Below are 56,240 nucleotides of genomic sequence, written 5' to 3' on the forward strand. Positions count from 1 at the left end.
AAACACCTGCATTCTTCTAAAGGCGTTTTGCGTTCGGGTAGAATATATTGAACGCACAAAAAATTTAATCAGTGTCATTAATGTAAAACCCAAAGCGATTGCCAATATTGGGGAAAGTAATAGGGATTGAATAATTTTTAATAACCCCTGCCCATTTACCGCCGTCAATCCGGCGGCACCCGTTGCCGCCCCGGCCAGTGAACCGATTAAGGTATGGGATGAACTGCTGGGGATACCGAAAAACCAGGTGAAGAGGTTCCAGATAATACTGGACAGCAGTGCCGCCAGTATAACCGGCAAACCGTTGGGCAGCCGGGAAGGATTGGCAATTCCTTCCCCAATGGTTTGGGCTACACCGGTAAAGGCAAGGGCACCGATTAGGTTAGATACCGAGGCCAGAATAATCGCCTGCTTGGGTTTTAGAGCGCCGGTAGCAATAGGAGAGGCTACAGCATTGGCGGTATCGTGGAACCCGTTTATAAAGTCAAAGATTAACGCCAAACCGACGATTAAGATAAGTAATAAAATATTTTCCGGCATGTTGCACCCCACTGTTAGTTTACGCGGCGAACAAAATTTTATGAGGTTAAATTATTTTGCGGCTAAACATAAAAAAAGCCGGCCTGTTCAATGGTAATTTGAGCGGCAGTAGCTTCTGTTAAACGGCTGATAAGTCCCGGTACTAAAGGGGGAATAACCAGTGCCTGCAGCTTAACTTGCTGTCCATAGTCCAGTTTAATGTCTTTAGCGTCGCAATTTTCTACTTCCCGTTTTACTAAGCCCAACCATTGGTAATCCATAGTGATGATTATTTTTTGATGCCGTACCCTTTCTACAATACCCGCTTTTTCTAACCCCAGGTTGGCTGCCTGGGAGTAGGCTCTGACCAGTCCACCGGCACCTAATAAAATACCGCCATAATATCTGGTGACTACTACCGCAGTTTTAACCAGTCCTTTGCGGTTAATTACTTCTAGTACCGGTTTCCCTGCGGTGCCGCTTGGTTCACCGTCGTCACTAAAGCGCTGCTTTTGTTCGTTAATTACATAGGCAAAGACGTTGTGAGTGGCGTCTTTATGTTTTTCACTAATTAATTTAATAAATTTTTCGGCGGCTTCTTCATCTTCAACGGGTGCAACAGTAGCAATAAAGCGGGATTTCTTAATTGTAATTTCTGCTTCTGCCGGTTGCTGCAAGGTGTAATAACTGTCAGTAACCATGTAATTCATCCTCCGACACAAAACCGGTTAGCATAAAAGCTACCGGTTTGTTAATGTTTTTACTCTAATTTTTCTGTTTCATGGGCGGTATTACGGCAATGGCTTCAATTTCTACTAAAACATCTTTAGGTAAACGCGCTACCTCTACGCATGCTCTGGCCGGGGGCTCTTCGGTAAAGTATTGCGCGTAAACCTCGTTAATTTTGGCAAAGTCGTTCATATCTTTAATAAATACAGTGGTTTTAACTACGTTATTTAAATCGCCGCCGGCGGCCTGCAAAATAGCGCGCACGTTTTTCAACGCCTGATGGGTTTGGTCTTGAACGTTTTCCGGTATCGTGCCGCTGACGGGATCAACCGGTATTTGCCCGGATACAAAAACCAGCGGACCAAAGTTAATTGCCTGGGAATACGGCCCAATTGCGGCCGGTGCTTTATCGGTAGATATTACTTTGCGCTGATGCATGTTGGACTAACCTCCTTAAATTTCTTCATAAATAGTATATACATGTAATCTAACTTTATAAAGTCAAAAAATTGGTGGTATAATGTTGCTTAAGAGAGGAGAGGACATATGCAGGATTATTTAGTGAGAGCTGTCGGCGGTAACGGACAGTTTCGTGTTTTTGCCTGTACAGCGACAAATCTGGTTGAAGAGGGCCGCCGCCGTCATAATACTTGGCCGGTTGCCACTGCCGCTTTAGGACGTACCATGATCGGTACACTGCTGCTGGGTGCCAATTTGAAAGGTGATGATTTAATAACTGTTCGGGTACTGGGCGACGGTGAATTGGGAGCGATAGTGGCTACTGCTGATGCCAAGGGGAATGTGCGCGGGTATGTGCAAAACCCTCAGGTACACCTACCCAGTGTAAAGCCCGGTAAGCTGGCTGTGGGCGCAGCTGTCGGTGCGGGTACATTATCAGTAAGCAAAGATTTAGGGTTAAAAGAACCTTTTACCGGCACGGTAGAGTTAGTATCCGGTGAAATTGCCGAAGACTTAGCTTATTACCTAACTAATTCCGAACAAACACCCTCAGCGGTATCTTTAGGTGTGCTGGTGGATACCGACAACACGGTAAAAGCGGCCGGCGGGCTAATTTTACAGCTGCTGCCCGGGGCGGAGGAAAAGGTCCTGCAGATGCTGGAACAAAATATCACCAAAATGCCGCCGATAAGCAGTTTGGTAGAGCAGGGAGCCACTCCTGAAGAAATTGTTAATTTGGCCTGCCAAGGTACTGATTATAAAATATTGGCGCGCCAACCGATACAGTTTGCCTGTAACTGTAACCGGGAAAGAATTGCTGAACTAATTTTAAGTTTAGGCCGGGAGGAAATCGAATCCATGATTGCCGACCAAACCGGGGCAGAAGTGCAGTGCCATTTTTGCGCCGAGAAATATTACTTTAATGAGGAAGATTTAAAGAAGTTGCTGTAATTAAAAGAAACGTTGCATATACGATAAAGGTAAAACGCCGCAATAACAGCTTATTTCATGCAAATTAGCGCGTTAAGTCAGGCCAATTTAAAAAATGGCAACTTTAAATTCTAATTTACTCAAAAAAACGGTTGACATTTTTTATGTTATGATGTACACTATTTCATGTCGCTGGAAGTTGCGACTCAAACAAAATATAAGCGGTGCTGTGGTGTAGGGGTTAACATGCCGGCCTGTCAAGCCGGAGATCGCGAGTTCAAATCTCGTCAGCACCGCCACTTTGCGGAAGTGGCTCAGTGGTAGAGCATCGCCTTGCCAAGGCGAGGGTCGCGGGTTCGAATCCCGTCTTCCGCTCCAGTGGGACCAGGTAATAAACCTGGTCTTTTTATATATCCAAATAAATTTAAGATGGTGCTGCTGAATGAAACTTACTTACCAAGTGAAAGAAAATGAAGCCGGCCGCACGGTAAACAGTATACTGCGCCACAAAATCGGTCTTTCTTCGAAGATGATCCGCAAGTTAAAAAAACACAACGGTATTGCCCTTAATGGTTCTTTTGCTTATGTCAAAGAAAAAGTAAAGGCAGATGATGTGCTGACCCTAACTTGGCAGGAGGATAAACCGAACACCATTGAACCGCAGAACATTCCTCTGCAGATAATTTTTGAAGATGAGCACCTGCTGGTGGTCAATAAACCGGCCGGCATGCTGGTGCATCCGTTAAAGCACGAACCTTTGGGCACGCTGGCTAATGCGGTTAGTTATTATTTTCGGCAAAATAATTTATCCATTCCTTTTCGACCGGTATATCGGCTGGATCGCGATACATCCGGACCGGTGGTGGTGGCCAAGCATGCCGTAGCAGACAGTAAACTATCCCGGCAGCTGCACAGCACTGCCTTTTGCCGGCAGTATCTGGCGGTGGTGCACGGTATAATAAATCAACTGCAGGCAGTAATTGCTCTGCCGATTGGTCGCAGTCCGGACGGTACCTTAAAATACATAGTGGATGCCAAGGGCAAACGAGCAGTGACTTTTTATAAAGTAGAAAGGCATCTAAAAAACAGCACACTGGTTAAATTAGTACTGCAAACCGGACGCACTCACCAAATTAGGGTGCATATGCAGCACATCGGCTTTCCGCTGGTGGGCGACAAACTTTACGGCGGTTTGCCTCAGGGCATTAACAGGCAGGCACTGCACTGCCACCGCATAGAGTTAATTCACCCCGTTACTGAAGAAAAGCTGTGCTGGGAAGTGCCGCCGCCGGATGATATACGCAAATTAATCTATGATATAATATAAGCCATGAAAACAAATACAGTTGACTATCAAAAAATTTACAACTTAACAGCATACGTAACACCGCTAAAAGAAGACTGCGGACACCTGTGCGGCAGTATTTGCTGCCGGCCGGATCGGGAAAATACTTTAGGCATGTACCTTTTTCCCGGTGAAGAAAAGATGTTTACCGGCCGAGAGGATTGGCTGCAGTGGGAACAGCGGGATCCCCGGGAAGATGATTTTCCGCCGTCATGGGTCGACCCGGTTTACTTTGTGAGCTGTACAAAACCCTGCCCTCGGGAAAAGCGCCCGCTAAGCTGCCGCCTTTTTCCCCTGGCACCCCATTTGTTAAGTGACGGGCGGTTGATATTAATTTATGAAACTTTAGAACTGCCTTATTCCTGCCCTTTAATTAGCAAAAACATTACTTTAGAGCAGGATTTTATTGATGTTGTTGCCCAGTGCTGGCAGGAGCTGTTAAAAGATCGCCGCATTCGCGATTTGGTAATAATGGATTCCGCAGTAAGAGAGCGGCAAGGGCAACTGCCCAGAATATGGTGGTGGGAGTGGTAGGGGACGGCAGGATTAGCGCCGAGGACTGTTTGAGCGTTAGGGAGTTCCGGAGACGGCGGAGCTCGTTCATTTATATGTGCCGGCGTGTTTGCACTATCTAACTGTTATATAAACTAATGATGATAGTATAAGAAAACTGGAGCTTCTGTCAAGCCCGTAGGGCGCAGACAGAAGCTCCAGTTTTCTATACGTAGGTAAATGCCTTGGCGGTCTACAAACTACGCTACATTTACGAGAGGGGGCAGGGGTGGAATCCTGTCCATTTGATTAAACCCCGGCTCTAATTTTCCCTTCCAAATAATCGATAAACTGTCTGGCTACTCGGCCGGAGCGCCCACTGTGGCTTAATTCCCACTGCAAAGCTAACCGGTGTAGCTGCTCACGGCTAATGTCTATTTTCCGCTGTGCGGCTAATCCTTCTACAATCTCTAGGTATTGCTTTTGATTTGGGGCGACAAAGGTAACGGTTAAGCCAAAACGGTCGGCCAGTGAAAGTTTTTCCTGGGCGGTATCGCCGGCGTGAATGTCGTCTTGTTGGCGGTCCCTGAAGCTTTCACGGATTAAGTGCCGGCGGTTAGAGGTAGCATAAATAAGTAGGTTTTGCGGTTTTGCTTCCAACCCGCCTTCCAACACTGCCTTCAATGTTTTATACTCCACTTCAAATTCCTCAAAAGAAAGATCATCAACAAATAAAATAAAATGCTGCGGGCGTTTTTTCAGCTGTTGCACCACTGTGGGAAAATCCACCAAATATTGCTTAGGCATTTCAATTACCCTTAAGCCTTTACTGCCGTATGTATGCACTAAAGCTTTGACGGTAGAAGATTTTCCGGTTCCACGATCGCCGTATAATAAAACATTATTTGCCGGGTAACCCGCCAAAAAGGCCTCTGTATTATCCAGCACCTGTTGCCTTTCAGTGTGATAACCAATCAAATCTGACAATTGAATGGGATCGGGGTTTTCCACGCCTACTAAACATTTCTTTTCGCCGTCCCAGCGCAGGGCATGATAACGCCCAAAAATACCGACACCGTTTACATAGTAGTGGTTAATCATATCGTCAAGGCACTGCTGCCAATCATCTGCAGCAGCCAAAGTTTGCGCTAATTTACTGCCGTGCCTGGGCAAGGGTGTGACCATATCATTGCAGCGGTTTAATATTACTTTTAATGAATCGTTTAAAGAAAACAGCATTTTCAGGCATTTTAAATCATGGGCGGCGGCTTGATACAGGGAAGGATTCAGCCCGGTTCCTTTTTTTGATGCCTCACGGGTAAAGGGGTTGTCATCAGCGATAATTAAATTTACCAGGTGATTTTGCCAGCCGTTGGTTAGGTAGGGCAGATCCTTTTCGGCGGCTTCGGCCAGTTTGAAATAAAACCGGCCAAAGGCCGCTTCTTTATTTTCAGAGCCGCCGCTTAACTTTAACAATGCTTGCACCGTTTCATCTTTAATAATGTTGCGGTAAACAGTAAGCTTTTCTATTAGTTGTGCGGGATTCACTGTTTCGACCTCCTGTTATTTGCCTGCTATATAAGGGAACGACGCCCTCGTCGTTTTGCTAAAGAAACTTGGCGTTTGCGAAAACGGGCAGGGGTAGGACCCTGCCCCTACAGTCAAAAGGTAAGATTATCGGCAAATTGTAGGGCACTGTCTTGACCGTGCCGCCAGTTCAGATAAGCCTGATTATAATTGTTATTTTATATCAACCGTCATCCTTTATCTACAAAAAATGTTAAACGGCAATAATTTGTTAACAAATATTGCTTTTATTGAATAGCATATCATGATGCAATAATTTCCCAACCAGAAGGGGGGTCGAAATTTGAAAATCAGGCAAGTAAGCTGTCCGGGAGGAACCATTTACCGGGTGCGTGCAGGAGACTCTTTATATATCATCGCCCAACGCTTTGGCGTATCATTAAATGATTTAATTGCTGCCAACCCGCAAATTAGCGACCCCAACCTGGTATATCCCGGGCAGGAAATTTGCATTCCGGCAGCAGAGCCGCAACCGCCGCTACAGGGTGAGTGCGCGCTGATTTTGGCAGCTACTGATATTGCTCCCGGTACCAGAGGCGTAGCTTTACTGAATTTTGACACTAACAATGTACTGATTGCTGCCGCCGGACTGCCGTCAACTATTTATGAGTTTTTTGTCGGTTGGTTGATTACCGAAAACATATCCGCGCGCATTGAGTTAAATCCGACCAACGGTGTTTGGGCGGGACAGGCGGCAAACATCAATGTAGGTCAATTTGCGGAAGTAATTATCACCGCTGAAGAACAGCCCGTCCCGCAAGGCCCATTAGGGCCGATTGTTGCTCGGGCATCTTTAAGCCAATGCCGGTGAAACTAATCAATCGGCTAAATTGTGTTATCAGTGACAATTCATGGCAGTAACACATAGTATATTAAAAACCAAAGGGGAGGTTGAATCATGAAGATAACCTTCAGACCGGGTCAACATGGCGGAAATAAATTTAAAAAGCCAATTGATCCACCGAAGCAGCCTTTTATAGATGAGAAAGAGGCGAAACCGGCTAATGAGGAAACACCGATTCAGGCGGCTGAATCTGAGCAACCGATAGTAGCGGAAAAACAGTATGAAAATGAACAGCTAGAAGTAGCCGCGGAAGAAAATTCCGCTCAGTCGGAAGCCGCTTTGGAAGAGAGTTCCGAACAAATAGAAGCTGCTTCAGAAGAAAGTTCTGCTCAATTGGAAGCTGTCAGTGAGGAAGTAAAAGGCAAATGGTACGACGATAACTATTACGGAAGTCCGGAATATCCAGACTATCCGGATTGTCCCGAGTATCCTGATTATCCGCAGTATCCGGACTATCCCGACGATCCCGCTTGTCCTGAACCGGACTGCCCTGGTTTACCGGATGATGACTATGATGATGACGGCAATCGGTGCGCCCCATATCCAGATCCGGGGTTTTATTACCCGCTGCAATGTTTAGGCTATCCTTACATTCCTTGGCAAAAATACCTGTGCACCTTTACACCGCGGAAGGCGTTGGAAAAGGGCACGCTATTCCCCGAATTGTACAGCCCTTATTATCCGGAAGAAACACCGCCGAGAGTACCGCGTCCTTATCTAAACTTTGGAGAACGTCGGATGCCGCAAGGGCGGCGGCGTTAACAAAGGAGGAGTAATATATGAATAACGGTGTTGTATTAGACAGAAGATGTATGCGGTTAATGCGTGAGTTAATGCAGTGGCATTTTATCCATATGGAACTGGTATTGTTTTTAGATACCCATCCCGATGATGAAAAAGCGCTGCGGGATTTACAAAGAGCCAACGAAAGAATGATGCAGCTCAGAGATGAGTTTAACCGCAGTTGTTTTGCATTAACCACTGATGCAGTTACCAGAGATGACTACTGGCAGTGGATTGAATCTCCATGGCCTTGGGAAATAGAATATTAGGAGGGACTTACCCATGTGGACATATGTTAAAATGCTTCAATACCCCGTACGGGTAAGTAAACCCGATGTGAGGATGGCGAAGTTTTTGCTTACACAATACGGTGGCCCGGACGGAGAGCTTTCCGCAGCCCTGCGCTATTTAAACCAGCGTTTTACTATGCCGACCAGAAAAGCACAGGGATTGTTATTAGATATCGGCACTGAAGAGCTTGCCCACCTGGAAATGATTGGCACCATGGTTTTTAAACTTTTGAAGGACGTACCTCCGGATGTACTAAGAAGAGAGGGCCTGGGTGAACACTATGCGGTGCATAACAGTGCCTTGTTTTACGTAGATCCCAACGGCGTACCTTGGACTGCGTCTTATATTCAGGCGCAAGGTGACCCGGTAGCGGATTTACATGAGGATTTGGCTGCCGAGCAAAAAGCGCGGCAGGCATATGAACAGTTAATTAGATTAACCGACGATCCATTGCTAAAAGACAGCCTGCGTTTCTTAAGGGAGCGGGAAGTAGTTCATTATCAGCGCTTTGGCGAGGCACTGAACAGCGTACAAGGATTTATGGAAAGCAAAAAAATATTTTAACTTATCATCGCACAACAAAAGTCCCAGGGTTAAATTGCCTGGGACTTTTTGATATTTTCTTCCGCTACCGAAAGCATCAGTTTTATGCGGTTAAGCTGATTGACTTCACTGGCACCCGGGTCGTAGTCAATGGCGGCAATGTTGGCAGCCGGATAACTGCGGCGCAGTTCTTTAATCATGCCCTTGCCGGTAATATGGTTCGGCAGGCAGGCAAAGGGCTGTAAGCAAAGAATGTTATTTACCCCGCTGTGAATCAGCTCTAGCATTTCCGCCGTTAAAAACCAGCCTTCTCCGGTCTGGTTACCCAGTGACAGGTGTTTGGCGGCGTATTTAGCCTTTTGCTCAATAGAAACGGGAGGCTCAAAGCGCTTACTTTCTTGTAGTGCTTTTTTCATATCATGGCGGTAAGATTCTATTTTGTTGATCGAAAACCGTCCGCCAAGTGCTTTGCGAAAACTTCCCGACAACAGCCGGTATTTAATTTCGCTGTTGTAAGCGCAGTATAAAAAGAAGTCAATTAAATCAGGCACTACCGCTTCCGCACCTTCCGCTTCCAACAGTTCTACAACATTGTTGTTTGCAGTGGGGTGATATTTAACTAAAATTTCACCCACTACGCCCACTCTTGGTTTAATTAAATCCTCATAGATTTCTAAGTGGTCAAAATCTCTGACGATGTCATAAATATTTTGAATAAATTCGTCACGGTTATCATTCTTTAACGACTGCTGGCACTTATCTACCCAGTATTGATACAGGCTGTTTGCCGAACCGGGCACTTTTTCATAGGGCCGCACCCGATACAACACTCGCATCAGCAAATCGCCGTAAACCAGCCCCATCAGTAAGTTATTTAAAATGGGCATGGTAACCTTAAATCCGGGGTTTTTCTCTAAACCGGTTGATAGTGAAATTACCGGTATATGTTCAAGTCCGGCATCTTTTAAGGCCTTTCTAATCATGGCAATATAGTTGGTGGCGCGACAGCCGCCGCCCGTTTGGCTGATGATCAGCGAAGTTTTGTTCAAATCGTATTTTCCGGATTGCAAGGCTTTCATTAACTGACCGACGACAATTATTGTGGGGTAGCAGGCATCATTGTGTACGTATTTTAAGCCTTCGTCAATGGCAGCCTTATCAACTGACGGCAGCACCTCGATATTATAACCGGCTTTTTCAAACCCGGTTCTTAAAAATTGAAAATGAATGGGCGACATCTGTGGCGACAATATAGTATGAGTTTCCTTCATTTCTTTGGTAAACAGTACACGCCCTGGGTAGCGGTACAGTTTCTTGGGCGTAAAGTTTCTTTTATCCCGCTCTTTAATGGCGGCAATCAGCGAACGAATGCGAATGCGGGCTGCCCCCAAGTTACTGATTTCATCAATCTTCAGCACGGTATAAATTTTACCGTAAGATTCCAATATCTCTTGCACTTGGTCGGTAGTTACCGCGTCTAAACCACAGCCGAAAGAATTAAGCTGAACTAATTCCAGATTTTTTTGCCGGGCCACGAAAGTAGCGGCCGCATACATGCGGGAGTGATATACCCATTGGTCAACTACCCGAATCGGCCTTTCTATCTTTGCCAGGTGTCTGATCGCATCCTCCGACAAAACGGCAAAACCGTAGGATCTGATCATTTCCGGTATGCCGTGATTCACTTCCGGATCAATATGATAGGGTCGTCCGGCCAGCACGATACCTTTGATATTATGTTTATTTATATAAGCCAGGGTTTCTTCCCCTTTTCTCCGCACATCCCCTTTGTATCGATTAAGTTCCCCATAAGCTTTCTTAACCGCCCTGACAATTTCACGTTTAGACAATCCTTCCGGTGCCAGCTCTTCAACTAATCTTTTAACTAATCGCTTGGGCCGGTCAATAGGAAGGAAGGGATGGTAAAAAGTAATGTCTTTATCTCTTAAAATTTCTATATTTGCATTAATCGTTTCCGGGTAAGAAGTAACAATTGGGCAGTTGTACTTGTTGTTAGCTTCCGGATCCTCAGGAATATTAAAAGGTATACACGGATAAAATATCTTTTTAACTCCCCTATTAAGTAAATCCATGATGTGTCCGTGCACCAGTTTTGCCGGATAACAGACGGATTCTGAGGGAATGGTATGCATGCCCAACTCAAATAAACGTTTGGATGACCGCCGGGAAATAATTACCCGATACCCTAACTCGGTGAAAAATGTAAACCAAAAGGGGTAATCCTCATAAATATTCAACACTCTTGGTATGCCGATTGTCCCTCTGGTGGCTTCTTTTTCTGACAGCGGTTTGTAGTTAAATACCCGCTTGTATTTGTATTCATAAAGGTTTGGTATGTTGCTTTTAACTTTTTGTTTTCCCGCACCTCGTTCACATCTGTTTCCGGAGTAAAATTCTTCCCCGTTAGAAAAGCGCTTAACGGTAATTAAGCAGTTGTTGCCGCATAATCCGCAGCGCTTCATCGATGTTTCCGTTGTAAATTCATTAAGCTCACTGCTAGGCAATAGGGTGGTTTGATATCCCGGCTGATAATTTTCTTTGGCAATTAATGCCGCGCCAAAGGCACCCATAATGCCGGCAATATCCGGGCGCACTACTTCACGGCCGATGATTTTTTCCATCGCCCGCAGTACGGCGTCGTTATAGAAAGTTCCCCCTTGCACCACTATGTTTTTACCTAAATCTTCCGGGCTTCTTAAGCGAATTACTTTAAACAAAGCGTTTTTAATCACCGAAAGAGAAATCCCCGCTGAAATATCGGCAATATCGGCACCTTCTTTTTGGGCTTGTTTTACCCGGGAGTTCATAAATACAGTACAGCGGGTGCCGAGATCAACAGGGTTTTTAGCCTTAATTCCCAGCCGGGCAAATTCCTTTACACCCATATTCAGCGAATGGGCAAAGGTTTCAATAAATGATCCGCAGCCTGAAGAACAAGCTTCGTTTAACATGATGGAATCAATAGCACCGTCACGAATGACTAAGCTTTTCATGTCCTGTCCGCCGATATCCAGCACAAAATTTACATTCGGCAGAAAAAAGCTGGCAGCCTTGTAGTGGGCAACGGTCTCAATTTCCCCAATGTCTACTTTTAGCGCCGCTTTGATTAAGCGTTCTCCATAACCGGTTACAGCTGAGCAGACAATTTTGGTTTTATCGTTCATCTTGGCATACAGTTTCTTTAGGGCTTCAATGGTTGATTCCAATGGGTTGCCCATATTACTGCCGTAGTGAGAAAACAGTAATTCGCCCTTTTCGCTGATCAGAGCTACCTTTGTGGTAGTAGATCCGGCATCAATACCAAGGAAAGCGTTGCCTTGGTAGCTTGCTAAATCTAATCTTTTTACTTTATGCCGGGCATGCCTGGCTTTAAATTCTTCATACTCGGCTTCATTGGCGAACAGCGGTTCTGTTTTTTCGCTTTCGTCATCATTCATCTTCCAGATATTAGGGCTTCTTTCATATAAACATTCAAAGGGAACCGGTTCTTCCTCACGGGATGACAAAGCCGCTCCGATAGCGACAAAGTATTGGGAATCGCTAGGAGCAATTACATCTTCACTTTTTAAATTCAAGGTTTCAATAAAGCGTTTTCTCAGTTCGGACATAAAATGCAGCGGTCCGCCCAAAAAAGCTACTTTACCGCTAATTGGTCTTCCTTGAGCCAATCCGCTGATTGTTTGGTTTACTACCGCCTGAAGTACGGATGCGGCAATATCTTCTTTTGCCACCCCTTCATTTAGCAATGGCTGAACATCTGTTTTAGCAAACACACCGCATCTGGAAGCTATTGGATAAATATGCCGATAGTTTTTAGCCAGTTCGTTTAATCCGGCAGCATCGGTTTGCAACAATGCCGCCATTTGGTCAATAAAGGCTCCGGTACCGCCGGCACAAGTTCCGTTCATTCTTTGTTCAACAGAATCACCCCAATAGGTGATTTTAGCGTCTTCGCCGCCTAATTCAATGGCGGTATCAGTTTTGGGAATGATATTTTTAATGGCATGGGCACAGGCAATTACTTCTTGAATAAAGGATACGTTTAAATTTCGTGAAATATTAAAGCCGCCGGAACCGGTGATCATAATAGTTAACAATCTTCTCTTTAAAACAGGCTTGGCATCTTCAAGCAAAGCTATCAAGCTGTTTTTAATGTCAGAGAAGTGTCTTAAATACTTTTTATATACGATATTGTTTTGGTTATCCAATACAACCATTTTTATGGTAGTAGAACCAACATCAAGCCCTACATTTAAAACGCTGTTCATCTTTACTCCTCACTGTTCTCCTTATAATTGTTCCGCTGTACATCAAGCTATTAGATATACTACCATGATTAGCAAAATTAAGAAAGCAACAAAACATAAGTTTGTGGGTATCATTGTATTTTTATTAATTCTACGACAAACTTAACACATTTTAAATAGCTTGCCAATCTATTGCATAATTCGAGGTTATAATTTATTGTCGAAAAAGTTATTTTTAAGTTATTGTGTTCGTTAATAAATTTTGGTAACATAGGAACAAGTATTATTTTTTTACATTTTTTCTTTTTTGCTCCCTAAATAATTGTATTAGTGCGTATAGTTACATATCCAACAATTAATCAACTAGTAAAAATAACAGAATACGCCGAATTACCGTTAGGTAAGCGGGGGAACCAATTATGTGGGGTTTATTGCTTTTTAAGCAAAGGGCTACACTTTCGGTCCTAACCCGGCAGCTAACCTCGTAGGCGTGGAAAGTGAGGCAAAATGAAAAGGACTAAGAAACTTTTGTTATCTGCTGTATTAACTGCAGCAATGACGGCGGCACCTGCAGTTGCTTTCGCAGATACCTATCACACTGTGCAAAAAGGCGACACGTTGTGGAGGATATCTGTAACCTATGGCACAACGGTTGCCGAGATTCAACGTCTTAACTCTCTTAGTTCACCTTTAATTCATCCCGGTCAAGTACTGCTGGTTAAGCAGGAGGGCAGCGCAGCTGCCGAGCAACGCCCCCGTACTGCTGATGTTTCCCGTGGAACGGATCGGGCAGCAGCACTGACCGCCTACGCCAAGTCATTTGTGGGTACTCCCTACCGCTATACGGGAAGCTCACCGCAAGGGTTTGATTGCTCCGGCTTTGTCAAGTATGTGTATGAATATGCGGGTATATCTTTGCCCCGCACAGCCGCCGAACAGTATAACTACGGTACCAAAATTTCCGTTCAAGAGGCTATGCCGGGGGATATCGTGGCATTTAAAGACGGGGGATATATATCGCACACCGGTATTTATTTAGGCAACAATCAGTTCATTAGCTCAACATCGAGCAGAGGTGTGCAAATTACATCTATTTACGGCCCTTATTGGGGAGAGCATTTGTACGGCTTTTGCCGCGTTTTACCTTAAATATGATTAAAAAAGGCTGAAGCACTGCGAACGAACGTAGTGCTTCAGCCTTTTTATTAACTTCTTGAAACGGATAATGCAGACTGGTTTACATAATCCAGAAAATCTTTTAATTCGGAAATTACTTCCGCCAGTGGAATTGCCTTGGCTTCCAGTTCAAAAATGGAGCGCCCGAAATTGGTACCCATTTCATAGCGACTGCTACTGAATTTGGTGGGAATCTTTTTACCCTTGAACCATTTGCGGGCTACAGTGTATGGGGTATGAAAACAAAAGTGATATTCGTCGTAATCTATAACAAATTCGTATAAACTGTAGTGACGGTCATCTTTAACACAACAATTACAGCCGCCGGTATGCCGGGCGTATTCGCTGTAACTGATGCGCTGTTGTTGTGCTTTTCTTTTGCACTTCGGGCAGAGTTTGATATGCTGTTCTCCCGGAATAAAAAATATTTTTAAACAGTCTGTGGCGGAATATCTTTGGTAAAAGGCATATAGTACCTGTTCTTTTAAATCATAAAGATATTCGTTTCCGGTTTTAGCATAATGGTTAAGGTGATATAAAAAATATGCTGCCCGCAGTAACCGATAAATGCTTTCCGGTGCTAAGTTTATAGAAGATAAAAAAACTTCTTTTTGGGATTTAACGTTTTGAGCTGCATGACGCCGTTTTACCCGGAGAACGGCTGCGTTTTTGGCTCCCAGACGGGCATTTTCTTCAGAATGCCACCGTCTTAAAATGCGCGGCATTTGTTCAATCAGTTTTTCCACCTGAGCAGCTTGAAAAAAATTTGCCACCCCATGTTTAAGCCGTGTTGTATCAATAACTTCCAGGTAGCCTTCATTAATTAACTGATGTACTTTTGCGGGGGTAATACCAAGGATTTTACACACCTCGGCAGTACTTAGCAGATGCTTACATGCTTTCATGTTATACCGCCCCCTTGACACCTTTGTTTTTAAACTTTAGTTTTGGTACCTGTCCGGCTGTTAGATTATTTAATTGTCTTTATTTTATGTTTGATACCCTGTAGTGCTTGTTCAAATCTTTCATTTATATTGCCAATCATCTGTTGGTATTCTTTTTGAAACTCGGGTTGATTTTCCGGATTTATATTTACCTCATAACCATACTGGGCTTCCAGTTGTTGAATGACCTGTTGATACTTTTGTCTTACTCTGGCAGAAACATTTGCTTTAACTTGTTCCAGAGTTTGTAAATAATAGTTAAAAAAATGCTCCAGTTCACCGGCAATTTCAATTAACTTATCTTGTTCTTCTTTAATTTGAAAGAAGCCTTCAAATGCCTTCATGCTTAACTTTTTGGCATTTTCGTCAGCGGGGAGGGTAATATTGTTTAACAGCGTTTCTTCAATACCCTCCAGTACGTAGGGATATTTTTCTGCGGGTACTTCCTTTAATGCGGAGGCAAGATCTGCTCCGTTGTTTAAATATTTACCGGCCAGATGATTACCTTGGGGTTTGTATTCCAGTTGATCCAGTTTTTCCGGAGATACCTGGGGCAGTGCTGCCGCTCTTTCTAATGCCTTTTCCAACGCAGTTTTTATTTTAACACCACTCATCTTTGATAATTACCCCCTTTATTTGCAGTTAACTTTCAGAATTTTATAGAATTAATTTAATGCTAACATTATTATTGTCATCCCGCAAGGTTTGTTATTTAAATCGCTTGCGCACCGCTGCGCCGTTTAAATAGTCAAATTTTTTTCCCTGATATGTATCGAGCTCCGTTAAACGCTCTTCAATCCCTTTTTTAATTAGCCACCAACTGGTGCCCCAGTTGGAAAAAAGACTTTTTTCCTGGGGTCCCTTTCCCACCAGGCGTTGTATGACAATGTCCGGGTCTAAATATTCCAGAAAGCAGACTACACGTTGGATATACTCCTCTAAAGAAATAATTGTAAATTCGCCGCGCTGATACATTTTACCCAATTCAGTTTTTTCTACAACGTATAGCGAATGCAACTTTACATAATCCACCTTTAAAGCGGATAATAGCTTAGCATTCTCAATTACGTCAACAATGTCATCCCAAGGGAGATTTAAAATTAGATGAGCACAGACAGCAAATTGTCTGGCTTTGATCCGCCGAACGGCATCGATAAATTCCGCTAATGTGTGGCCGCGGTTAACCTTCAGCAGGGTATGGTAGTTTACCGTTTGCAGCCCTAATTCAATGTCAATTTCCAGTGGACGGCTGCAGTTCTGCTGCAATTGCAGCAAAAAATCCAGATAGCGGTCGTTAACACAGTCAGGACGGGTGGAAATAGAAATGCCCACAATGTCCGGGTCGGAGGCGGCTGCGGTTACGTTCTTTTTAAATTGCTCCAGGGGCAGGTAGGTATTGGTAAAAGCCTGAAAGTAAGCAATAAATTTATTGGCATTAAATCGCTGCTTAAAAAATTCTTTGTTGGCAGTTATTTGTTCAAGTACCGGCAGCGTGTTGGGCAGGCACTGAAAACCGGCGCCTTCTTCATCACAAAATATGCAACCGCCGCTGCCAACGGTGCCGTCGCGATTAGGACAGCTGCCTGCCAGGTTAATCGGCAGTTTATATACCTTTTCACCGAATTTTTGTTGTAAATACTGTGAGTAAGTGCGATAACGCGGTGTTTGTCCGGCCATGGTTTTGACTCCTTAACATGTATTATCATATCCATTTTTTGCTCTCATTAAAGCTTTAGCGGGGGAGATAATATTACTTAAATGATAACACATTGAAGTGTCGGAGGATAGAGCAATGCCGATAATTACTATTGAAGCGGGAACAATGGATAAACAGCAAAAGGAAAGATTAATTGCCGAATTTACCAAAACCGCCAGCTCTGTTTTAAACATTCCGGAGCAGGCTTTTGTAGTATTGATCAAAGAAAACAACCTCGATAATGTGGGCAGCGGTGGAGTTATGTTAAGTAAGAAGGGCTAAAGAAATTTAGGGGTAGGTTGGTTGGGGGCCGGCAAGCAGGTCGGACGTATAGAGGCGTTACAATTGTGAGAACGGGCTGGTATGGAGAGGTCTTCCCCAACAGGTTAATGGTAAAACCGAAAAAATTAGGGGCAGGGTTCCATCCCTGCCCACAAACAACATTGCTATTGAACTAAATAGGCGGCATGTATTCCTGCCTTTACGTTAAACGGTAACTAATCAACAAGAAAACACGATAAACGTTGCAAAATTATATTAACGGCAGAATAGAAACATCACCGATAACATGTAAAGGCTGACCTCGCACTGATTACTGTAATAACCCAAAACGGTAACCTTGCGCTTTTAAATCTTTTATGATTTTATCCAGTGCCTCGGCGTTGTCTGAAGACACCGCATGCAGCAAAATTATCGCTCCGTTGTGCACGTTGGCCATTACATGATTATAAGCCCGTTGCCAACCCTGTTGCTGATCTACCAGCCAATCCTGATAAGCCATGCTCCAAAAAACAGTTTTATAGCCCAAATCTTGGGTAATTTTTAACGTGCGCTCGCTCCATTCACCCATTGGCGGGCGGAATAAATACATATCGTAATTGGTCAACTGTTTAACTTGTTCTTCTAAGCCCTTAATTTCTTGGATAACTTTTTCCTCTGACAGCGTCGGCAGACTGGGGTGGTTTACCGAGTGGTTGCCCAATACATGCCCCTCGTTAACTATGCGCTTTACCAATTCCGGGTTGGATTTTACATAACCGGAAGTGACAAAAAAGTGTGCTTTTACGTTATTGGCCCTTAAAGTATCTAGAATTTGGCTTGTTAGGCCGTTTTCATAGCCTTCATCAAATGTTAAGTAAACTACTTTTTCATTGGTGTGAACGACATACATGCCGCCGTATTTTTCCACTACCGGGCCTATCCAACCAACATCAGGAGGAAGATGCTGATCGTTGCGGGTAAATCCCCAGCCGTGTTTGGTGTTATCATAGTTGGCATATGTCCCGCTTGTTGTATCTGCAGGCTGAACAGGTTGATTGTCAGCCGGTTTTTCTGTGTCATTGTTTGAATTTATCGGTTGTTCTTGGTCAGGTTTTTGTTGGTTTTCGGTAGCTGTTTCCGGTTTTAGTTGACTTTTGGCTGCCGTTTCTTGCTGTGTTTTTTCTTCACCTTTTACCGGGGCGAGGTTGTTATCTAAAAAAAAGGATTGGTTAAGTACTGCCAGTATTCCTAAGACAACAGCGCCAATTAGCAGAATAACCGCTTTTTTCATGTTTATCACCTCTACGGCTATTATATCGACTAATAATTACAAAAGTATTAAAGAATAACACTTTTTTGTTATATTAACATAAAAAAAACAGCTGCTGCACTGTGCAGCAGCTGCTCTATTGTTTCAAGCGGCAGATAGTGTCGTTTTTGTTTTTGGCTTTTTCCAGCAGACAGTGTTCATTATGTTTTATCCCGCACTTTAAACAAATTTCATTATAATCTTTAATATCAACCAAACCGGCTTGAATAAAACCGATAATGCCTTGAATTAACGCATTTCTTCTTTGTTCATCCATGCGTTCGATTACCTTTTGCCAAGATTTTATTTCCTGCTGTTCTGCTTTTTCAATTATGTTTTTGCCCAGCTCAGTTAACTGCAGGGAAATTGCACGCCGATCTTCTGCGAAATCCACTCTTTTTACCAAGCCTTTTTTCTCCAAGCGATCGGTCATTTTTGTTACCGCAGCGTTACTGATATTTAGTCCTGCGGCCAGATCGCTTAATAAATTGCGTTTGTGCTGACTCAGATACTTTAGTGCCGTGAGCTGGGTAGGGGTTAATTCGGTTTCTTCATTGAGATGATTGTACGAGTTAATTTTAATGTGGTTAAATATCCGAACAAACAGTTCAGCCAAATTACGGGTCTGCTGCATGTCTTTGTTCATATAGTTCACCTCGTTTGTTGCATGCATTAACATTTTGAGTTTAATGGAGTTAAATTATTCTGTCAATGTTAATTAAAGGTAGTATTTGTAAAGCCAACTGTTTATAATTAAGATGTATAAAGCAAAGGAGGGTTTTTGTTGAAAAAAGCGATTATTGAAACCGATGACGGAAAAATTGTTTTAGAACTTTTTGAAAAGGACGCACCAGGTACGGTAGCAAACTTTGTATCCTTAATTAAAAAGGGATTTTATGACGGGCTGACTTTTCACCGTGTGATTCCCGGTTTTGTTGCCCAAGGTGGCTGTCCTTACGGAACCGGTATGGGCGGTCCCGGCTATACGATTAAGTGTGAAACCGAAGGAAACCCCAATAAACATGTTCGTGGTGCGGTATCTATGGCTCACCGGGGAAAAGACACCGGCGGCAGTCAGTTCTTTATTTGTTTCGAGCCCCAGCCGCACTTAGATGGCGTGCACACCGTATTCGGCCAGGTTGTGGAGGGAATGGATGTAGTAGATAAAATTAAACCCGGCACTAAAATGAATAAAGTAACGGTAGTAGAAGAGTAAAACTAATTAAAATAATAAGGGCTGTTGCACGGCAAGCCAAAGGCTTGCAGTGCTTCAGCCCTTTTGTACGGTACCGACAACATAATAAAAGCGTACAGCTAACTACTGAAAAGCAGTTTTGCGGCACACCCTGATTTTGGCATTAAAAGCTTATAGGCTTTTTGCTAAAGCCGAATTGCAATTGACCTTCCCCTTGACGATACTTCCGCGAGTAAGGAATATATTCGCCGTTATACTTCATTGCCGCTACCCGTTTTAAATCCAGCCCGATAATTGAGCATACTTTGGCCAGTAGCGGTTGCGCGCTGTCCGGGTCGCAAAAGGCAAATTGCACAGCAAGGATACCGCGTTTTTTTACGTGGTAGTAAGCGGCAATTAATTCCATACCCTCCAGCTTGTGCAGCTGTTCGGCAACAGTGCTGTCATCGGTATAAACTGCCCAGTTGTTTTGTCCTAAATACCAAATGTCATTACACATATTCTTAGTATACGATATCGAATATATTTTTCCTGCCAAATTAGGTAATTTTTTCTGTTATTGGTTGGTTTCTGCCAATATTTTTTTTGCCAGGTTAACCCCGGCATCAAAGCAATCCTGCAAAACCCCCTCATCCTTTAAGACTGCTCCGGCTTGGAAAAAGCCATAAAAGGTCAGGGTTTGAACGACTTCATAGTTCAGCGACTCTAAAGGCAGCTGCATGGCCGGAATAGTCACCCCGGCACTGTCCGGCGTTTTTTGTTCGCATACGGTAAAAAGCAGTGCTTTTTTCCCCGCAGGCAGCAAGCTGTGCCATTCCTGACGATTCTCAGGATTAAAATAATAAAAAGGATACAAACGGTCGATAAAAATTTTCATGCGGGCGCTGACGTTGTAAATATGCGTTGGTGATCCTAACACCAATCCTTGGGCGGCTTTTATTTTGGGGTAAATAAGCTGCATATCGTCTTTGTGCGCCCGGCACACTCTGGCCGTGCGGCACCTTTCACAGGCAATACACTGTTTGAGGCGCAAATTGCGCAGATAAATTATTTCTGTTATTGCCCCTTGGGATTTTGCCCCTTCCATTATTTTATTCATTATAATTTCACTGTTGCCACCAACCCGTGGAGTGCCGCAGATGCCAAGAATATAGTTATTTCTATACATAACTACCCATCTCCTAATATGGGGCATTTTTGCCGGCAAAAATCGGAGGTGTGTAAAATGGTTTATAAAACTAACATCTGCTGCTGTATGGCTTAAAGATACAAAGGTAAATTATCTAATTTCATTATAATGTTTGAAAATATTTTGATCGTAGTAATTTAAAATATCTAAATCTATATCATTTACCAAATCTTTTAAGCGAGTGTACTCCTTTTTATTACCGCTGTTTAAATCGCAGGTAAAAAACTTGTCGTTGGCAGCGGTAATTTTAATTTTTTTGGTATCGTTGCCAATAGTCAGCTCGTTGTTTTTTACTTGCAAGCCGTAATCAATCAACAGCAGCAACTTTATTTTTTTTCTTTTGTTAAATTTAGCGGTAGCAGAAGTCATGACAACACCTCCTGTTTTTAGAAAGGTTCGACATTGGCTAAGAGTAATCCTTGTAAAATATAAAAAACTATAAAAATGCATTGATGCCGATATAAATAGGAAAACTAGCATATGTATATATCACTATGGATACTATTGCCTGGAGGGTAGCTAAATGTATTATTTTAGAACTGTTACAGTCAATCCGAAATTGCCGGATAGAATAAGTCGGTTGCAGGAAATAGCTTACAACTTCTGGTTTAGTTGGAACCCCAGGGCAACCGGCTTATTCCGCATAATTAATGAATCCCTGTGGGAAGCAATGTATCACAATCCGGTGCGCTTTTTAATTAATGTGCAACAGGAAGAATTAGACGCTGCCGCTAACGATCCTCATTTCTTGGCCGAGTATGATGCGGTAATTGACGATTTTGATCGTTATATGCATGAGGAAAAGTGGTTCCAAAGGCAGTATCCCAACCACAATGGGCAAGTGATTGCTTACTTTTCGGCAGAGTTTGGCCTGCACGAGTCCCTGCCGATTTATTCCGGAGGCTTAGGATTGTTATCCGGTGACCACACCAAAGCGGCCAGTGATTTAGGCTTGCCTTTTGTGGGGGTAGGGCTGTTATATAAGCATGGCTATTTTACTCAACGACTGAATAGTGATGGCTGGCAGCAGTCAGAGTACCCCTGTTTAAACTTTGCGGAGATGCCGATTAAACCGGTGGTAGATGAACAGGGCAAAGATGTGATCATCCCAATGGACTTTCCCGGTCGCAAAGTTTATTTAAAAGTATGGAAGGTCAATGTGGGAGTTGTTTCAATTTATTTGTTAGATGCCGACATTCAAATGAACAGCCAGCAGGATCGCATGCTAACCGGCCAGCTTTACGGCGGCGGTAAAGACATGCGCATTTCTCAGGAGATAATTTTAGGAATAGGCGGTGTGAGAGCACTGCGCGCTTTAGGGTTTAATCCCTTTGCCTGGCACGTAAATGAAGGGCACGCCGCTCTTTTATGCGTAGAGCGTATTCGTGAGCTGGTATCACAGGGTGTGCCCCTGGCTACCGCCAAAGAGGCGGTTAAATCAAATACTTTGTTTACGACGCATACCCCGGTACCGGCCGGACATGATATTTTTGACTTTGATATGGTGGAACGCTATCTGCATCCGTTTTACACCGAGATGGGCATGAGCAAGGAAGATTTTATGAAATTAGGTACTGCTGCCGGCAGCCAGGGGTTTAACATGACTCTTTTGGCCTTGAACTGTTCGGCATATGCCAACGGGGTTAGCAAATTGCACGGAGAAGTATCCCGTAAAATGTTTCACTATATTTATAAACCGATTCCGTTGGAAGAAGTGCCGATTGGTTCCATTACAAACGGCGTGCATACCAAAACGTGGCTGGCTCCGGAACTTGCCGAGCTGTTCAGCAAATATTTGGGCAGTGACTGGGAGCAGCATATATCTGAAGAAAGCACTTGGAGTAAGATCAAAGATATTCCGGACGATACGCTTTGGGAAGTGCACAAGCATTTAAAGAAAAAGACAATAGAATATGTTCGGCAAAATCTTAAAGAACAAAGGCGACGCAACAAGGAATCGATTAAAAAGATCATGGAAGTAGACAATTATCTAAATCCCGATGCGCTGACCATTGGCTTTGCCAGACGCTTTGCTACCTATAAGCGGGCAACTTTATTGTTTAAAGATAAACAGCGCCTGGCCAGGCTGTTAAATGATCCGGAACGGCCGGTGCAAATAATCTATGCCGGAAAAGCCCATCCGGCCGATCAGCCGGGCAAAGAATTAATTAAGCAAATTTATGATTTGTCTAACGAAGAACCCTTTAAAGGGAAAATAGTTTTCTTGGAAAATTACGATATCAATATGGCCCGGTATTTGGTGCAAGGAGTAGATGTGTGGCTTAATACTCCAAGGTATCCAATGGAGGCAAGCGGTACCAGCGGCATGAAAGCCGGGGTTAACGGTGTACTAAACTGCAGTGTGTTGGATGGCTGGTGGCCGGAGGGCTATAACGGCGAAAACGGCTTTGCCGTCGGCGAGGATAAAGAGTATCCCAATGAAGAGGAACAGGATCGGGATGATGCTTATTACCTTTATTCAGTTTTGGAAGAAGTGGTGATTCCCGATTATTATGATCGCAAAAACGGGATCTCTCCTCACTGGCTGAAAAGAGTGAAATCTTGTTTAAGCAGCATACCTTGGGAATTCAGCACTGAACGAATGGTTAAGGATTATACCGAAAAATATTATGTAAACTGTATTCGGCGTTGGTTAGAGTTCAGCCAAAACAACTATGAAGTAGCCGCTAAGGTAAAGGAATTTAAACAGTTTATGCAGGAAAATTGGCATCAGGTAGTAGTGCAATCAGTAGAAACTAAGGGAAAAGATGATATGCTGGTGGGCGAACGCTTAGAAATAGAAGCGGTAGTTAAACTGGGGCCGATTTGGTATAAGGATGTTTGTGTAGAAGTTGTCTGCGGTCAGGAAGTGGATAATACCCTGGAAGAAATCAAGTTGATTACTATGGAGCATATGGAACAAATTTCCGAAGGTTTGCATCGTTACCGCGCAGAGATTGAATTAGCTCAGGGAACCTATGGCTACACTATTAGAGTAAGGCCGGGCAGCCCTTATTTTGCCAACATATTTGAACTGCCGCTGGTAAGCTGGGCACCTAACTTTTAATTGCCTGAATAAAAATGTTATTCAGCAGGGAGTACTATTAACGGTACTCCTTTTTTCTGTGATTATAGCCGTGAGACTGACGATGTAATTTTTAAAAAAGCCCGGTAAGCAGAAGAAAGCTACTTTTTTGGTATTTTTTGATAATTTTCTATTGTTTTCTTTACTGCCTAGGATTAAGATATATATTGTTAAAAGCTTATAATTACGGAGGTAAGAAAATGGCATTTATCGAAGAGGTTTTAGAACAGGTTAAAAAGAGAAATCCCCATGAGCCGGAATTTCATCAAGCGGTAGAGGAAGTGTTAAGATCATTAGAACCGGTGCTGGAAAAAAATCCGGAATACCGCGAACTGGGTATTATTGAAAGACTGGTGGAACCTGAAAGGCAAATAATTTTTCGCGTACCCTGGGTTGACGACAATGGCAAAGTACAAGTTAACAGGGGCTTTAGAGTACAATTTAACTCTGCAATCGGACCGTATAAAGGCGGCATAAGATTTCACCCGTCGGTTAATTTAGGCATTATTAAGTTTTTAGGCTTTGAGCAAATATTCAAGAATTCTTTATGTGGCATGCCAATAGGCGGAGGTAAAGGCGGCAGTGATTTTGATCCGAAAGGGAAGTCAGACGGGGAAGTTATGCGTTTTTGCCAAAGCTTTATGACTGAGCTTAGCAAATATATTGGGGCAGACACAGACGTGCCGGCAGGTGATATTGGCGTAGGGGCCAGGGAAATCGGCTATATGTACGGCCAATACAAACGTTTGAAAAACGTATTTGAAGGTGTGCTAACAGGTAAGGGCTTAACCTACGGCGGTTCTCTGGTAAGAAAAGAAGCCACCGGCTATGGCTTAATATATTTTGTTAGTGAAATGTTAAAAGAAAAGGGAGAACAGCTGGCCGGTAAAACTGTTGTTATTTCCGGCTCCGGCAATGTGGCCATTTACGCTGCGGAAAAAGCGCAATCATTAGGCGCTAAAGTAGTCGCTATGTCGGATTCCAGCGCTTACATATACGATCCCGACGGTATAGATTTGACAATCATCAAAAGGTTAAAAGAAGTAGAAAGAAAACGCATTAGCGAATACGCTAAAGAAAAACCCGGTGTAAAAGTAGGGGACAATTCCAAAGACATTTGGTCAATAAAATGTGATATTGCCCTCCCATGTGCTACTCAAAACGAGTTAGATGAAGATAGCGCTAAGCAATTAGTAGCTAACAATGTAATGGCGGTGGGTGAGGGGGCAAACATGCCTTCTACTCCGGGAGCAATTAAAGTATTTCAAGAAAACAAGGTGCTTTTCGGACCGGCCAAAGCGGCCAATGCCGGTGGCGTGGCTACATCGGCTTTAGAAATGACCCAAAACAGTATGAGGTACTCATGGACTTTTGAAGAGGTTGACGCCAAGTTACAACAAATTATGAAGAATATCTATCAAAACGCATCAAATGCAGCTAGGGAATACGGAATGGAAGGTAACTTAGTGGCCGGCGCAAACATTGCCGGGTTTGTCAAAGTTGCGGAAGCAATGAAAGCCCAAGGGGTAGTTTAAAAATAATAATCTAAAAAGAAGTAGCTTAATAACTCACTGACTGTTTTAAAGGGTCAGTGAGTTTTTTAAGCCAATAAAGACTTTAACCGGCGTAACAGCGAATAAAAATTTCAAAATCTGTCAAATAAAAATAGCGGCAGTAAGTTGTGGCCTTTTTAAATTCCTGTTATACTATGCGTGGCTTTAATTTGGGAGGAAAACAGAAATGAGCAGAAACGAGAGTATTCGCAACATAGCAATTATTGCCCACGTAGATCACGGCAAAACGACGCTGGTGGACAGCTTGCTTAGGCAAAGTGGACTTTTTAGAGAAAATCAACAGGTTGAAGAAAGAATTTTAGATTCTAATGATTTAGAGCGGGAACGGGGAATTACCATTTTGGCTAAAAATACTTCTGTGCGTTATGGCCACACTAAAATTAACATTGTTGATACCCCCGGCCATGCTGATTTCGGCGGGGAAGTAGAACGGGTATTAAAAATGGTTGACGGGGTACTGCTGCTGGTAGACGCTTTTGAAGGACCGATGCCCCAGACCCGCTATGTACTGCGCAAAGCATTGGAGTTAAACTTAAAACCGATTGTGGTAATCAATAAAATTGACCGTCCGGAAGCCCGCGTTAAAGAGGTAGAGGATGAGATATTAGAATTGTTTATTGAACTGGAGGCCAACGATGAACAGCTGGATTTTCCGGTATGTTATGCTTCCGCTCGCAACGGTATTGCCACTCTTGACATAAACCTACCGGGTGAAAATATGCGTCCGCTCTTTGATTTGATTATTAAACACGTACCTGCGCCGGAGGGCGACCCGGACGGCCCGCTGCAGCTTTTGGTAAATAACACCGAGTATGACTCTTATCAAGGCCGTATGGCGATAGGTCGGGTACAACGGGGTGTAATAAAATCGGGCCAGCAGGTAGCTTTAATTCGCCATGACGGTACGGTGGTGCCGGCAAAGCTGGGTCGGCTTTATTCTTTTGAAGGGTTGAAACGGGAGGAAATTAAACAAGCCCCGTTCGGTGAAATTGTTGCTTTTACCGGATTGGAGGATGTGAGAATTGGTGATACCGTGGCTGATAAAGATCAGCCCGAACAGCTGCCCCCGATTTCTATTGATGAACCGACATTAAAAATGAATTTTATGGTTAATGACAGTCCCTTTGCCGGCAAAGAAGGTAAATATGTTACTTCCCGGGAAATTAGGGCACGTTTATATAAAGAAACAGAGAAAAATGTCAGTTTAAGGGTTAGCGATACTGAAAGCCCCGATTGTTTTGAAGTTGCCGGCCGGGGCGAATTGCACCTATCAATTTTAATTGAAACGATGCGCCGTGAAGGTTATGAGTTGGCTGTTTCCAAACCGGAAGTGATCTTTAAAAGGGAAGATGGCGTATTAAAAGAGCCAATGGAGAAGCTGTATGTAGATATCCCGGAGGATAAAATGGGGCCGGTGATGGAAATATTAGGCAACCGGAAAGCAGAAATGCTAAATATGACCAACATGGGCGGCGGTCAGCTGCGGCTGGAATTTAAAATACCCGCCCGGGGATTGATTGGTTTCCGCACCCAACTGCTTACCGAAACCAGAGGGCATGGTGTAATGAACCATGAATTTTATGGTTATGAGCCATATAAGGGTGAAATCAACCGCCGACACCAAGGGGTATTGATTGCCTATGAAACCGGTGAAGCTACCGTTTACGGCTTGCATGGGGCACAGGACAGGGGAGTATTGTTTATTGAGCCGGGAACTAAAGTATATGCCGGAATGATTGTCGGTGAACATTCCCGTGAACATGATTTGGAGATTAATGTTTGCAAGAAAAAACACCTGAACAATTTGAGATCCAGTACCGCGGAGGCGGCATTACGCTTGGATGAGCCGCGCAAATTAAGTCTGGAGGATGCACTGGAATACTTAGGGGATGATGAATTGCTGGAAATAACTCCCACCAGTTTGCGCCTGCGGAAGAAATATCTAAGCAAAGAAGCACGGGAAAAAGCGAGAAAATCCGGCCGGTCGGCGTAAACAAAATGGACAGCTTAAAGATTGTGGTTGATGCGGACGCCTGTCCGAAGACTGTGCTGCAAATTTGCAAAAAGTTAGCGGCGGAAAATAATTATCAACTGTGGACGGTAGCTAACTTTAATCATCAAATTGATTCCCCAAACCATATTGTGGTTGGCGGTGATTCACAGGAAGCCGATCTGCGCATTGTAAATCTGTGTGCACCGGGAGACATTGTAGTTACTCAGGATTGGGGACTGGCCGCGCTGGTTTTGGGGAAAGGCGCGGCGGCAATATCGCCTAAGGGTAGAATTTTTCGCAACGAGACGATAGATTTTTTACTGGAAGAGCGGGAGATAAAGGCAAAACTGCGCCGCTCGGGCAGGCGAACCAAAGGGCCGCATAAAAGAACTAATCAAGATGATTTGCGTTTTGCCGCAGCACTAATGGGATTGATTAACGAAATGAAAAATAAAAATGCCCTTGACTAGTCCAAGCCAAGGACGGTGCGCAAAGCTTTAATATGCCGGCATTGAAAGTCGGGGCTGAAGCGGGAACGGAATATAAAAGTACAGCAATTGCAGCTGGTTGGGGTAGTAGTTAATTCATAGCGGCAATCATAGTCGATGACGTTGGCGGTACCTTCATCAATTAGGTAAACAACTAAATCACCCACTTCATAAGGCGTGTTAATTTCCGGTTTTTTACCACTCATGTATATATCAACCCTTTCAGAAAATATCTGTACGCATGCAAAACATTTTATCATATCTGCCCTAAAAACTCACTAAGCCGGAGGTAGAAATTTTTTGCTCCTAACCTCCGGCTTAGTCCTTTTGGAATACGGAATGGGACAACTTAGCGGACCTCCTTATTGTTCATTTTCTTTGGCCATATAATTTTCATTGTCTTCTTCCAATTTTTCCAGACCGATGTCTCGCAGAATTTCTTCGATTAATTCTCGGCGCATAGCTTCACCTCCTTATAGATTTCCGATAATTATACTACAGCAAATTTAAAACGGTAATATATTTTATATTATTTTATAATAAATTTCAAGGATTTATCTGCACGTAATGTTAAAATATAAGTAATTATTATTTTTTAAGGGTTTACATAAATAAATGATTCGGAAGAACACTGTATAGCGGGTATAGGACTTAATTTAGCGGATATATATAATTAAGAACTATTAAGGGGGCGGAAAATTGTATAAACAAGTGCGCTTTGATTACTCTAAGGCTTTGGCCTTTATTGAAGAACATGAAATTTTTAATTTGGCGCCGCAGGTAAGAACTGCACATGAAATGCTACATAATAAAACCGGGGCAGGGAGAGAATATGCCGGCTGGGTAGATTGGCCGCTTAATTATGACCGGGAAGAATACAACCGCATTAAACAAGCTGCCGAGCGGATTAAAGCAGATTGTGATGCGTTAGTGGTAATCGGTATTGGCGGTTCTTATTTGGGGGCACGTTCTGCCATTGAAATGTTAGGACATGCTTTTCATAACCAACTGCCGAAAGGGCGGCGCAAGGCTCCGGAAATTTATTTTGCCGGTAACAATATGAGTGCACGTTATCATCTGCAGCTGTTAGAAGTGTTGGCCGATAAGGATATTTGTGTCAATGTTGTTTCCAAATCCGGAACCACCACTGAATCAGCGGTAGCCTTTCGCCTATTCAGAGAACTATTGGAAAAGAAATATGGCAAGGATGAGGCAAGCAAGAGAATTTACGCTACCACTGATAAAGAAAAGGGAGCTTTAAAAAAGTTAGCAAATGAGCGGGGTTACGAAACTTTTGTCATTCCCGATGATATCGGCGGCCGCTACTCGGTACTGACTGCAGTAGGCCTTTTGCCCATTGCGGCAAGCGGCGCGGATATAGACAGCATTATGGCCGGGGCGGCAGATGCATGCAGCAAATATCAAAGTGCGGATATTGATAAAAATCACTGCTATCAGTATGCGGCAGTGCGCAATGCTCTGTACAGAAAGGGCCGGACAACGGAAATTTTGGTGAATTATGAGCCGACACTGCATTACTTTGCAGAGTGGTGGAAGCAGTTATTTGGCGAGAGTGAAGGAAAAGATCAAAAAGGAGTTTTTCCGGCGGCAGTAAATTTCACCACGGATTTACATTCTCTGGGACAGTACATTCAAGACGGCTTACGCAATATATTTGAAACGGTAATTCATATCGAAGCGCCTAATGAAGATATAACTTTAACCGACGATCCCGAAAATATAGACGGTTTAAACTTTTTAAGCGGCAAAACTATGGATTATGTCAACCAAAAAGCTTTTCAAGGTACCATGCTGGCCCATGCTGACGGAGGGGTGCCTAATTTGGTTGTGCACGTGCCGCAAATTAACGAGTATTATTACGGGCAAATGGTATACTTTTTTGAAAAAGCCTGCGGCATCAGCGGCTATTTGCTGGGGGTAAACCCCTTTAATCAGCCGGGTGTGGAGGCATATAAGCGCAATATGTTTGCTTTATTGGGCAAGCCGGGTTATGAAAAAGAAAAGGCGGAACTGGAAAAAAGACTGTAAAGCCGGAAGCCGTTTTGCCATTTACGTTTCGCAAACACGCCGGCACATATAAATGAAGGGGCTAAGCCGCCTTCGGGCGGGCGGCCTGTACTTTCATCCTTATTTTTTAATTAAGATGAAAGTGAACTCGGAGCAAAGCTCCTCAAACAGTCCTCGGCGCTAATCCACCGGCGGGGGTAGAGCTCTGCCCAAACGGCCAAAGGCAAGATTATCGGTGTGTTGTAGGGGCCGGCTTCCATGGCATCTGTGTGGAATGTACGGACATATATATCGTTCTTTACCGTTGAACGGTCATCAATAAAATTTTAGGGCACAGTCTTGACCGTACCCCTTGTTATCAATAACGGAACGGTTAAGACTGTGCCCTACACTTGGAGCCTGCAAAAGTTTCCATGAAACCGTTACGATAGGCCGGTGGACACGCCTGCCTGTTAATAGCTTATAAAATCTTGCTTAAAAATTCTCTGGTGCGGGGGTGTCTCGGGTTAGTAAAAATTACTTCCGGTGTGGCTTCTTCCAAAATGCGTCCCCCGTCCATAAATATTACCCGATCGGCAACTTCCCGGGCAAATCCCATTTCATGAGTAACAACCACCATGGTCATGCCTTCACGGGCTAAATTTTTAATTACTTCCAATACCTCACCCACAAGTTCCGGGTCCAGTGCACTGGTGGGTTCGTCAAACAGCATTGCTTTTGGCTGCATGGCTAATGCACGGGCAATTGCCACCCGCTGTTGCTGTCCGCCGGAAAGCTGAGAAGGGTAGCAATCGGCTTTATCGGCTAATCCTACTTTGGCCAGCAACTCCATTGCTCTTTTTTTTGCTTCTTCTTTGGGAATTTTACTTACCGTAACCGGACCTTCCATTACGTTTTTCAATACCGTTAAGTGCGGAAACAGGTTAAACCGTTGAAACACCATGCCAATTTGACTGCGCAGTTTATAAACGTTTTTGCGCTGATCATCAACTAAGCGGCCGTCAGGTAGCCTGACCTTACCTACCGGCTGATTATCCACTGTAATATAGCCGCTGTCGATAGTTTCTAAATAGTTTAGGCAGCGTAAAAAAGTACTCTTGCCGGAACCACTGGGGCCGATAATTACCACTACTTCACCTTGTTTAACGGTAAGGCTGACATCTTTTAGCACTTGAAGCTTACCAAAGCTTTTACATATATTTTCAGCAACAATCATACAGAAATAAACCTCCCGTTAAGCTTCTTCCGATATGGCCAAACGTTTTTCTAGACGATTAAGGATATAAATAAATACCGTAGTCATCATTAAATATATAGCCCCAACAGTTAAATAAATTTCCAGCGAGCGGGCATAGGTGGTATTAAACAGCTGTCCCTGGCGGGTAAGCTCAACCATACTGATAATCGAAACCAGTGAAGTGTCTTTCATTAAGGCAATAAATTCGTTGCCCATGGGGGGAATCAGGCGTCTGTAAGTTTGAGGCAAAATTATACGGCGCATTGCCTGGGCATAAGACATGCCCAGTGACAGTGCCGCTTCCATTTGTCCTTTGTCAATTGACTGAATGCCGGCGCGAATGATTTCTGCAATATAAGCGCCGCCGCAAATACTTAAACCTAAAATTGCCGCCGGTTTGGCATCCAGTTGAATTCCTGCGTGGGGCAGGCCGTAATAAATGATATATAACTGCACTAACAGCGGAATGCCGCGGATTACCCAAGTATAAAAACCGCCTATTGCTTGTAAAATTCTAAAGCCGGATATTTTCATTAATGCAATAATTAAGCCGATTATTGTTCCATAAAAAACAGCTTTTACGGTTAATTCAAGGGTTATTAATGATGCTTGTAAAAGGGGAGGCAATATTTTTGACAAAAATTCTATATCCAGTGGACCGATTTGCATATTTACACCCCGCCTATGGCTTTAAGTTTTGATCTTTTAGCGTCTAAAGTTTTTTAGGGCGCGATAATACGCGCCCTATTATTATATCAGAAGTACTACTTTTTTTGGTTGGAAATTTGCTTACTTTTCGGGGTAAGCAATCATATCCTTACCGTCAAACCACTTTTTGGAAATCTCTGCAAGAGTTCCGTCTTCCATCATTTCCAGTAGTGCTTTATCCAGTGCTTCTTTCAATTCGGTGTCACCCTTGCGCAGGCCGATAGCGTATAAATCGTCAACCAAAGGCTCTTCTACTAACTTGTATTCCTCTGACTCGGCAATATAATCTTCTGCAGTGGTTACGTCAACAACAATTACATCGACGCGACCCAGTGATAATTCTTGGAATGCTTCCGGATACTGGTTGTAAAGTTTCAGGTTTGCTTCATCAATAATACCGTCTTCAACTAAGGATTTGCAGGCTTCATAACCGGAGCTGCCGGCTTGGGTTGCTACTACTTTGCCTTTTAAATCTTCGCCGGATTTAATATCATTGTTATCTGCTTTAACTACCATGCCGATACTGGCATTTACGTAAGGAATAGAAAAGTCTATTACTTTTTTGCGTTCTTCAGTAATACTCATGCCGTTAATTATAGCATCGAACTTGTTGGCATTTAGTGCACCGGTAACACCGTTCCAGTCGGTGGGAATCCATTCAATTTCAAAGCCCAGGCGCTTGCCCAGTTCAGCACCCATGTCAATATCGAAACCAATCAGTTCATTGTTTTCATCACGGAAGCCCATTGGTCTAAAGGTATCATCCAAGCCTACTCTTAATACTCCGGTTTCCTGAACAATTTCCCAGGTTGACTTTTCAGTTTGTTCGTCTGCCCCTTGCTCATTCGCTGCCGGCTCTTCGTTGCCGCCACAGCCTACCGCTACCAGTGCAACAGCCATTACCAGCACCAGCAGCCAAAGGATTTTTTTGCTTTTCATCTTTCTCCTCCTTAACTAATTGTTTCTCTAAATATGTATTCTGTTAACAGTTTAACTAACTAAAGTAATAAAGTCAAGCCACATTTATTAAAATTAACAAGGATATATTTAATTCTTGTCGAAAAATTATAATCAAAAAATGGGTTATTTAGGAAGTGTTTAATTAATGCATAACAGTTCCATTTTTGCCTTGGACATCGGCACGCGCAGCATTAAAGGGATAGTGGCGGAGCAGGTCGGAGATAAGTTAAAAATTAAGGCGCAACATCAATTAGAACATGAAAGCAGAGTAATGTATGACGGCCAAATTCACGATATTTTTAAAGTAGCAGAGGGCGTAGCCGAAGTAAAGGCTTATTTAGAAAAAAAGATTGGCAGTAAATTATCGCGGGTAGCTATCGCTGCTGCCGGGCGTTCCTTAAAAACTGTGCAGTGCCGGGTTGATCATGATGTAGATGAGACATTGGAAATAGATACAAGCTTAGTACGCAGCTTAACGATGCTTGGCCTGCAAGAGGCCCGCAAGGTGCTGGAAAACGAATTAAACTGCAGTGGGTTTTACTGCGTCGGCCACAGCGTGATTGGTTACTATCTGAACGATTATCCAATAACTAATCTTATCGGCCACCGGGGTAAGCGGATTGGTGCGGAACTGTTAGTTACTTTTCTGCCGGATTCTGTTGTTAACAGCTTGTACGCCGTGTTAGAGCGGGTAGGCTTAGAGCCGGTGAGTTTAACCTTGGAGCCGATTGCGGCGGTAGACGTTGCCATCCCCGAAGAGATCAGAATGCTTAATCTGGCTTTAGTGGATATCGGAGCGGGTACATCGGATATTGCCATTAGCGATTACGGCTCGATTGTTGCTTACGGTATGGTACCAATGGCCGGCGATGAAATCACCGAGGCGATAGTTGAGCAACTGCTGGTTGATTTCAATACTGCGGAACGAATAAAACGGCAGCTGGTGACCGGAAAAAATATCCTTTATCAGGATATCTTAGGGATAGAAAATGAAGTGACGGTTGAAGAAGTGATAAAAACAGTTGAACCGATGCTGGAGAAACTGGCCGATAACATTGCCGCTGAAATTAAGCGCCTAAACGGAGAGCGGTTCCCTAAAACCGTTTTTTGTATCGGCGGAGGTTCGCAAATTCCTTTGTTAGCTGAAAAGATAGCACAGCGGCTGCAGCTGCCGAAACAAAGGGTAGCGGTGCGAGATCGGAAGGCGCTGAGTAATGTAGTCAAGCCCAAACAAGATGTTATTGCCGGACCGGAGGGCATTACCGTGCTGGGTATTGCCGCTGTGGCTTTAAAGCAAGCCGGCCACGACTTAATTACCGTAACTGTCAACGGCAGCGAGTGTACCCTGTTTAACTCGCGAAAGTTAACCGTTGCCGATGCTTTAGTAACGGTTAATTATAATCCGCGGGATTTATTGGTGGTAAACGGCAAGAACCTGTCTTTTACTTTGAACGGTGAAGTTAAACGGGTTAGCGGTCAATTAGGCCAACCGGCGCAAATAACGGTTAACGGACAGGCTGCCCATTTGCAAACGCCGATAAAAAACGGCGACCAAATTGAAGTGCAGAAAGCGCAACCGGGAAAAGATGCCGTATTAACACTGGCAGAACTGGTTCAATCATCCGGTACAAATATACAACATGTGCTGGTAAACGGTCAGCCGGCACAAGCAGATTATTTGATACAAGAGGGCGATTCCATCGAGTTTATTGCCAAAACTAAACCGGAAACCCGGTGCGAGCCGCAACCGAAACCGGCCGAAGAACCGGCGAGAAAACAGTATATTACCGTAACCGTCAACGGTGAAAAGGTGGAGCTGACAGGTTTAGATAAACCTGTTTTGGTAGATGTGTTTAACTATATTGATTTCAATATTAACGAAGCCAAAGGCATGGTTGTGCTAAAAGTTAACGGCCAAAAAGCGGGCTATGTCCATCCTTTACACGACGGCGATGTGCTGGAGATATACTGGCAGGAAAAGGATTATGGGATATAAACGAGACCAGGCGGGGTGTCATCCCCGCCTGGTTGTTTATATGTGTAGCTGGTTATGGATGTAGGATAAGTAGGCGACCTACTTCAGTAATGAAAAGACGGTTTTTAGCCGCCAAGGCATTTGACCTTATGCTTTCGATTAGCCCGCTAATTCAAAGCGCATTGCTAACGGAGGATTAGCGCCGAGGACTCCGATTAAAAATCAAGGATGAAAGTACACGGCCGCAGGCGCCCTTTAATCCCCAATGCCAAATACTTCTGCCGCTTTGTTATATGCCAAATTCTCAATAATTTTCGGATCAACACCGTGTTCTTTTAAATAGTTTACCGCTTTAATTACTCCGGTACAGTCATTTTCGTGAAAATTACTGTAGTCGCTGTTCAGCATGCCGTGGGCAAAGCGATCCAAATCTTTTAATAGTGCTTCCGGCGGCACATTTTTCTTGCGGATAGAGATAGCGGGTATGGCGCCGAAATCGTCTATTTGATCGATGGTATCTGTCATTGTGTGGTCAATGACCAGCAGTTTAGGGTCAATACCAACCTGTGTGGCGATTTCAAAATACATATCTACGGTTTGTTTACGGTTTTGAGCCGGTGTGTGCATAATACAGGGCTTGCCGTATTCTTTAGCTACTATGAGATGTGCTTTAACTACATCCCGTTCTAGTTGGCTGTTGTTATTCATGCCAATTTCACCGATTGCTACCACGGTAGGTTCATTGAAAAATTCCGGCAGTCGGTCTATAACCCTAGGCCAATCATGAGGAATGCCGGTAGGATGCAGCCCAACAGCGGTATAAAGTTCAATGCCCAACTTGCTGCAGATATTGCGGTAAAAATCATAGGTTTGCCTAAAGTGATCAAAATAACTTTCCGCATGCTGCGCCCTAGCAACTACCGCACAGCTAATCATTTTAGTAATCCCGCCTTGGGCCATTGCCATTAGCCCTTCATAAGGCATGGTAGTGACGTGCACGTGACTGTCAATAAGCCGCATGTACTTGTCCCCCTAATAATAAACGGTTGACCTTAACGTTTTGTCCAGGCCAAAGCAGTTTTATTACCGGCTCAACAATTTCACTGATGCCGCTGGTATAAAACAGTTCCCTTCCCGGCCGGTTGTTTTTATTGTTTAGCGCCGATTGCTCGAGTACGCGGGCCGTTTGCCTGGCGACTGCTTCTCCGGTGTCAATGATCGTAATATCGGGCCCAACTATTTCTTCAATTAGCGGGCGTAAAAACGGATAATGGGTGCAACCCAAAACAATGGTATCGGCATTTTGCTCTAACAGCGGCCTAATGTATTGAAATAGCATTTTTTTTGCTTCTGGGCAATTAATTTTACCTGCCTCGACCAACTCCACCAAACCGGGACAGGGTTGGGTTACTACCTTAGTTTTGGTGCAATAACGGTTAACCAGGCTTGAAAAGCGATCTCCGGAAAGTGTAACACCCGTTGCCAGTACGCCGATGGTGCCGGTTTTGGTAGCGTTAACCGCCGGTTTAACTGCCGGTTCAACGCCTACTACCGGTACTTGATACCGCCGGCGAATATCATCAAGGGATACAATGGACGCTGTATTGCAGGCTACTACCAGCAGTTTTGCTCCCTGAGAAATTAGAAAATCGCTGATTAAAAATACCCGTTCTTTAATTAATGCCGGCGACTTTTCGCCGTAAGGGCAGTAAAGGGAATCAGCATAATATATTAAATCCTCTTGAGGCAAACGTTTTCTAATTTCCTTAGCTATTGACAATCCACCGACACCGGAATCAAAAATGCCTATTGCTGCAGAATTTTTCATTTGAACACCTCATTCCTAATATATTATAACCACTGCCAATTAATGTAGCAACTTAATGGAAAATCATTGCGATAACCATCAAAATGTACCAGACATGTAAATTCGTAATATGAAAATAATATAATTGAAAGGAGTGAAAATAATGTACACCGCTAAAGAATTAGGAATCCAAGTAAAAAAAGCACGAATGCACCGCAGCAAGAGAAGCGGGGAAGAATTTACTCAAAAACATTTAGCTGCTAAAATCGGCGAAACGACAAAGTGGGTTAGAAAGCTGGAAAAGGGTGAGTTTTATCCCGACTGGCATGCTTTAAACTTTATAGCAGATGTTTGTGGTGTAGATATAGAGTTTTTAATCGGTGAAAAAATGGATGAGATTGAGTACGAAGAAGCGATCAAAGGGGGCGAAGTAGCAGCAACTATTGACAACCAAGATTTAAACCACCATAGTAGTTAGTTTGTTCCGTGGTAAAATAATATTTATCAGCAATTAATATATACCTATTGCCAAATATCCCTTAGGGTTGTAGAATTTGAATATAACTGAATATCACCGGGGGAGCCTATGTTTTAGGCTGAGAGTGGGCTTTTGAGCACCAGACCCTTTAACCTGATCAGGGTAATGCCTGCGTAGGGAAGGTTGATTTTTTCTTGTAAGCACACCTTAACTACGGGTGTGCCTTTTTATTTATGGCTTAAATTTACAAGCTTAGAATAATTTACTAAGATGCGACAGGAGTGTGAATAATGGCCGTAATTATTGCCGGCGGGGAAATTACCGATTACCAAAAAATCAAAACCCTTATTTCTGCCCAGGACTATATAATTTGCGCTGACGGAGGGACACGCCATGCACGGGCTTTAGGACTTATTCCACAGCTAATTATCGGTGATATGGATTCTGTTCTGCCCGAAGAGCTGCAGTATTATCAGCAACGGGGGGCAACCGTTTACCGTTATCCCCGTGAGAAGGATGAAGTAGACACCGAATTAGCCCTTCGGGAAGCGCTGAACAGCGGTCAGCGCCATATACTGCTTGTTGGTGTTACCGGCGGCAGGCTTGATCATACACTGGCTAACATTCATTTGCTGGTGATAGCGGCAAATGCGGGGGTAAAGGCGGTGATGGTTGATGAAAGGCAGCGCATTACACTTATCACTCCGAACATCCCGGCAAAATTGACCGGTTGGCCGGGAAAGCTGCTTTCGCTGCTTCCTTTAACCACCGAGGTAACCGGTGTTAAAAGTCGGGGATTAAAATGGGAACTTAACGGGCGAACTTTTACGGTTGGCAAGCCCTTTGGTATCAGCAATCAGTTTACCGGCAGTATTGCTGAGATCAGCGTTAAAGAAGGTTTTCTGCTGTGTATTTCAGAGGAATAAAACAAGGAGGGAAAAATTATGGCCAATGTTAATTTAAGTTTACAGGTTATACCGCAGGTTAAGGCGGAAGAGACATACTCGGTGGTGGACAAGGCTATAGAAGTCATTCAACGGTCAGGCGTGAAGTATGAGGTAGGCCCGATGGAAACAACCATGGAAGGGGAATTGGATAAACTGCTGGAGATAGTTAAAAAGGCGCAGCAGGCATGTGTAGATGCGGGCGCATCCCGCGTAATTTCTATTGTCAAAATTGATTATGTGCCCGGTGGCGTAACCATGGAAGAAAAAGTAGCTAAATATCGGGTGCAAAAGTAGGATAATGAGTCGAATTAAGTACCGCTACCCACTGCTTTTTATTCTCGGGCTGCTGCTGTTTTGGGAATTGCTGGTAAGAATCTGCCAATACCCCAAGTACCTGCTTCCGGCACCAAGGGATATCCTGGCGACGCTGCCGGAAATGTTGCCGATACTGTCAATGCACAGCCGTTATACTTTGCTGGCCGCACTGGTTGGTTTTATCTTGGCCATTGTGATAGCGTTAATCCTGGCAGTGCTGATGGATATATCCCCCATGCTGCGCCAAGGAATGTACCCCCTGTTAGTTATCTCCCAAACGGTGCCGATTATTGCGGTTGCTCCGCTGTTTATCATTTGGTTTGGATACGGATTGTTACCCAAAGTGATTGTAGTGGCTTTGGTTTGTTTTTTCCCGGTGGTGGTTAGTTTAACCCAGGGAATGCAAGCCGGCGATCCTGATATGGTTAACCTGCTGAAAGTTATGGGGGCAAGCACCTGGCAGATAATTAAAGAAGTGCGCCTACCGGCTGCGCTACCTTCCTTTTTTGCCGGATTAAAAATTGCCGCTACTTACAGCATTATGGGCGCGGTAGTCGGTGAATGGCTGGGGTCCAGCAAAGGCTTAGGAGTGTACATGACCCGGGCACTGCATTCCTTTCAGCTGGATCGTATATTTTGTGCTATTTTAATTATTGCCTTGTTAAGTGTGCTGCTGTTTATGTTGATTGAAATAATCAGTAGAATGGCGATGCCTTGGTATTACAAACAAACAAGATAGGAGGAATGAACTTGAAAAAGTTTGTTTTTGTATTACTTTGCCTGCTGTTAATCATCGGCTTGTCCGCCTGCGGCCAAAAGGAAGAACAGGCTGACAATAAATCACCAAATGGGCAAAATGAAAAAATAACCGTCATGTTGGATTGGTATGCGAACACCAACCATACCGGGCTGTACGTAGCTAAAGAAATGGGCTGGTACGCAGAACAGGGGTTGGACGTAGAAATTATTGAACCTACTGAAGGGGCGACAACCCAACTGGTAGCTTCCGGCAAAGCTGACTTTGGTGTTAGTTATCAAGAAGATGTGACTATGGCCCGGGCCAATGATGTGCCGGTAGTATCTATTGCTGCGGTAATACAACACAACACATCTGCTTTGGCTTCCAAAAAAGAAGACAACATTACCACGCCTAAAGATTTAGAAGGAAAACGTTACGGCGGTTGGGGGTCACCTTCCGAAGAAGCTACTATTAGAGCAATAATGGAGAAGAACGGTGCTGACTTTTCAAAAGTAGAGTTAATTAATCTCGGACAATCTGACTTTTTTACCGCTTTAGAACGGGATATTGACTTTACCTGGATTTATTACGGTTGGGACGGCGTTGAGGCAGAAAGAAGAGGGTTTCCGCTTAATGTCATCATGCTAAAAGATCTTGATCCGGCATTGGATTATTATACGCCGGTGTTAATCACCAGTGAAGAGAAGATAGCTAAAAATCCGGAGCAGGTAGAAAAATTTATGGCAGCAACTGCCAGGGGCTATCAATATGCGATTGAAAATCCGGTTGATGCGGCAGAAATCTTATTAAAATATGCTCCTGAACTAAATAAAGAACTGGTTGTTGCCAGTCAAAAATGGCTTGCTCCCAAATATCAAGAAGATGCCGAACGCTGGGGCGAACAAAAATTGGAAGTGTGGGAAAATTACGCCCGCTGGATGCATGAGCAGGGATTACTGCCGGCAGAAGTTGATGTAAAAAAAGCGTATACTAATCAGTTTCTTCCCTAGAGTGAACGATGCACAAAATAGAAGTTATTGATGTCAGCAAAAGTTTTACTGTTAAAGGACAAGTGACGCCGGTACTGGAGCAGGTATCACTGCATGTGCAAACCAATCAGTTTGTCAGCTTGTTAGGCCCCAGCGGGTGCGGTAAAAGCACATTATTCAATATAATTTGCGGGCTGGTTGATTTAGACAGGGGCAGTATATTGCTGGACGGTAAAGAAAGCCGGGACGGCAGGCAGTTAAGTTATATGCCGCAAAAGGATCTTTTAATGCCCTGGCGGCGGGTCATTGATAATGTCACTTTGCCCCTGCGGTTAGCCGGTGTCAACCGTCGTGCCGCTGTTGAAGAAGCAATGTCGCTGTTCGATATATTTGGCCTTAAAGGCTTTGAAAATCACTATCCGGCAGAACTGTCCGGCGGGATGCGCCAGCGTGCCGCTTTAATGCGCACCTTTTTAACTAAAAGAGATATTATGCTGCTGGATGAACCCTTTGGCGCCTTGGATGCAATCACCAGGTTTAAAATGCAGACCTGGCTATTGGATATTTGGCAGCAATTTCAGCGCACGATTTTATTTATTACCCATGACGTAGATGAGGCTATTTACTTGTCGGATAAAATTTATGTGCTGTCAGAACGTCCGGGCCGGGTAAAGCTGGAAGTTGCCGTCCCTTTACCGCGACCGCGCACACCGGAGATTATTACCGACAGCGAGTTTATTAAAATAAAAAAGGCCATTTTAAAAGCGTTGGAATAACTAAAAATGCTCCCCTTACGGGGGGCATTTTTAGTTTCTCAAAGGCTTGAGGTAAAATCCGGGCTGCCAAAAATTCATAAAAATATCTTTTATGGAAAATTTTTGTCTTTACATCACCATTATTTAACTTCGCCAATATACTACATTAATCGTGAAAACAAAAGTGGTGATGTAATGTTGGAAATAGCGTTAATTGGCTGCGGGGCATGGGGCAGCAGTTATTTAAAAACGTTAAGCACCATGCCGGATGTTAAATTAGCCTATGTTTGTGACTTAAATCAAGACGTGATCCAAAAAGTGAATAGGATAAACAGTCAAGCTAAGGTAATTACGGATTACCACCGCCTATTAAATGACCGTGATGTGCGGGCGGTAGTGATTGCCACACCGCCACCGTCACATTATCAAATTGCAGCTGACTGTTTAAGCGGCGGTAAATCGGTACTGATTGAAAAACCAATGACTACAGACCTGAAAGATGCCGAAAAACTGGTGGAACTTGCCGAGCAAACCGGTCAGGTATTAATGACCGGCCACTTAATGGAATACCACCCGGCAGTAGAGTTGTTAAAAGAATTTATCAGACAGGGAATGTTCGGTGAAATTAAATTTCTAAACTTTGAAAGGACAAACTTCAATGTTTACCGCCATGACGTCAATGTACTGTGGGATTTGGCAGTACATGACTTAACTGTGCTTAGCTATTTGCTGGATCGCGAACCTAAGGGGTGTTGGGCTAAGGGCATCAATTGGCAAGGCAAATTGCCCTTAGGAACCGCTTTAATAAGTCTGAAATATGCCGACGGCATTTTGGCGCATATACATGCTAATTGGCACTACTGCAAAAAAGCAAGGCAGTTTACCGTGGTGGGTACCAAAATGGCGGCAGTTTTTGACGATACTAGAGACTTTGATAAAAAATTGTTGCTCATTGAAGCTAACGGCGCGCAGCGTTATGTGCAGGTGCCGCCGGTACAGCCCCTTTATTTGCAGTGTGCTCATTTTATTGACTGTATTGTGAATAACAAATCGCCGCGTACCGGTGGTGCCAATGCGTTGAAAATAATGAAACAAATAGAGCAAATACAAAAATCCTTAGATGAAAATCAACCGGTTAGCCTATAAGGAGGAAGTTATGAAAGTTAGATTTTTTTCTGCGGAAGATACGGCATTGTGGGAAAGGTTTGTTAAAGATTCTCGCAACGGCACCTTTATGCAGTTGCGCAATTTTTTAAATTACCATCCTCCGGGGCGATTTACCGATGCTTCCTTGATGGTATTTGGCAAGAAGGACAGTTTGTGGGCGGTAGTTCCGGCGGCAGTGAAAAATGAAGGTAAAAAAAAGGTGCTGTGTTCCCATCCCGGTGCTTCGCATGGGGGAATTATCGTAGGGCACAACCTTAAATTGACCAAAGCGCTGCAAGTGGTAGAGAAAATTAAGGAATTTGCCCGGGCAAGCGGATTTGCTGCCGTTGAATTAAAAAATGTACCGCGCATTTACCACAAATGGCCCTGTGATGAGTTAGATTATGCTTTGCGTTATCATGGCTTTACTATTTGCCGGACGGAATTAGGCACTGCCATGCCCCTTCAGTATTATCACGAAAAAAAATCAGACAGCACTGCACTGAGAAATGCCCGCAAAGCAATAAAAAACGGGCTTACGGTTAAAGAAAGCGACGATTTGCGGCAGTACTGGTCAATACTGACAACCAATTTGGCCAAACGGCACCAAGCTAAACCAACTCACACTTATGAAGAAATTATTAATTTATCTCAAAGGTTTCCCGATAAAATTAAACTTTTCGGCGTTTATAAAGGAGATGTGCTTTGTGCCGGCACATTGGTGTTTATTCTCAATGAGCGGGTAATTAACTGTTTTTACATTGCCCACAATGAGGAGTACCAAAAGCTGCGCCCACTGAATTTATTGTTTTATCAACTGATTAAATGGGGTATTAAACACAACTATCATTTTTTAGACTGGGGCATTTCTACCGAAGACGGAGGAAAAAAAGTAAACAGCGGGCTGTTTAATTTTAAAGAAAGTTTTGGCGGCCGCGGTGTGCTGCGGGAAGTTTACCGACTGGATATTGGCTAAATAAGCAGTTTTGCAGATAAAGGAGGGAGCTTATGCGCATTTTATTTATTGATTGTGATCCCCAGTATGTCAACGGTTTGCCGGCCGGCTTTAGGGAATTGGGCGTTGATGTGATGGTGATGCAGTCACTGAGTAAAGAAGACTTAGAAATCAACTACGAATTGTTTCAGCCGGATTTGATTTTTACCGCCGGTTGGACCAAGATGCATACGCCGGAAAACTTAAAGCTACTGGGTGAATTTGCCGAAAAACATAAACTGCCCCATTGTTACTGGGCCACCGAAGATCCCAGATGGACTAAAGAATGGTCTATTCCCTACATTGAATTAAGCAAACCCACCCATGTCTTTACTATTGATCCGGATTCCGTTCCTTTTTATCAAAAGATGGGTTTGGTTTCTGCTTACCTGCCCTGGGCCTGCAACCCGCAATATCATCGTCCGGTAGCGCCCAAAAAAGAGTATTGCTGCGATATTGCCGTGGTAGCGACCGCCGGGATAACCTGGCAGGGCTTTCGGCGGGAGGCGGTGCGCATATTGCTAAAGCCCTTAGTGGAAAGGGGCTACGATTTAAAAATCTGGGGCAAACGTTGGGATAGGTTAAACTCGGATCTGCTTGGTTTTACCGTTCCGGATAAATATCTCTGCGGCAAATTGCCTTACGAAGAAACCAATGCAGTATACAGTTCAGCGAAGATTGTGCTCGGTATTCAAAACCGCACTGATGAGCTGAACTCCCGCACTTTTGAAATTATGGCCGCCGGCGGATTTATGCTTGCTCCCGACACGGAGGCCATCAGGAATAATTTCCAGCCGGATTATCACCTGGCCACATCCGGTGATGAATGTGAAACACCGATTGTGGTTGATTTCTATTTAACTAATGAACACTTACGGAAAAAAATTGCCGAGCGTGGGCGGGAATTGGTAATCAAAAAACATACCTATACGCATCGGGCGAAAGAAGTGTTGAAAGTTGTTGCACGAGAGTAATGAGCTGCAAACGACAATAAAAAGGCCGGTAACGGTAAATGGGATAGATATTTACGGAACCCGTTACGTGACTGCAGTTTTAGAACCGGCAGAGGAAAATACCGGGATTGTCTTTGTGCGTGAAGATTTGCCCCACAGCCCCCTGGTGCACTGCAGCAGTAAAAATGCCCGGGTTAGCAGCCGCTGGACTACTTTGGTAGACCGAGGTGTGCGGGTGGAACACACGGAACACATTTTGGCGGCAATGGCCGGGATGGGAATAAGCAACATCATTATTCGCTTAAATTCCCCCAGTGTTCCTGTTGTTGACGCTTACAGCTGTCGGGATTTTGTTACCGCTGTGGTTAAGGCGGGATTGCAGAGGCAAAAAGCCCTTCGGCGTTGTTTAACAGTGAAGCGTCCGGTGCTGCTAAAAGATTGTTTTTACCATGCCGGTAAGCGCTATGACAAGTACCTTGCCGCTCTTCCGGCGGATAGGCTGGAACTGATCTATATCTTGGATTATCCGGACGGATCCCTGCCGGCACAGGCTGCGGCTTACGAGATTACACAGCAAACCTTTATTGAGCAGTTGGCTAATGCCCGATCATTCATCACTGAACACGAGTATCAGCAGGTAAGCCGGCTTATTGGCCAAGGAATGGATTCAGTGCTGATTTTTTCTGCCGGCAGTATTCAAGGGTTAAGGTGGCCCAACGAGCCTTGCAGGCATAAGCTGGTTGATTTGTTGGGTGACCTTAGCACCGTTGGCTGTGACATTAAAGGCCGCTTTATTGGCTTTCGCAGCGGTCATAAATTAAATGTCGAATTGATTAAAACCTTATCCGAATGTGAAGGTGAGTGGAATGATTAACATTGCAGAACCCCAGGTGGGTAAGGAAGAAATAAATAAAGTGGTGGAAGTACTAAACGGCAAAATGTTGGCCAGTGGTGAGTATGTGCGGCAATTTGAAAAAGAATTTGCCGCCTATCACCAAGTGCAGCATGGGGTAGCCACCTCTTCGGGTACGGCGGCACTGCACGCTATGTTTGCCGCGCTGCCCCTTAAACCAGGGGATAAAGTTTTTACCACCCCCTTTTCTTTTGTTGCTTCTGCTAATGCTTTGCTTTACTGCGGTTTGCAACCGGTGTTTGTAGATATTGATCCCAAAACTTATAACCTTTCGCCGCAGGCTTTGGCTGCGGCGCTGGCAGAGCACCCCGACGGGAAAGCGATATTGGTGGTACACATTTTTGGGTTGCCGGCAGATATGGATGAAATATGTGAGTTGGCACGCCAAAACAAGCTGCTGCTGCTTGAAGATTGCGCGCAAAGTCACGGTGCGGAATACAAAGGAAAAAAGACCGGCACCTTTGGTACGGCAGCTGCCTTTAGTTTTTATCCCACTAAAAATATGACCACCGGAGAAGGCGGCATGGTAATCACCAACGATCAACAACTGGCGGAACGCATACGCATGTTTATTAATCACGGGCAATCTGCCCGCTACCGCCACGATGTGCTAGGATACAACTTTCGCCTGACCAATATTCAGGCAGCCATTGGGATAGAACAATTAAAAAAACTGGACTATTTTAACCGCAAACGCATCGCTAACGCCAATTACTATTTAACACATATTGAAAATGATAAAGTGCTACTGCCCAACACGCCGGCGGATCGCACCCATGTATATCATCAATTTACCGTCCAAGTGGAAGAACGGGAGCGGTTTATGGCTTATCTCAAGCAAAAGGGTATTGGCTGTGCGGTGCACTACCCCTTGTTAATTCCAAAGCAAAAACTTTACACTAAAGTCTACCGTTACAGTAATAGTTGGCCGGTAGCGGAGGCACTGTCAAACCGGTGTGTGTCTATTCCGGTGCACCCGGGTTTAAGTGCCGAACAATTACAATACATTGCGGAGGCAGTGAACAGCTATGTCTAAAATAATTGCCATCCATCAACCTAATTACCTGCCCTGGTTGGGGTATTTTCATAAAATGATGAACTGTGATTTATTCGTTTATGCCGAAGATGTGCAGTTATCAAATAAATCAGTTACCCATCGCAATAAAATTAAGTGTGCCAACGGCCCGCTGTTATTAAGCGTACCCTTGGCCACCAAAAGAGTTTTGATTAAAGATGTACTGATATTCAATGAAATTAACTGGGCACAGAAACACTACCAGTCTTTACAGCACTGTTATTCCCGCTCAAGATACTGGAAAATGTACCGGGATGATTTTCGGGAAATATACAGTAAAAAGTGGGAGAGATTGGTGGACTTAAATTTGGCTCTGATCAACTTAATCAGAGACATTTTGGGGATCAAAACGAAAACGGTGCTTTCTTCAACACTGCCCGATTTACAAGGTAGAAAAACCGAACGGATTATTGATATCTGTCGTAAATTAGGAGGAGATGTTTACCTATCCGGCGAAGGGGCCCGGGTTTATAATGATGAAACCGCTTTTAAAAACAGCAATATTGAGTTAAGGTATCAAAACTTTAAACATCCGGTTTACCATCAACTGTGGGGAGAATTTATACCCAATTTGTCGGCTGTTGACTTGATTTTTAACTGTGGCCCGGAAAGCAGAAAAATTCTGGAGGAATGTTAAGATGAAGAATGTCAATGTGTTGGTTACCGGCTCCGGCTCCTTGTACGGAGTGGCCATCATTCGTTCGTTAGTTAACGGCCCCCTTAACTGTCAGGTGATTGCGGCCGATACCGACCCGATGACCCTGGGTTTGTACTTTGCCCACCGCCGGTACTTGGTGCCCCGGGCGGCCAATACCGCGGCCTGGTTAAAAAAGATAGTTGAAATCTGCCGCCGGGAAAAAGTTCACGGCATATTTACCGGCTCCTCACATGAAACTGAAGCTTACGCAAAGTACCGTGAGCAAATTACTCAATTAACCGGTGCGAAAGTATTTGTTCATCAGCCGGAAGTAATTGCTACCTGCTTAGATAAATGGCAAACGGTAGTTTTTTTAAAAAATAACGGATTTTATTACCCGAAAACAATGCGCTGGCCGGATGACGCTGACCGCTTGACGGCATTTATTGAGAAAACCGGCTTTCCCTTGATTGCTAAACCACGCCTAGGTGCAGGCTCACAAGGTTTAGCGGTTTTACACGGCTGGGATGACCTTAAAAAATTTATTAAAGATAAACAAAAATACTTGCTACAGGAGTATCTGCCGGCAGCAGACGGTGAATTTACCGTTGGGGTGTGTGTCGGCGGTAATAAAAAAATACTTTCCAGCGTCGCTTTAAAGCGCAGCCTAAGGGACGGCATGACCATGGCCGCAGTGGCTGATGATTATCACGACATCTGCCGCTATTGCGAACGGGTGGCAAAAGCAATCAATGCTTACGGCCCGATAAATATGCAGCTGCGCCTGAAAAGAGGTAACCCCTATATCTTTGAAATCAATCCGCGCTTTTCCAGCTCCACCGGCATGCGCATTGCTCTGGGCGTTAACGAGGCGGAATTATTGATTCGCTCGGAACTGCTGGGGGAAGAGGTGGCTAAGCCAAAAGTAAAAAAGGCGGGAGTAATACGGCAGTATTATGATTATGTTATTCCCCTAAAAGATATCAGAAAAGTGCGCGGGCAAGTGTAAATGAGATTAGAAATTTTGTCATTAGGGTACAATATACACAAGCAACAAGGAGGTACCCGCATGAAAATTAACTCCCGAAAAAATCAGCTAAGCTTAGGTGCTTATGCTTTTATAGATGACGAAGAAATTTTGTGGCAGGAAGTGGAAAAGTTTCGCCAATTGGCCTGTGAAGCCCGGGCAAAAGGCATCTTAAGAGCCAGTGAGTTTGAATATAAGCTGATGCGCAAAGCACTGGATGAAGGCCCGGAACGTTTAGCGGAAACTATTCGTCACTTAACGCCGGAGGCGGATCAGCGCCAAATGATGCGCTTAGCTGAACAAGGCCAGAAAATTTTACCTTTTATTGTTCCGGAGCAGGTGTTATCGGATTGGGCCATCAAGCAAATCAATAAATATTTTGTTAAAGGACGCCTGCGCGGTGAATGTGAAATTAAACTACAGAGCATGGTAGAAGGAATGACAGATTCCTTTGTGATCAACGCTTTAATTGAGGCGACTAAAAATGATGAAGATTGGCAGCTGATGTGTGAACATATTAAAATTAACTTCCAAAAAGCAAAAGTCACCGGAACTTTCGATTGGGAATACTAACAAAGCGTGTCGCCAAGCTACTTTATAGTAGCTGGCGGCACGCTTTTGCAATAACGGGCTTAACTTTTGATCCCCGTTCTTCCGGTTAGGAAATCATGAATCTGTTCGAATATTAAGCCGGTAATAAACCAGGCCGGAGCCATGTCTAAACGAATTAAGCCGTTGATTTCCCAAGGCGAGGTACCGGTGTAATCCCATGGACTTTGCCCGACAATTGCCCTGATTAACCCTCCCGTTGTGTACTCAATAAAAAATATTACTGCCGTCCAAAGTGCTCCGCGCAAAAACCAGGGCCACTGGCGAATGGCGTTGTGCAACGGCTCTAACAGCACAGCCAAGCCGTAAATCGGGAACATCCATAAATATGTGTGCGCAGTAAGCCGGGGATCACCCCTTAGGGCAGATCCCATACCGGTATAAAAAATTTCTAAGCACCAGCCTAATAATCCGTAAATAAAAAATCGCATATTCATGCGGTTAGTTTTTGATTTTACAGAAATATTATGAGTTAAATTTTAGTGTTGTTAAGCAAAATTCCATAAATATTCTATCATTGAAAGCTTTAACCGGCAGTGATATAATATGGACTGCGTGTCAAAATACCTAGCAATAATTACTATCGGGAGGTTAGTTATGCTGCATCCAACACATACACAAGTAATCTTTGCTGACAGTGCGGAAGAGGCTAAGAAAAAGTATCTGGCATTAAAAATTGACCCGGATCACGATCCTAATCCGCAAATTGAAATACGTAAAGTAACTGAAGAAGAGGATTTTGATCCCGAATCAGACTTTAATTTGTTTGGCGAAGTTTCCGTGGGCCCGCCGGTAATGGAAAAAATCAGAACCGATCTGGAACGGGCTTATGTAGTTTATTACATGGAAAAACTTAACTAACTTTAACAAGGGCGCAGTAAAAACTGCGCCCTTGTTCTGTATTTTTTACCTTCAATTGGGAATTACTATTGTGTGAGTAATTTTAAATTGGAGGGATACTTGTTATGGCAAGGGAAAGTAAGCACCGCATGGACGGACGGATCAGTTACCATGATTCCGTACAGGAAATGTACGAAAAACGCCTGGTGCCGGACGGTATGAGCAATGTCTTTGACCGCATGGACCCACAGGACAAAATTCGGTGCAATTTTTGCAGTGAGGGCTTAAGTTGCCAGCTTTGCAGCAACGGCCCCTGCCGGATTTCTGAAAAAACCGGTGCGGAACTTGGGGTATGCGGCATTAGTCCCGATGCGATGGACATGCGGGACATGTTGCTGAGAAATGTGATGGGCGCATCAACCTATGCCCACCATGCTTTTAATGCTTTTAGTACGTTAAAATCAACGGCGCAAGGAAAAACGCCCTTTCAAATCACCGATCGGGATAAACTGTATCAAATGGCTAAAGATTTGGAACTGGATACCTCCGGTACAGTGGAACAGGTTGCCGAAAGGCTGGCGGACTTTTTAATCGCCAATATGTCCAACCCTTATCGTGAGCCAAGTAAAATAATTAAAATTTATGCCCCGAAAAAAAGACAAAAACTTTGGCAGGATTTAGCCATTTATCCGGCGGGAGTGTTGCATGAAATTAAGGATACCACCGCCAGCTGTTTAACAAACGTTGACGGCGACTACATGTCATTGGCGCGCAAAGCATTGCGCCTGGCGATTGCTGCCGTTTATGACGCTCAACTGCCCCTGGAAATGGTGCAGGACATTCTCTTTGGTACTCCTAAGCCCCATGAAGTAAATATGGATTTAGGTGTGTTGGATCCGGATTATGTAAATATTATTTTTAACGGTCACGAACCTTGGGTTGGTGCCGCTACCATTATGGAGGCCCGCAAACCGGAATGGCAGGAAAAAGCAAAACAAGCAGGAGCAAAGGGAATCAGAGTTATTGGCAGTATTGAAACCGGTCAGGAACTGCTGCAGCGTTTTGAAATGGATGGGGTTTTTGTCGGCCATACCGGAAACTGGCTGACTATTGAGCCGCTATTGGCAACCGGTGCGGTAGATGTCTTTGCCATGGACGAAAACTGTTCACCGCCTAATTTGCATCCTTACGGTGAAAAGTACAAAGTAACTTTGGTTTCTGTAAATGACTTGGTGCGTATCCCCAAAGTGCAAAAAAATCTGGACTACAAACCGACAGAAGTACTGGGTATTGCCAGGCAGTTATTGGAATGGGGCATTGCTAATTTCCGCTTAAGAAAAGAACAGGTAAAACCCTATATACCGCAAAGAACCACTAAGGCAATTGCCGGTTTTTCCACCGAAGCGGTGTTGGCTGCCTTAGGCGGAAAACTGGATCCCTTTTTGGATGTAATTAAATCCGGCAAGATTAAAGGTGTAGTGGCAATTATCAACTGCGCTACCTTAAAGAACGGCCCGCAGGACTATGTGACGGTGAATTTGGCTAAAGAACTGGTGAAAAGAGATATCTTGGTTGTTGCCGGCGGCTGCGGCAACCACGGCTTGGAAGTAGCCGGCATGGCTAATATGGATGCCCTGCAGTATGCCGGTGCGGGCCTGAAGGAAGTATGTCAGTCCTTGGGCATTCCGCCGGTGTTGAGTTTCGGTACCTGCACCGATACCGGCAGAATAACTACCTTGGTAACCGCCATTGCCGATGCTTTAGAAGTAGATACTTCCCAACTGCCGGTAGCGGTCAGCGCTCCGGAATGGATGGAACAAAAAGCAACCATCGACGGCATTTTTGCTCTTTCTTACGGCTTGTTTACCCACTTATCGCCGTCGGTGTACTTAACCGGAGGCAAAGAACTGGCTAAGTTTTTAACCGAAGATCTGGAAGGGGTAACCGGAGCCAAACTTTACTTGAGTGATAACCCACCGGAGATAGCCCAGGCAATTGAAGAGCACATTAATAAAAAGAGACAGGCCCTTGGCATTTAGCCAATAACATAAAGCCCACAAGCAGATGCTTGTGGGCTTTATTTTTCAGGCTGTTAACGGCGATTTCTAAAAAGTTCTTCCAGCTCACCCAGCTCTTTAGAGGTGGAACTGGCTTTACCGTCGGCAATGCCGTTTGCCACTTTGTTGATGCGCTCTATATCTTTAGGATCGGTAGTGACGTATACAGTTCTTATATTATCGTTTTCTCGGGCAATTTTGTCGCGCACATTGTTTTTTACTGTTTGCGCATCAGTTTGCTCGTTGGAATCTAAGTACAGCCCAATATAGGCTGTGCTGCCGGAAACAACCACGGTGGCTTTGGCTACCCCCGGTACATCGTCAGCTTCTCTGGCTATTTTTACCGCCTGTTCGTCGGTGGCCGGTTGAGTTTGATATTTATTCTTTTCCGGGTCTTCTACGTCTTTGCTGCGCGTAATACCCGGATCAGGAGCCGGCTCTGGATCCGGGGCCGGTTTTTGCGCGGCATTGCATCCGGTAAATATCAATGCTGTAATGATGAACATGGTTAACAATAACAGTACTGTTTTCCTCGGCATCACAATTAACCTCCTTAATTGGCTGCCCTGGTTAGATTTAAGTTACTGTTTGGTTAATACTGCTTCGCGGGCAGCTTGAATTGCTTCGTTAGCATATTGAATGGACAAGCCTAAGAACTTTTCTGATTCTTGCGGATTGTGGAATCCCATGCCGTTGGCTGTGGAAATCCAATCAAAATACCAAAAAGCTTGGCGGTATTTTGCTTGGGCTTCTTTAATCAACTCTTGATTGGCATTGGGGGTTTTTAAGGCTTTTTCAATTTCGCTCACTGCTTTTTCCACGGTATTAGCTGCTACATCCATAAACTCGTTATGCTGATCTTGAATGGCATAAACCCGCTCTTTTAAGTAGTCTGTGCCTTGCGTATGACAGGGAGTACAGGATTGTTCTATAGTAATCAGCGGGCTTACCCACCAGTGGGAACTGATTTTACTGTCTCCCTCTTTTACATAAGGCATATGGCAATCGGCACAGGCCACACCGGCACTGTGATGAGTACTGCCCACAAACAACTCATAATCGGGGTGCCGGGCCTTTACCAATCCGGTTTGTAGGATCGGGTGGGTCCACTCGGAGTAATTTTTATCTTGATAATATTGATATACTTCGTCAGCCTTTAAGCCATTATCCCAAGGGAAGGTGGTTTCCTTGGTATCGGGCAAAAAGTAATAAGTGACATGGCACTGGGCACAAACCAAACTGCGCATTTCCTGCCGGGAGGCTTTGGTAATATCTTTGCCTTGCCGTTCATAAGCCTTAATTAATGCCGGGCGAGTGATGCGCAAGTCATTGGTTTTTGGGTCATGACAATCAGAACAGCCAATAGGATGCTTGACATTTTTGGCCATCTCATTAAAGGGCGTACTGTAAAACTGATCGCCGTATTGTTTAATTAAATCCGGCACTTCAGGGGATTTGCAGGTTAAACAGGCACCGCCGGTTTTCTTTCTTGATGCCGGTACACTGGTAATATCATCTAAAGCATAGGGGTGTCCCCGCGGCTCCCAAAATTCTTCGGAGTATCCCAAGCCGGCATAAAGGGTTCGCAAATAAGGATAAGTCTCCAACTTTGATTCACGGGTGTTACCGCCGTATTTGGTTTCGGTGTCGCTCTGAAGCCCTTTTTGGTAACTTTCCCAATGCCGGGGATAATGTTTGCCCCATATTTCGTTGGCGGTATAATTCTGCTGAATTTCCTCGGGGTTTACTTTTTTTGCCGCTTCGCTGATGTCGCGGTTATTGATGGAAAACACCGTATACAATGCTCCCGCAATTAATAAAGCCACAACTGCGCTTAAAGCAATTAAAAGCTTTTTGTTTTTAATCATCTAGGTTTACCCCCTTCCTGCAGGTCCCGCCGATCATGCGGTGAGTCGCGATGGCAATCAAAGCAATTTTTGTTTCTGTCAGCGTAGGGATATCCCACTGTTTCCATCACGTCTTGGTGGCAGCTGTAACAGTTGTCGTTAACTACGCTCGCCCCATGGTTGCTGATGTGAATGCGATCCGGAACATGATCAATGAGCATGTAAAGGCCGTCCCGGGTACCGGTAAAAGCTTTATAGAAGGCTCCGCTGACAAAATTATGCGGTATGTGGCAACCACCGCAGGTAGCGTGCTCGGCATGGGTAGATTCCATATAGGTATCAACCCATGGTTTCATTAAATGGCAGCTGCCGCAAAATTGTGGGCCGTCCAGCATTTTAGATATAAAGGGGATTTTTAAAGAAAACAAGCCGATTAAGCCGATGACTGATAAGGCCAGTAAGCCTTTTAAGAGGGTTCTTTGCATTTTACTTCATCACCCCTATTGCTGCCGCTGGAAAAGTCAGTTGCTGTTAACATTCTGCCAATTTATCAAATTTTTTATGTAGTAAAAACTTATTGTTGATTGCTTGAAAAAAAAGTTAAAATAAACAAAGAGGTGAAGCATATGGAATTAATTGATGCGATAAAGAAAAGAAGGAGTATTCGTAAATTTAAACCGGACCCGGTGCCGGATGAGTTGATTAACCGGCTGCTGGAAGCGGCCAGGCTGGCTCCGTCAGGGTCAAACCTGCAGCCTTGGCGTTTTGTAGTGGTTAAAAGTAAAGAGGCGAGAAAAAAATTAAGCCAAGCCACACCGCTGACTTTTGTTACCGAAGCTCCGGTGATACTGGCCTGTTGTGTGGATACAACATCTTTTAAACATGCTGAAAAAAGAATGCGGGAATTAAAAGAGGTAGGCGCTTTTTTGGGCACTGCTTTGGATGAGCTAAACCCCGATGAGTTTGTAAAAAGAAGGACACAAGATAAAGTGGCGATGATGGCCTATCTTGGCTTAAACGCTGCCATTGCCATTGATCACATTACTTTGCGGGCAGTGGATTTAGGGTTGGGTAGCTGCTGGGTAATGATGTTTGATCAAGACAAAGCTAAAGAAGCGTTGGAACTGGATGAAAAATACCAGGTGGTGGCACTGTTGCCGGTCGGTTATCCGGCTCAAAACCCTAAACCCAGGCCGAGAATACCGCTGGAAGAAATTATTATTAAGGAAATATAAAATAAAAAGGCGTGTCGCAAAACTGACACGCCCTTTCTAAACTATTTGTTGAACTTTTCCAGTTCAGCTACCGGAAAATTCTCTTCCCGTACTTTGTTGTATTTTCCATGTAAGCCCATTAAAATAGCCAAAACTATCACGCTGGCAACTATAGATACAGCGATAACCAACCCACAACCCCTCCTTAAATAACTTTTAAAGTTATCCCTGAACACCTTCCTATTTAATATTATCAAAATAGCCAGTTAATTAGCAATGCTTTTTGCCTAAAGATTTAAAATATCTTATTGTAATGTTTACCTTTTAACCGACAAACGGTTCTACATCTGCCTTTTTGAAGCTTTAAACTGTCTATTGTTTTTACCCTAACAAAGCAGGAATTTGAACATCTTTTTTGGAATTATTACCTAAGGAGTTGATGATGATGGCACAGGACAAATTAGAAGAATTAATTATGCAAGAACTAAAAGAATTAAAAGAATTTCAGGAATCGGTCAAAAATGATCCTTATTTCAGCGCAATGGAAGTAGATTACCTGCATTTTGTAGAAAAATTTGTTAGAAATTACCCCAAGCAACAAATCTTAGATAAGCTAAACGAACTTTATGATCGGGGAGTTATTTCCGCAATCAGAAATCCGCAGAAACAGTTGTTTGATATCAAACTAAATTAAAGCATTAGTTTGTGTTTAACATATATTTAATTGCGGATTTTAAATCAATCAGTTCTCCTTCAGTAAGTTGACAGTTGCATTGGGGGCAGGCAATAGATTCCTTTTCCAGTATTTCTTTGGGCTCCAAACTAAATTTTGTGTCGCAATCGGGACAGGTTAGTTCAATATTAATATCTTTCATTACGCACCTCCAAGTATATAAATTATAACATATTGATATTAATTGGTAAAATGGCTGTTAATTTGGTTTAGCAGATTTTTGCATTTAACTTACCGGACAGGAGGAAACAATAATAACAACTGAAGATATTGCCAATTGCGAGTGTGAAGCAAAATAATGACTTATATCGTTAACAGTGAAGTAGAAAAATATCTTAGAACGCTGCTGCCGCCCCGGGATGAACTACTGGCCCGAATAGAGCGCGAGGCGGAAGAAAAAATAGTGCCCATTGTTGAACCGGAAGTAGCCAGATTATTATACTGGCTTGCATTATTACACAAAGTTACTCGCGTGCTGGAAATCGGCACGGCTATCGGTTATTCGACATTAGTGATTGCCAAGGCGGTTTTGCCCCGCGGGGGAAAAATAACCACGCTGGAAATCAACCGCCCCCGGTATGAGGCGGCACTAAAAAACTTTAAAGCTGCCGGCGTAGATAAAGACATTAATTTAATTTATGGCGATGCTAGGGAGTTAATTTATGAATTAAACGGTCCTTATGACATGATTTTTTTAGATGCCGCCAAGGGAAAATACATAGAATTTCTTGATAAATGCGTAGAAATTTTAAGCCCCGGCGGCTTGTTGGTGGCAGATGACGTGCTGATGAAGGGAATGGTTGTTTCCGGCAAAGTAGATAAAAGAAGAAACAAAACTGCTGTTCAGCGGCTGCGGGAATTTCTGCAAGCGGTGATGGCGCATCCGCAACTGGAAACGGTTATTTTACCCCTGGGTGACGGCGTTTCTTTAAGCTATAAATCGGAAAACGGCTTTCGTTCTGCCTAAAACTTATACCGTTATTTTCCATGCCTCCATGGTGAATGACTAAAAACGGCTTTTTAAAAAAGCCGTTTTTTTTTGATTTCAAAATAACTAATGAACGAATTCTCTATTGATTAATTAACTAATCTAAACTATAATAAATGTCGAAGTATTATTTATGTTGTCGAATTATGTTTAAAATTAGGCTGGACAAGCCTAGCCGGGTATCTGTTCTCTAGGGAATAAGTCTACCTAAAACTATTTTAAATGAGGGGGTATTAACATTGTTTTTGACAGTCTTTACTTATATCGCAATCATTTCATTTATTGGACTGTCCATCTACAGAGCATACCAATTTGCTAAAATGCCAATGCATGGCCGCTGGGAATTATATCCGGTTCCTAAAGAAGCTGACGACAGAAGGCATTACGGTGGGTCTTATTACGAAGATGCAGAGTGGTGGAATAAACCAAGAAAAATATCTCATATTGGCGAACTTACAGACATGTTGAAAGAAATGCTATTTATTAAAAACCTGTTTGTAAATCAAAGACGCCAATGGTGGCTTTGTTACGCCATGCACTTGGGCATTTACCTGTTGTTCTTGTGGACG

Annotated in this window: 61 protein-coding genes, 2 tRNA genes and 2 riboswitches (2 of these 65 running past the window's edge); of the genes, 38 read left to right on the forward strand and 25 right to left on the reverse strand. The window is 43.8% G+C overall.

The annotated features are described in order from the left end of the window. The 3 genes from ACZ5NG_RS03140 to ACZ5NG_RS03150 all read right to left on the reverse strand — a co-directional run. Window positions 1-540, reverse strand: partial view of an anion permease gene (locus tag ACZ5NG_RS03140; RefSeq protein WP_464252544.1) — the 5' portion only. Its footprint begins 453 nt before the window's first position; 540 of the gene's 993 nt are visible here — the first part of the coding sequence; the start codon lies at window positions 538-540; the stop codon falls past the left edge of the window. A 62-nt stretch (window positions 541-602) separates the two neighbouring features. Further along, window positions 603-1,229, reverse strand: coding sequence for a YigZ family protein (locus ACZ5NG_RS03145; RefSeq protein ID WP_464252545.1), 627 nt, complete (start codon window positions 1,227-1,229; stop codon window positions 603-605). 55 nt (window positions 1,230-1,284) lie between these two features. After that, a complete protein-coding gene (locus ACZ5NG_RS03150; protein ID WP_464252546.1) occupies window positions 1,285-1,686 on the reverse strand; it encodes a RidA family protein in 402 nt (133 codons plus the stop codon). A gap of 108 nt (window positions 1,687-1,794) precedes the next feature. Here ACZ5NG_RS03150 and hslO point away from each other — a divergent pair, with 108 nt between their 5' ends. From hslO to ACZ5NG_RS03175, 5 genes are all read left to right on the forward strand, one after another. Further along, window positions 1,795-2,658 (forward strand): Hsp33 family molecular chaperone HslO, encoded by an 864-nt coding sequence (gene hslO, locus ACZ5NG_RS03155; RefSeq protein WP_464252547.1) that lies wholly within the window; start codon window positions 1,795-1,797, stop codon window positions 2,656-2,658. 202 nt (window positions 2,659-2,860) lie between these two features. Further along, a tRNA-Asp gene (locus tag ACZ5NG_RS03160) sits at window positions 2,861-2,936 on the forward strand. A 4-nt stretch (window positions 2,937-2,940) separates the two neighbouring features. Next, window positions 2,941-3,015 (forward strand) — tRNA-Gly (locus ACZ5NG_RS03165). Window positions 3,016-3,079: 64 nt separating this feature from the next. Then, window positions 3,080-3,964: an RluA family pseudouridine synthase gene (locus ACZ5NG_RS03170; RefSeq protein WP_464252548.1), complete on the forward strand. Its 885-nt coding sequence runs from the start codon at window positions 3,080-3,082 to the stop codon at window positions 3,962-3,964. Between the two features lie 3 nt (window positions 3,965-3,967). Next, a complete protein-coding gene (locus ACZ5NG_RS03175) occupies window positions 3,968-4,516 on the forward strand; it encodes a hypothetical protein (RefSeq protein ID WP_464252549.1) in 549 nt (182 codons plus the stop codon). Between the two features lie 267 nt (window positions 4,517-4,783). On the opposite strand, the gene ACZ5NG_RS03180 is transcribed toward ACZ5NG_RS03175, so the two are convergent. Then, a complete protein-coding gene (locus ACZ5NG_RS03180) occupies window positions 4,784-6,022 on the reverse strand; it encodes an ATP-binding protein (protein WP_464252550.1) in 1,239 nt (412 codons plus the stop codon). 322 nt (window positions 6,023-6,344) lie between these two features. On the opposite strand from ACZ5NG_RS03180, the gene ACZ5NG_RS03185 reads away from it, so the two are divergent. From ACZ5NG_RS03185 to ACZ5NG_RS03200, 4 genes are all read left to right on the forward strand, one after another. After that, window positions 6,345-6,872, forward strand: a complete 528-nt coding sequence (locus tag ACZ5NG_RS03185; RefSeq protein WP_464252551.1) for a LysM peptidoglycan-binding domain-containing protein — start codon at window positions 6,345-6,347, stop codon at window positions 6,870-6,872. 87 nt (window positions 6,873-6,959) lie between these two features. Beyond that, entirely contained in the window at window positions 6,960-7,667 is a 708-nt protein-coding gene (locus tag ACZ5NG_RS03190) for a spore coat associated protein CotJA (RefSeq protein WP_464252552.1), read from the forward strand. Between the two features lie 17 nt (window positions 7,668-7,684). Further along, window positions 7,685-7,957 carry a spore coat protein CotJB gene (locus ACZ5NG_RS03195; protein WP_464252553.1) on the forward strand — a complete coding sequence of 91 codons (273 nt, stop codon included), beginning with the start codon at window positions 7,685-7,687 and terminating at the stop codon, window positions 7,955-7,957. Between the two features lie 13 nt (window positions 7,958-7,970). Beyond that, the gene (locus tag ACZ5NG_RS03200; RefSeq protein WP_464252554.1) at window positions 7,971-8,543 is read left to right on the forward strand and encodes a manganese catalase family protein; all 573 of its coding nucleotides are present in this window, start codon (window positions 7,971-7,973) and stop codon (window positions 8,541-8,543) included. A gap of 29 nt (window positions 8,544-8,572) precedes the next feature. On the opposite strand, the gene ACZ5NG_RS03205 is transcribed toward ACZ5NG_RS03200, so the two are convergent. Beyond that, entirely contained in the window at window positions 8,573-12,811 is a 4,239-nt protein-coding gene (locus ACZ5NG_RS03205) for an acyl-CoA dehydratase activase-related protein (RefSeq protein ID WP_464252555.1), read from the reverse strand. Between the two features lie 352 nt (window positions 12,812-13,163). Further along, a riboswitch (cyclic di-AMP (ydaO/yuaA leader) is annotated at window positions 13,164-13,297 on the forward strand. On the opposite strand from ACZ5NG_RS03205, the gene ACZ5NG_RS03210 reads away from it, so the two are divergent. Beyond that, window positions 13,298-13,939: a C40 family peptidase gene (locus ACZ5NG_RS03210; RefSeq protein WP_464252556.1), complete on the forward strand. Its 642-nt coding sequence runs from the start codon at window positions 13,298-13,300 to the stop codon at window positions 13,937-13,939. A 56-nt stretch (window positions 13,940-13,995) separates the two neighbouring features. Here ACZ5NG_RS03210 and ACZ5NG_RS03215 read toward each other — a convergent pair whose 3' ends face one another. The 3 genes from ACZ5NG_RS03215 to mnmL form a co-directional block, all read right to left on the reverse strand. After that, complete coding sequence (locus tag ACZ5NG_RS03215; RefSeq protein ID WP_464252557.1) at window positions 13,996-14,871, reverse strand: helix-turn-helix domain-containing protein; 876 nt, start codon at window positions 14,869-14,871, stop codon at window positions 13,996-13,998. 65 nt (window positions 14,872-14,936) lie between these two features. After that, window positions 14,937-15,524, reverse strand: coding sequence for a DUF6657 family protein (locus ACZ5NG_RS03220; RefSeq protein WP_464252558.1), 588 nt, complete (start codon window positions 15,522-15,524; stop codon window positions 14,937-14,939). Between the two features lie 94 nt (window positions 15,525-15,618). Beyond that, entirely contained in the window at window positions 15,619-16,587 is a 969-nt protein-coding gene (mnmL, locus tag ACZ5NG_RS03225; protein ID WP_464252559.1) for a tRNA modification radical SAM protein MnmL/YtqA, read from the reverse strand. A gap of 115 nt (window positions 16,588-16,702) precedes the next feature. Here mnmL and dmpI point away from each other — a divergent pair, with 115 nt between their 5' ends. Then, window positions 16,703-16,888 (forward strand): 4-oxalocrotonate tautomerase DmpI, encoded by a 186-nt coding sequence (gene dmpI, locus ACZ5NG_RS03230; protein ID WP_464252560.1) that lies wholly within the window; start codon window positions 16,703-16,705, stop codon window positions 16,886-16,888. Between the two features lie 310 nt (window positions 16,889-17,198). Here the strand turns inward: dmpI and pdaA are convergent, their stop codons facing one another. Next, entirely contained in the window at window positions 17,199-18,158 is a 960-nt protein-coding gene (gene pdaA, locus ACZ5NG_RS03235) for a delta-lactam-biosynthetic de-N-acetylase (RefSeq protein WP_464252561.1), read from the reverse strand. Between the two features lie 115 nt (window positions 18,159-18,273). Further along, window positions 18,274-18,822, reverse strand: coding sequence for a MarR family winged helix-turn-helix transcriptional regulator (locus ACZ5NG_RS03240; protein ID WP_464252562.1), 549 nt, complete (start codon window positions 18,820-18,822; stop codon window positions 18,274-18,276). Window positions 18,823-18,960: 138 nt separating this feature from the next. Between ACZ5NG_RS03240 and ACZ5NG_RS03245 the strand changes: the two genes are divergently transcribed. After that, a complete protein-coding gene (locus tag ACZ5NG_RS03245; RefSeq protein ID WP_464252563.1) occupies window positions 18,961-19,392 on the forward strand; it encodes a peptidylprolyl isomerase in 432 nt (143 codons plus the stop codon). 142 nt (window positions 19,393-19,534) lie between these two features. Here ACZ5NG_RS03245 and ACZ5NG_RS03250 read toward each other — a convergent pair whose 3' ends face one another. The 3 genes from ACZ5NG_RS03250 to ACZ5NG_RS03260 all read right to left on the reverse strand — a co-directional run bounded on the left by ACZ5NG_RS03250 (window position 19,535) and on the right by ACZ5NG_RS03260 (window position 20,929). Further along, window positions 19,535-19,870 (reverse strand): hypothetical protein, encoded by a 336-nt coding sequence (locus ACZ5NG_RS03250; protein WP_464252564.1) that lies wholly within the window; start codon window positions 19,868-19,870, stop codon window positions 19,535-19,537. A gap of 57 nt (window positions 19,871-19,927) precedes the next feature. Next, complete coding sequence (locus ACZ5NG_RS03255; protein ID WP_464252565.1) at window positions 19,928-20,539, reverse strand: flavodoxin family protein; 612 nt, start codon at window positions 20,537-20,539, stop codon at window positions 19,928-19,930. 111 nt (window positions 20,540-20,650) lie between these two features. After that, window positions 20,651-20,929, reverse strand: coding sequence for a hypothetical protein (locus ACZ5NG_RS03260; RefSeq protein WP_464252567.1), 279 nt, complete (start codon window positions 20,927-20,929; stop codon window positions 20,651-20,653). Between the two features lie 154 nt (window positions 20,930-21,083). Between ACZ5NG_RS03260 and glgP the strand changes: the two genes are divergently transcribed. The 4 genes from glgP to ACZ5NG_RS03280 all read left to right on the forward strand — a co-directional run bounded on the left by glgP (window position 21,084) and on the right by ACZ5NG_RS03280 (window position 27,682). After that, window positions 21,084-23,627, forward strand: a complete 2,544-nt coding sequence (glgP, locus tag ACZ5NG_RS03265) for an alpha-glucan family phosphorylase (RefSeq protein WP_464252568.1) — start codon at window positions 21,084-21,086, stop codon at window positions 23,625-23,627. A gap of 218 nt (window positions 23,628-23,845) precedes the next feature. Continuing rightward, window positions 23,846-25,180, forward strand: a complete 1,335-nt coding sequence (gene gdhA / locus ACZ5NG_RS03270) for an NADP-specific glutamate dehydrogenase (protein ID WP_464252569.1) — start codon at window positions 23,846-23,848, stop codon at window positions 25,178-25,180. A gap of 205 nt (window positions 25,181-25,385) precedes the next feature. Further along, on the forward strand, window positions 25,386-27,212 hold the full coding sequence (gene typA / locus ACZ5NG_RS03275; protein WP_464252570.1) for a translational GTPase TypA: 1,827 nt from the start codon (window positions 25,386-25,388) through the stop codon (window positions 27,210-27,212). A gap of 5 nt (window positions 27,213-27,217) precedes the next feature. Then, complete coding sequence (locus ACZ5NG_RS03280; protein ID WP_464252571.1) at window positions 27,218-27,682, forward strand: YaiI/YqxD family protein; 465 nt, start codon at window positions 27,218-27,220, stop codon at window positions 27,680-27,682. Here the strand turns inward: ACZ5NG_RS03280 and ACZ5NG_RS03285 are convergent. Further along, complete coding sequence (locus tag ACZ5NG_RS03285; protein WP_464252572.1) at window positions 27,679-27,906, reverse strand: hypothetical protein; 228 nt, start codon at window positions 27,904-27,906, stop codon at window positions 27,679-27,681. The genes ACZ5NG_RS03280 and ACZ5NG_RS03285 overlap by 4 nt on opposite strands. 493 nt (window positions 27,907-28,399) lie before the next feature. Here ACZ5NG_RS03285 and ACZ5NG_RS03290 point away from each other — a divergent pair, with 493 nt between their 5' ends. Further along, entirely contained in the window at window positions 28,400-29,749 is a 1,350-nt protein-coding gene (locus ACZ5NG_RS03290; protein ID WP_464252573.1) for a glucose-6-phosphate isomerase, read from the forward strand. A 439-nt stretch (window positions 29,750-30,188) separates the two neighbouring features. On the opposite strand, the gene ehuA is transcribed toward ACZ5NG_RS03290, so the two are convergent. From ehuA to ACZ5NG_RS03305, 3 genes are all read right to left on the reverse strand, one after another. Next, window positions 30,189-30,944, reverse strand: a complete 756-nt coding sequence (ehuA, locus tag ACZ5NG_RS03295) for an ectoine/hydroxyectoine ABC transporter ATP-binding protein EhuA (protein WP_464252574.1) — start codon at window positions 30,942-30,944, stop codon at window positions 30,189-30,191. 18 nt (window positions 30,945-30,962) lie between these two features. Then, the gene (locus ACZ5NG_RS03300) at window positions 30,963-31,634 is read right to left on the reverse strand and encodes an amino acid ABC transporter permease (RefSeq protein ID WP_464252575.1); all 672 of its coding nucleotides are present in this window, start codon (window positions 31,632-31,634) and stop codon (window positions 30,963-30,965) included. A gap of 120 nt (window positions 31,635-31,754) precedes the next feature. Then, complete coding sequence (locus ACZ5NG_RS03305; protein WP_464252576.1) at window positions 31,755-32,612, reverse strand: transporter substrate-binding domain-containing protein; 858 nt, start codon at window positions 32,610-32,612, stop codon at window positions 31,755-31,757. Window positions 32,613-32,778: 166 nt separating this feature from the next. Here ACZ5NG_RS03305 and ACZ5NG_RS03310 point away from each other — a divergent pair, with 166 nt between their 5' ends. Beyond that, window positions 32,779-34,629: a cell division protein FtsA gene (locus ACZ5NG_RS03310; protein WP_464252577.1), complete on the forward strand. Its 1,851-nt coding sequence runs from the start codon at window positions 32,779-32,781 to the stop codon at window positions 34,627-34,629. A gap of 234 nt (window positions 34,630-34,863) precedes the next feature. Here ACZ5NG_RS03310 and ACZ5NG_RS03315 read toward each other — a convergent pair whose 3' ends face one another. Together ACZ5NG_RS03315 and murI are read right to left on the reverse strand one after the other, a co-directional pair. Further along, window positions 34,864-35,628, reverse strand: a complete 765-nt coding sequence (locus tag ACZ5NG_RS03315) for a TatD family hydrolase (protein ID WP_464252578.1) — start codon at window positions 35,626-35,628, stop codon at window positions 34,864-34,866. Continuing rightward, window positions 35,615-36,436: a glutamate racemase gene (gene murI / locus ACZ5NG_RS03320; RefSeq protein WP_464252579.1), complete on the reverse strand. Its 822-nt coding sequence runs from the start codon at window positions 36,434-36,436 to the stop codon at window positions 35,615-35,617. The genes ACZ5NG_RS03315 and murI overlap by 14 nt, the downstream gene beginning before the upstream one ends. 142 nt (window positions 36,437-36,578) lie before the next feature. Here murI and ACZ5NG_RS03325 point away from each other — a divergent pair, with 142 nt between their 5' ends. From ACZ5NG_RS03325 to ACZ5NG_RS03390, 14 genes are all read left to right on the forward strand, one after another. Beyond that, a complete protein-coding gene (locus ACZ5NG_RS03325) occupies window positions 36,579-36,893 on the forward strand; it encodes a helix-turn-helix domain-containing protein (RefSeq protein WP_464252580.1) in 315 nt (104 codons plus the stop codon). Between the two features lie 88 nt (window positions 36,894-36,981). After that, window positions 36,982-37,091, forward strand: a riboswitch (TPP riboswitch). A 92-nt stretch (window positions 37,092-37,183) separates the two neighbouring features. Then, complete coding sequence (locus ACZ5NG_RS03330; RefSeq protein WP_464252581.1) at window positions 37,184-37,819, forward strand: thiamine diphosphokinase; 636 nt, start codon at window positions 37,184-37,186, stop codon at window positions 37,817-37,819. Window positions 37,820-37,837: 18 nt separating this feature from the next. Further along, entirely contained in the window at window positions 37,838-38,134 is a 297-nt protein-coding gene (locus ACZ5NG_RS03335) for a thiamine-binding protein (RefSeq protein ID WP_464252582.1), read from the forward strand. Window positions 38,135-38,138: 4 nt separating this feature from the next. After that, on the forward strand, window positions 38,139-38,894 hold the full coding sequence (locus ACZ5NG_RS03340; protein ID WP_464252583.1) for an ABC transporter permease: 756 nt from the start codon (window positions 38,139-38,141) through the stop codon (window positions 38,892-38,894). A gap of 5 nt (window positions 38,895-38,899) precedes the next feature. Continuing rightward, window positions 38,900-39,904, forward strand: a complete 1,005-nt coding sequence (locus tag ACZ5NG_RS03345; RefSeq protein WP_464252584.1) for an ABC transporter substrate-binding protein — start codon at window positions 38,900-38,902, stop codon at window positions 39,902-39,904. Window positions 39,905-39,912: 8 nt separating this feature from the next. Next, complete coding sequence (locus ACZ5NG_RS03350) at window positions 39,913-40,659, forward strand: ABC transporter ATP-binding protein (protein ID WP_464252585.1); 747 nt, start codon at window positions 39,913-39,915, stop codon at window positions 40,657-40,659. Between the two features lie 174 nt (window positions 40,660-40,833). Beyond that, window positions 40,834-41,784 carry a Gfo/Idh/MocA family protein gene (locus ACZ5NG_RS03355; RefSeq protein ID WP_464252586.1) on the forward strand — a complete coding sequence of 317 codons (951 nt, stop codon included), beginning with the start codon at window positions 40,834-40,836 and terminating at the stop codon, window positions 41,782-41,784. Between the two features lie 10 nt (window positions 41,785-41,794). Next, window positions 41,795-42,760: a GNAT family N-acetyltransferase gene (locus ACZ5NG_RS03360; protein ID WP_464252587.1), complete on the forward strand. Its 966-nt coding sequence runs from the start codon at window positions 41,795-41,797 to the stop codon at window positions 42,758-42,760. 32 nt (window positions 42,761-42,792) lie between these two features. Next, complete coding sequence (locus ACZ5NG_RS03365; protein ID WP_464252588.1) at window positions 42,793-43,752, forward strand: CgeB family protein; 960 nt, start codon at window positions 42,793-42,795, stop codon at window positions 43,750-43,752. Then, window positions 43,736-44,605, forward strand: a complete 870-nt coding sequence (locus ACZ5NG_RS03370) for a UDP-3-O-acyl-N-acetylglucosamine deacetylase (RefSeq protein ID WP_464252589.1) — start codon at window positions 43,736-43,738, stop codon at window positions 44,603-44,605. Before ACZ5NG_RS03365 ends, ACZ5NG_RS03370 begins: the two co-directional genes overlap by 17 nt. Continuing rightward, window positions 44,598-45,680 (forward strand): DegT/DnrJ/EryC1/StrS family aminotransferase, encoded by a 1,083-nt coding sequence (locus ACZ5NG_RS03375; protein WP_464252590.1) that lies wholly within the window; start codon window positions 44,598-44,600, stop codon window positions 45,678-45,680. The genes ACZ5NG_RS03370 and ACZ5NG_RS03375 overlap by 8 nt, the downstream gene beginning before the upstream one ends. After that, a complete protein-coding gene (locus tag ACZ5NG_RS03380; RefSeq protein WP_464252591.1) occupies window positions 45,673-46,356 on the forward strand; it encodes a WbqC family protein in 684 nt (227 codons plus the stop codon). Before ACZ5NG_RS03375 ends, ACZ5NG_RS03380 begins: the two co-directional genes overlap by 8 nt. Window position 46,357: 1 nt before the next feature. Then, window positions 46,358-47,365 (forward strand): ATP-grasp domain-containing protein, encoded by a 1,008-nt coding sequence (locus tag ACZ5NG_RS03385; protein WP_464252592.1) that lies wholly within the window; start codon window positions 46,358-46,360, stop codon window positions 47,363-47,365. Window positions 47,366-47,425: 60 nt separating this feature from the next. Further along, window positions 47,426-47,956, forward strand: a complete 531-nt coding sequence (locus tag ACZ5NG_RS03390) for a hypothetical protein (protein WP_464252593.1) — start codon at window positions 47,426-47,428, stop codon at window positions 47,954-47,956. Between the two features lie 59 nt (window positions 47,957-48,015). On the opposite strand, the gene ACZ5NG_RS03395 is transcribed toward ACZ5NG_RS03390, so the two are convergent. Beyond that, window positions 48,016-48,423 (reverse strand): putative ABC transporter permease, encoded by a 408-nt coding sequence (locus tag ACZ5NG_RS03395; RefSeq protein WP_464252594.1) that lies wholly within the window; start codon window positions 48,421-48,423, stop codon window positions 48,016-48,018. A gap of 166 nt (window positions 48,424-48,589) precedes the next feature. On the opposite strand from ACZ5NG_RS03395, the gene ACZ5NG_RS03400 reads away from it, so the two are divergent. Beyond that, the gene (locus ACZ5NG_RS03400) at window positions 48,590-48,853 is read left to right on the forward strand and encodes a hypothetical protein (protein ID WP_464252595.1); all 264 of its coding nucleotides are present in this window, start codon (window positions 48,590-48,592) and stop codon (window positions 48,851-48,853) included. A 104-nt stretch (window positions 48,854-48,957) separates the two neighbouring features. Beyond that, window positions 48,958-50,871, forward strand: coding sequence for an anaerobic carbon-monoxide dehydrogenase catalytic subunit (gene cooS, locus ACZ5NG_RS03405; protein ID WP_464252596.1), 1,914 nt, complete (start codon window positions 48,958-48,960; stop codon window positions 50,869-50,871). Between the two features lie 53 nt (window positions 50,872-50,924). Here the strand turns inward: cooS and ACZ5NG_RS03410 are convergent, their stop codons facing one another. The 3 genes from ACZ5NG_RS03410 to ACZ5NG_RS03420 are packed head-to-tail and all read right to left on the reverse strand — an operon-like array spanning window position 50,925 to window position 53,221. Further along, on the reverse strand, window positions 50,925-51,428 hold the full coding sequence (locus tag ACZ5NG_RS03410; RefSeq protein ID WP_464252597.1) for a YhcN/YlaJ family sporulation lipoprotein: 504 nt from the start codon (window positions 51,426-51,428) through the stop codon (window positions 50,925-50,927). 42 nt (window positions 51,429-51,470) lie between these two features. Further along, entirely contained in the window at window positions 51,471-52,757 is a 1,287-nt protein-coding gene (locus tag ACZ5NG_RS03415) for an ammonia-forming cytochrome c nitrite reductase subunit c552 (protein ID WP_464252598.1), read from the reverse strand. Further along, window positions 52,754-53,221, reverse strand: coding sequence for a NapC/NirT family cytochrome c (locus ACZ5NG_RS03420; RefSeq protein ID WP_464252599.1), 468 nt, complete (start codon window positions 53,219-53,221; stop codon window positions 52,754-52,756). The genes ACZ5NG_RS03415 and ACZ5NG_RS03420 overlap by 4 nt, the downstream gene beginning before the upstream one ends. 141 nt (window positions 53,222-53,362) lie before the next feature. On the opposite strand from ACZ5NG_RS03420, the gene ACZ5NG_RS03425 reads away from it, so the two are divergent. Further along, window positions 53,363-53,971 (forward strand): nitroreductase family protein, encoded by a 609-nt coding sequence (locus tag ACZ5NG_RS03425; RefSeq protein WP_464252600.1) that lies wholly within the window; start codon window positions 53,363-53,365, stop codon window positions 53,969-53,971. A gap of 41 nt (window positions 53,972-54,012) precedes the next feature. Here the strand turns inward: ACZ5NG_RS03425 and ACZ5NG_RS03430 are convergent, their stop codons facing one another. Then, entirely contained in the window at window positions 54,013-54,141 is a 129-nt protein-coding gene (locus ACZ5NG_RS03430) for a hypothetical protein (protein ID WP_464252601.1), read from the reverse strand. Window positions 54,142-54,389: 248 nt separating this feature from the next. Here ACZ5NG_RS03430 and ACZ5NG_RS03435 point away from each other — a divergent pair, with 248 nt between their 5' ends. After that, window positions 54,390-54,644: a hypothetical protein gene (locus tag ACZ5NG_RS03435; protein WP_464252602.1), complete on the forward strand. Its 255-nt coding sequence runs from the start codon at window positions 54,390-54,392 to the stop codon at window positions 54,642-54,644. Between the two features lie 4 nt (window positions 54,645-54,648). On the opposite strand, the gene ACZ5NG_RS03440 is transcribed toward ACZ5NG_RS03435, so the two are convergent. Next, complete coding sequence (locus ACZ5NG_RS03440) at window positions 54,649-54,825, reverse strand: hypothetical protein (RefSeq protein ID WP_464252603.1); 177 nt, start codon at window positions 54,823-54,825, stop codon at window positions 54,649-54,651. Window positions 54,826-54,981: 156 nt separating this feature from the next. On the opposite strand from ACZ5NG_RS03440, the gene ACZ5NG_RS03445 reads away from it, so the two are divergent. Both ACZ5NG_RS03445 and ACZ5NG_RS03450 read left to right on the forward strand, forming a co-directional pair. Beyond that, the gene (locus ACZ5NG_RS03445; RefSeq protein ID WP_464252604.1) at window positions 54,982-55,650 is read left to right on the forward strand and encodes an O-methyltransferase; all 669 of its coding nucleotides are present in this window, start codon (window positions 54,982-54,984) and stop codon (window positions 55,648-55,650) included. Between the two features lie 260 nt (window positions 55,651-55,910). Continuing rightward, window positions 55,911-56,240 carry the beginning of a nitrate reductase gamma subunit gene (locus tag ACZ5NG_RS03450; RefSeq protein ID WP_464252605.1) on the forward strand. Its footprint extends 573 nt past the window's final position, so the window shows 330 of its 903 coding nt (coding positions 1-330); its start codon is at window positions 55,911-55,913; the stop codon falls past the right edge of the window.

Source organism: Desulfovectis peckii (assembly GCF_055391705.1).

Coding starts and splice junctions, on each gene's coding strand:
- ACZ5NG_RS03205 (WP_464252555.1), bottom strand. CDS start 12,811: ATGAACAGCGTTTTAAATGTAGGGCTTGATGTTGGTTCTACTACCATA.
- ACZ5NG_RS03340 (WP_464252583.1), top strand. CDS start 38,139: ATGAGTCGAATTAAGTACCGCTACCCACTGCTTTTTATTCTCGGGCTG.
- ACZ5NG_RS03145 (WP_464252545.1), bottom strand. CDS start 1,229: ATGAATTACATGGTTACTGACAGTTATTACACCTTGCAGCAACCGGCA.
- ACZ5NG_RS03285 (WP_464252572.1), bottom strand. CDS start 27,906: ATGAGTGGTAAAAAACCGGAAATTAACACGCCTTATGAAGTGGGTGAT.
- ACZ5NG_RS03315 (WP_464252578.1), bottom strand. CDS start 35,628: ATGCGGCTTATTGACAGTCACGTGCACGTCACTACCATGCCTTATGAA.
- ACZ5NG_RS03310 (WP_464252577.1), top strand. CDS start 32,779: ATGCATAACAGTTCCATTTTTGCCTTGGACATCGGCACGCGCAGCATT.
- ACZ5NG_RS03150 (WP_464252546.1), bottom strand. CDS start 1,686: ATGCATCAGCGCAAAGTAATATCTACCGATAAAGCACCGGCCGCAATT.
- glgP (WP_464252568.1), top strand. CDS start 21,084: ATGTATTATTTTAGAACTGTTACAGTCAATCCGAAATTGCCGGATAGA.
- ACZ5NG_RS03425 (WP_464252600.1), top strand. CDS start 53,363: ATGGAATTAATTGATGCGATAAAGAAAAGAAGGAGTATTCGTAAATTT.
- ACZ5NG_RS03330 (WP_464252581.1), top strand. CDS start 37,184: ATGGCCGTAATTATTGCCGGCGGGGAAATTACCGATTACCAAAAAATC.
- ACZ5NG_RS03250 (WP_464252564.1), bottom strand. CDS start 19,870: ATGTGTAATGACATTTGGTATTTAGGACAAAACAACTGGGCAGTTTAT.
- hslO (WP_464252547.1), top strand. CDS start 1,795: ATGCAGGATTATTTAGTGAGAGCTGTCGGCGGTAACGGACAGTTTCGT.
- ACZ5NG_RS03390 (WP_464252593.1), top strand. CDS start 47,426: ATGAAAATTAACTCCCGAAAAAATCAGCTAAGCTTAGGTGCTTATGCT.
- ACZ5NG_RS03280 (WP_464252571.1), top strand. CDS start 27,218: ATGGACAGCTTAAAGATTGTGGTTGATGCGGACGCCTGTCCGAAGACT.
- ACZ5NG_RS03440 (WP_464252603.1), bottom strand. CDS start 54,825: ATGAAAGATATTAATATTGAACTAACCTGTCCCGATTGCGACACAAAA.
- ACZ5NG_RS03325 (WP_464252580.1), top strand. CDS start 36,579: ATGTACACCGCTAAAGAATTAGGAATCCAAGTAAAAAAAGCACGAATG.
- cooS (WP_464252596.1), top strand. CDS start 48,958: ATGGCAAGGGAAAGTAAGCACCGCATGGACGGACGGATCAGTTACCAT.
- ACZ5NG_RS03260 (WP_464252567.1), bottom strand. CDS start 20,929: ATGACTTCTGCTACCGCTAAATTTAACAAAAGAAAAAAAATAAAGTTG.
- ACZ5NG_RS03365 (WP_464252588.1), top strand. CDS start 42,793: ATGCGCATTTTATTTATTGATTGTGATCCCCAGTATGTCAACGGTTTG.
- ACZ5NG_RS03385 (WP_464252592.1), top strand. CDS start 46,358: ATGAAGAATGTCAATGTGTTGGTTACCGGCTCCGGCTCCTTGTACGGA.
- mnmL (WP_464252559.1), bottom strand. CDS start 16,587: ATGGCCGGACAAACACCGCGTTATCGCACTTACTCACAGTATTTACAA.
- ACZ5NG_RS03210 (WP_464252556.1), top strand. CDS start 13,298: ATGAAAAGGACTAAGAAACTTTTGTTATCTGCTGTATTAACTGCAGCA.
- ACZ5NG_RS03195 (WP_464252553.1), top strand. CDS start 7,685: ATGAATAACGGTGTTGTATTAGACAGAAGATGTATGCGGTTAATGCGT.
- gdhA (WP_464252569.1), top strand. CDS start 23,846: ATGGCATTTATCGAAGAGGTTTTAGAACAGGTTAAAAAGAGAAATCCC.
- ACZ5NG_RS03410 (WP_464252597.1), bottom strand. CDS start 51,428: ATGCCGAGGAAAACAGTACTGTTATTGTTAACCATGTTCATCATTACA.
- ACZ5NG_RS03220 (WP_464252558.1), bottom strand. CDS start 15,524: ATGAGTGGTGTTAAAATAAAAACTGCGTTGGAAAAGGCATTAGAAAGA.
- ACZ5NG_RS03240 (WP_464252562.1), bottom strand. CDS start 18,822: ATGAACAAAGACATGCAGCAGACCCGTAATTTGGCTGAACTGTTTGTT.
- dmpI (WP_464252560.1), top strand. CDS start 16,703: ATGCCGATAATTACTATTGAAGCGGGAACAATGGATAAACAGCAAAAG.
- ACZ5NG_RS03345 (WP_464252584.1), top strand. CDS start 38,900: ATGAACTTGAAAAAGTTTGTTTTTGTATTACTTTGCCTGCTGTTAATC.
- ACZ5NG_RS03170 (WP_464252548.1), top strand. CDS start 3,080: ATGAAACTTACTTACCAAGTGAAAGAAAATGAAGCCGGCCGCACGGTA.
- ACZ5NG_RS03350 (WP_464252585.1), top strand. CDS start 39,913: ATGCACAAAATAGAAGTTATTGATGTCAGCAAAAGTTTTACTGTTAAA.
- ACZ5NG_RS03175 (WP_464252549.1), top strand. CDS start 3,968: ATGAAAACAAATACAGTTGACTATCAAAAAATTTACAACTTAACAGCA.
- ACZ5NG_RS03255 (WP_464252565.1), bottom strand. CDS start 20,539: ATGTATAGAAATAACTATATTCTTGGCATCTGCGGCACTCCACGGGTT.
- ACZ5NG_RS03300 (WP_464252575.1), bottom strand. CDS start 31,634: ATGCAAATCGGTCCACTGGATATAGAATTTTTGTCAAAAATATTGCCT.
- ACZ5NG_RS03200 (WP_464252554.1), top strand. CDS start 7,971: ATGTGGACATATGTTAAAATGCTTCAATACCCCGTACGGGTAAGTAAA.
- typA (WP_464252570.1), top strand. CDS start 25,386: ATGAGCAGAAACGAGAGTATTCGCAACATAGCAATTATTGCCCACGTA.
- murI (WP_464252579.1), bottom strand. CDS start 36,436: ATGAAAAATTCTGCAGCAATAGGCATTTTTGATTCCGGTGTCGGTGGA.
- pdaA (WP_464252561.1), bottom strand. CDS start 18,158: ATGAAAAAAGCGGTTATTCTGCTAATTGGCGCTGTTGTCTTAGGAATA.
- ACZ5NG_RS03190 (WP_464252552.1), top strand. CDS start 6,960: ATGAAGATAACCTTCAGACCGGGTCAACATGGCGGAAATAAATTTAAA.
- ACZ5NG_RS03395 (WP_464252594.1), bottom strand. CDS start 48,423: ATGCGATTTTTTATTTACGGATTATTAGGCTGGTGCTTAGAAATTTTT.
- ACZ5NG_RS03435 (WP_464252602.1), top strand. CDS start 54,390: ATGATGATGGCACAGGACAAATTAGAAGAATTAATTATGCAAGAACTA.
- ehuA (WP_464252574.1), bottom strand. CDS start 30,944: ATGATTGTTGCTGAAAATATATGTAAAAGCTTTGGTAAGCTTCAAGTG.
- ACZ5NG_RS03355 (WP_464252586.1), top strand. CDS start 40,834: ATGTTGGAAATAGCGTTAATTGGCTGCGGGGCATGGGGCAGCAGTTAT.
- ACZ5NG_RS03380 (WP_464252591.1), top strand. CDS start 45,673: ATGTCTAAAATAATTGCCATCCATCAACCTAATTACCTGCCCTGGTTG.
- ACZ5NG_RS03305 (WP_464252576.1), bottom strand. CDS start 32,612: ATGAAAAGCAAAAAAATCCTTTGGCTGCTGGTGCTGGTAATGGCTGTT.
- ACZ5NG_RS03360 (WP_464252587.1), top strand. CDS start 41,795: ATGAAAGTTAGATTTTTTTCTGCGGAAGATACGGCATTGTGGGAAAGG.
- ACZ5NG_RS03415 (WP_464252598.1), bottom strand. CDS start 52,757: ATGATTAAAAACAAAAAGCTTTTAATTGCTTTAAGCGCAGTTGTGGCT.
- ACZ5NG_RS03215 (WP_464252557.1), bottom strand. CDS start 14,871: ATGAAAGCATGTAAGCATCTGCTAAGTACTGCCGAGGTGTGTAAAATC.
- ACZ5NG_RS03375 (WP_464252590.1), top strand. CDS start 44,598: ATGATTAACATTGCAGAACCCCAGGTGGGTAAGGAAGAAATAAATAAA.
- ACZ5NG_RS03420 (WP_464252599.1), bottom strand. CDS start 53,221: ATGCAAAGAACCCTCTTAAAAGGCTTACTGGCCTTATCAGTCATCGGC.
- ACZ5NG_RS03400 (WP_464252595.1), top strand. CDS start 48,590: ATGCTGCATCCAACACATACACAAGTAATCTTTGCTGACAGTGCGGAA.
- ACZ5NG_RS03335 (WP_464252582.1), top strand. CDS start 37,838: ATGGCCAATGTTAATTTAAGTTTACAGGTTATACCGCAGGTTAAGGCG.
- ACZ5NG_RS03445 (WP_464252604.1), top strand. CDS start 54,982: ATGACTTATATCGTTAACAGTGAAGTAGAAAAATATCTTAGAACGCTG.